Genomic DNA, 55206 nt, shown 5'->3' with positions numbered 1-55206 from the left:
GACAGCATGGGCTGGTCGGCCTGGGCATGGGCGATCTCGGTCAGCTTGGCCAGCACGCCGTTCAGGGCCGGGACGATGACGCCGTCGCGGGCCGCCTTCAGCATCATGCCGTGCGAAGTGTTGTTGATGTCTTCCGAGGTGCAGGCGAAGTGGATGAATTCCGAGGCCGCCACCAGTTCCGGCACGTCCTTGACCTTTTCCTTGAGCCAGTATTCCACGGCCTTGACGTCGTGGTTGGTGACCGCCTCGATCTCCTTGATGCGGGCCGCGTCCTGCTCGGTGAAGCCGGAGGCCAGCTGGTCCAGCAGGGCGCTGGCGTCGGGCGAGAACGGTTTCAGCTCGGCGAAACCGGCTTGCGACAGCGCTTGCAGCCAGGCGATTTCCACCTTGACGCGGTGGTGCATGAAGCCCGCTTCGGACAGGATGGGACGCAGCTTGTCGGTCTTGCCGGCGTAGCGGCCGTCCAGGGGGGACAGGGCCGACAGCGTGGAGTAGGGGGTAGTAGTCATGGGACGGAATGCAGGTTAGGAATTCGTGCGGGAAGTCTTGCTACCCCGCATTTTACCATTGGCCGCGTCCCCGACCGCCGATGTTATACTGGATGATAATCCCTCATTATTGTCAGCTATGAAACTCATCGGTTCCCTTGCAAGTCCCTTTGTCCGCAAAGTACGCGTCGTGCTGGCGGAGAAAAAGCTCGATTACCAGTTCGAGCTGGAGAACGTATGGGCGGCCGACACCGCCATCCAGCAAGTCAATCCGCTGGGCAAGGTGCCCAGCCTGGTGATGGAAGACGGCAGCGTGATGATCGATTCGCGCGTGATCGCCGAATACCTCGATACGCTGACGCCGGTGTGCAAGCTGCTGCCCTCCACCGGCCGCGAACGGGCCGACATCAAGTGCTGGGAAGCGCTGGCCGACGGCGTGGTCGATGCCGCCGTGCTGGTGCGCCTGGAGCGCACCCTGCGTCCGGCCGAACAGCAAAGCCCGGAATGGATCGCGCGCCAGCTGGGCAAGGTGGACCTGGGCCTGGCCCAACTGTCGTCCCAGCTGGGCGAGTCCGCCTGGTGCGTGGGCAACCACTACAGCCTGGCCGACGTGGCGGTGGGCTGCGCGGTGGGCTGGCTGTCGTTCCGCTTCCCCGAGATCCCGTGGCGCGAGCGGCATCCCAACCTGGCGCGGCTGTACGACAAGCTGTCCGAACGTCCGTCGTTCAAAGACACCGCGCCCCGGTAAGCGGCGGCCATGGCCCAGCCGCCGGACGACAGCCGCAGCGCCCAGCAGCGGCGCCTGCAAATGGCCGACATCGCGCGGCTGGCCGGCGTGTCCACCTCCACCGTGTCGCGCGCCCTGGCCGGCAGCAAGCTGGTCAACGAGGAGACGCGCACCCGCATCCTGGAGCTGGCGCGCTCGCTCAAGTATTCCATCAATATCGGCGCGCAAAACCTGCGCATGAAGCAGAACCGCACCGTGGGCGTGGTGGTGCCCTACGACTCAGCCACGCGCCAGCATTTGTCCGATCCCTTCTTCCTGGCCATGCTGGGCAGCCTGGCCGATGCCCTCACCGAGCAGGGCTTCGACATGCTGGTCACGCGGGTGGACGCCGAGCAGCTGGACGCGGCCGGCGTACCCTATGACACCGGACGCGTGATCGGCGTGGTGCTGATCGGCCAGTGGCGCCACCACGACCAGCTCAACCAGCTGGCGGCGCGCCAGGTGCCCATCGTGGTGTGGGGCGCCCAGCTGCCGCAGCAGCTGTACTGCACTGTGGGCGGCGACAACCTGGGCGGCGGCCTGCTGGCCACCCGCCACTTGCTGCAGCAGGGACGGCGGCGCATCGCTTTTTTCGGCGACGTCAATCTGCCCGAGGTGGCGCAGCGCCACCAGGGCTACCTGGAGGCGCTGCGCGAGGCCGGCATCGTAGCCGATCCGCAACTGCAGGTGGCGGCCTCCTTCCTGCCGGAGGCGGGCGGACAGGCGGTGCAGGAACTGCGGCGCCGCGCCGTGGACTTCGACGCCGTGTTTGCCGCCAGCGACCTGCTGGCCATGACCGCGATTAACACCCTGCGCCAGCAGGGCATGCGGGTGCCGGACGACGTGGCCGTGGTTGGCTACGACGATATCGAACTGGCCTCCTACTTCCATCCTCCCCTCACCACCGTGCGCCAGCCCATACGGGAAGCCGGCCGCGCCCTGGTGGCCAGCCTGCTGGAACTGGTCGAAGGCCGTCCTTCGCCGTCGCAGCAACTGCCCACGGAACTGGCCGTGCGCGGCTCCAGTCAATTGCAACCGATTGCAAAAAACTGACACTTTTTGTGTTGCACAGCAGCACAGAATGCCGAAATTCCTCCATTAATTCGTGATTAAAGGGGCTAAAATTTAAGCCATGGCATGCTGCGGCACGGCATTGCAATCGATTGCAATAAAACTGGTTTCAGTGAATAATGACGTCACTTGCTTAACAAAACAGCACTCCGGCCCCGCCGGATATAACGTCAACTGGAGGAGACATGGAACAACGCAATATTCCCTTGCGCGGCGTGGCCGCAGCTGTCGCACTGGCCGTCATGCACATGGGCGCGCAAGCCCAGGAAGCGGCGCCCGCCCCGGCCGATGGCCTGAACCTGGAACGGGTGATCGTCACCGGCACCAGCGGCGGCGCCTCGAAAATGAAATCCAGCGTCTCGGTCAGCACCATGGAAGAAGACGCCATCAAGCTGGCCGTGCCCACCAGCGCGGCCGACGTGCTGCGCTCGGTGCCGGGCGTGCGCTCTGAATCATCGGGCGGCGAGGGCAACGCCAACATCACCGTGCGCGGCGTGCCGATTTCGGCCGGCGGCGCGCGCTACGTGCAAATCCAGGAAGACGGCCTGGCCGTGCTGCAGTTCGGCGACTTCAACTTCATCACGCCGGACAGCTACGTCAAGATCGACGGCACCCTGGACCACCTGGAAGTGGTGCGCGGCGGCTCGGCCTCCACCCTGGCCACCAACTCGCCGGGCGGCATCATCAACTTCATCAGCAAGACCGGCGAGGACAAGGGCGGCCACGTGGGCATCAGCCGCGGCCTGGGCTACGACGAAACCCGCTACGACTTCGACTATGGCGCCCCGATCTCGGACAAGACCCGCTTCTTCATCGGCGGCAGCTACCGCAGCGGCGAAGGCGTGCGCCACACCGGCATGAACACGGAGCAGGGCGGCCAGATCCGCGGCAACCTGACCCACCAGCTGGACAACGGCTATATCCGCATCTCCTTCAAGCACCTGGACGACAAGGCGCCCACCTCGCTGCCGGTGCCGGTGCGGGTGGTGAACCAGCAGGTGCAGGAAATCCCCGGCCTGGACCCGCGCACGGTGTCGTTCTATTCGCCCTACTGGGTGCGCGACGCGGTGCTGGACAAGAACAACAACAAGGTCTCGACCAACGTCAACGACGGCCTGCACGTCAAGAGCGACACCCTGGGCCTGGAAGGCTCGCTGGACCTGGGCAATGGCTGGACCCTCACCGACAAGTTCCGCACCGCCAGCAACAGCGGCCGTTTTACCGGCATCTTCCCGTCGAATAACGGCGTGACCGGCGCCTATACCTTTGCCACCGGCCCCAACGCCGGCAAGGCCTACACTGGCCTGGCCTTCAACGCGGTGGTGTTCAACACCTCGATCGACGACGCCGGCAACACCCTGAACGACACCAAGCTGTCCAGGACCTTTGCGCTGGACGGCGGCGCCAAGCTGACCACCACGGCCGGCCTGTATTTGTCCAACCAGAAGCTGGGCCTGACCTGGAACTTCAACGAATACCTGCTGCAGGCGACCGGCGACAAGCCGGCCCTGCTCAAGACCGCCAGCAGCACGCCCGGCTACATCGGCCCGGCCTTCGGCGCCTGCTGCTCGCGCGCGGTGGACATGGAGTACAAGCTCACGTCGCCCTACCTGAACCTGGCCTACGAACAGGGACCGCTGAACCTGGACGCCGGCGTGCGCAACGACCGCCAGCGCGCCAACGGCACCGCCAACATCGCCACCGGCGGGACCAGCTACAACGCGGCCACCCAGCAATTCGTGGACTACCAGATCAACCACACCTCGTATTCGGTGGGCGGCAACTACCGCATCACGCGCGACCTGGCGGCCTTTGCCCGCGTCAGCGACGGCGTGTCCTTCAACGCCGACCGCATCCTGTTCGGCACCCCGCTGGATGGCAGCGCGCCGATCGCCATCAACACCGTCAAGCAGATCGAAGGCGGGGTGAAATGGCGCCGTGGCGGCGTGAGCACCTTCGTCACCCTGTTCCAGGCCAAGACCGATGAATCCAATTACGAAGCCACCACCCAGCGCAGCACCGCCAACCGCTACGACGCCAAGGGCGTGGAGCTGGAAGCGGCCTACAGCCTGGGCGACTTCCGCGTCAACGGCGGCCTGACCTGGACCGATGCCAAGATCGTGGGCACCGCCCCGGGCCAGGAAGCCGTGATCGGCAACACGCCGCGCCGCCAGGCCCGCGTGGTGTACCAGGTCGCGCCCACCTACACCTGGGGCAACGCCACCATAGGCGGCAGCGTGATCGGCACCGGCAAGTCCTGGGCCGACGATGCCCACACCATCGTCATGCCGGCCTACCAGGTGGTGAATTTGTTCGTGAACTACCGCCTGACTGAAAAGGCCAGCGTGTCGCTGAGCGCCAACAACCTGTTCGACAAGCTGGGCTACACCGAGGTGGAAGGCGACGGCCACGCCGCGCGCGCCATCGCCGGCCGCTCGGCCAAGCTGAGCCTCAGCTACGCCTTCTGATCCACCATGGCGCGTGCCCGGGCACGCGCCTTTTTTTATCCGCACCATGACTAACGTGTCCGATTCCGCAATGTATGACGCCGGCGCCGCGCGCCTGCTGGCCGTGCTGCCTGAAGCGCAGCGTGCGCAGGCGCAGGCGCGCCTGGCGGCGGCCGGCCCGGTGCTGCACCGCCTGCTGGCCGGTTTGTATGGCGGCCGCGCCGACTTCGCGGCCTGGTTCGGCGGCCTGATGGAGTCGCTGGGCCGGCTGCACGCGGCCCGCCCGGCGCCGCTGCTGCAGCTGGACGCCAGCCGCGCGGCCCGGCCCGGCTGGTTTCTGGACCAGCGCATGCTGGGCTATTGCGCCTATGTGCAGAACTTCGGCGGCGACCTGCAAGGCGTGGCCGCCCGCATTCCCTACCTGCAGGAGCTGGGCGTCACCTATTTGCACCTGCTGCCCTTCCTGCGCGCGCGCGCAGGCGAGAACGATGGCGGCTTCGCCGTCTCCAGCTTCGACGAGGTGGAGCCTGCGTTCGGCAGCAATGCCGACCTGGAGGCGCTGACCGCGCAGCTGCGCGCGGCCGGCATCAGCCTGTGCTCCGATTTCATCCTCAACCACGTGGCCGACGACCACGCCTGGGCCGTGGCCGCGCGCAGCGGCGACGCCCAGGCGCGCGCCATGTTCCACGTGTTCCCGGACCGCGATCTGCCGGACCGCCATGAGCGCACCCTGGGCCAGGTGTTCCCCCAGGTGGCGCCGGGTAATTTCAGCCATGTGGCGGAACTGGACGGCTGGGTCTGGACCACCTTCTATCCCTACCAGTGGGACCTGAACTATGCCAACCCCGCCGTGTTCGCGGAGATGGCGGCGGCCCTGCTGCGCCTGGCCAATCGCGGCATCGAAGTGTTCCGGCTGGATTCCACCGCCTTCCTGTGGAAGCGCGAGGGGACCAACAGCATGAACCAGCCCGAGGCCCACCAGATCCTGCAAGCCCTGCGCGCCATCGTCGATATTGCCGCGCCGGCCGTGCTGCTCAAGGCCGAGGCCATCGTGCCCACGGCGGAACTGCCGGCCTACCTGGGCAGCGCCGCCGCGCGCGAATGCCACATCGCCTACCACAGCAGCCTGATGGCTGCCGGCTGGGCCGCGCTGGCCGAGCAGGACACCGCCATCCTGCGCCAGGTGATACAGCGCACGCCGGCCCTGCCGCCGGCCGCCAGCTGGCTGAGCTATGTGCGCTGCCACGACGACATCGGCTGGAACGTGCTGCGCGCCGAAGTGGCCGCCGTCACCGAAGGGGGCGAGGCCGCGGTGACGGCGCGCCTGGCGCGCATCTCTCAGTTCTATGCCGGCGCCGATGGCAGCTACGCGGTGGGCGCCGCTTTCCAGACCACCGATCCGCACGCGGCCCACGGCAGCAATGGCAGCGCGGCTTCCCTGGCCGGGCTGGAGGCCGCCGCCACGCCGCTGCAGCGCGAGCAGGCCCTGCGCCGCCTGCTGCTGCTGCACGGACTGGCGCTGAGCTTTGGCGCGCTGCCGGTGCTGTACATGGGCGACGAGCTGGCGATTGAAAACGACTACAGCTATTTGCGCCGTCCGCAGCACGCCATGGACAGCCGCTGGCTGCAGCGTCCCGTGTTCGACCAGCGGCGCTGCGATGCGCGCCATGACGATGGCGCCGATTGCGGCCGCATGTACCAGGGCTTGTCGGCCCTGGTCGCGGCGCGCCGCCGCCATGATGCGCTGGCCGCCCATGCGCAGCGCAGCCTGCTGCCGGACATGCCGGACGGGGTGCTGGCGCTGGCGCGCGGCGAGCATTTCCTTACCCTGTTCAATTTCAGCGGCCAGCCGCGCAGCGTGGCGCTGGCGGGACGCTGGACCGACATCCTCTCCCACACCCCGCTGGCGGGCAACCTCACCCTGCTACCATGGGCCATGCATTGGCTGGAAAGCGAGACTGGACATGACTGAGCTGCACTCTTCGATCGCCGTGTTCGGCGAAGCCCTGGTGGACGACTTCATCACCGAGCAGGTGGTGGGCGGCGCGCCCTTCAACGTGGCGCGCAACCTGGCCGCCTTTGGCGCAGCCGCGCTGATGATCACGCGCATAGGGCAGGACAAGAACGGCGGCCTGGTACGTGCCGAATTCACCCGCTTCGGCATGGGCACTGCCGCCCTGCAGGTGGATGAACGGGAAGCCACCGGCCGCGTGGTGGTGGAGCGCGCCCACGGCGCGCACCGCTTCATCATCCTGCCGGACCAGGCCTACGACTATATCGAGGCGGAAGCGGCGCTGGCCGCCCTGCGCGCGGCGCAGCCGCGCACCATCTACTTCGGCACCATGGCCCAGCGCCACGAGCAGTCGCGCGCCACCCTGCGCGCCCTGCTGGAGGCGGGACCGGCGCAGCGCTACCTGGACCTGAACGTGCGCGACGGCCAGGTGACGGAACGCTGCGTGCATGAATCGCTGCACCTGGCCGACATCGTCAAGGTCAATGAGGATGAACTCAAAGACCTGTTCCGCTGGTACACCCACACCCAGCCCGGCACGCGCTACCTCGACAGCCCGCAGTTGCAGGACGCCTGCTTCAAGCTGCTGCGCATCTTCGCGCTGCGCGGCCTGATCGTCACCCTGGGCGAGCGCGGCGCCATGTATTTCAGTGAACAGGGCGAGGTCACCGCCAACCACGAGTGCCACACGCCGGCGCGCCTGGTCGACACCGTGGGCGCGGGCGACGCCTTTTCCGCCGTGTTCCTGTACGGGCAGTCGCAGGGCTGGCCGCTGGATATCACGCTGGCGCGCGCCAACGCCTTTGCCGGCGCCATTTGCGGCGTATCGGGCGCGGTGCCGCCGGATACGGCCTTCTACCAGCCGTGGCTGGCGGCCTGGCTGGCCGGCGCGGTCCAGCCATGAGCGGCTCCGCCATGTCCGCCCACAAGCCGGCGCTGTCGTTCTGGCAGATCGTGAACATGAATGTCGGCTTCTTCGGCATCCAGTTCAGCTTTGGCCTGCAGCAGAGCAGCATGAGTCCGATCTACAAATACCTGGGTGCGGACGAGGCCAGCCTGCCCTACCTGTGGCTGGCCGGTCCCATGACCGGGCTGCTGGTGCAGCCGCTGATCGGCGCCATGAGCGACCGCACCGTGACGCGCTGGGGCAGGCGCACGCCATACTTCCTGGTGGGCGCCATCCTGTGCAGCCTGGGCCTGCTGGCCATGCCCTTCAGTCCCACGCTGTGGATGGCGGCCAGCCTGCTGTGGATACTGGACGCCGCCAACAACGTCACCATGGAACCCTACCGCGCCTTCGTCAGCGACAAGCTGGCGCCGCGCCAGCACTCGCTGGGCTTCCTGACCCAAAGCGCCTTCACCGGCCTGGGGCAGACCCTGGCCTATTTGACTCCCTCGCTGCTGGTGTGGCTGGGCATGAACAAGGACGCCGTCAACAGCCACCACATCCCGCACATCGTGATCGCCGCCTTCTTGATCGGCGCCGTGTTCTCGATCGCCTCGGTGCTGTGGACCCTGAAGACCACGCCCGAACATCCGCTGGGCGAGCAGGAGCTGGCCGTGCTGCGCGCCCGCCCGGCCGGCTGGCGCCACGCGCTGGCCGATATCGTGGACGCGCTGCGCGAGATGCCGCCCACCATGAAGCAGCTGGCGCTGGTCAAGCTATGCCAGTGGTACGCCATGTTCTGCTACTGGCAGTACATCATGCTGTCGCTGTCGACCACCATCTTCCACACCACCGACCCGGATGCGCAGGGCTTCCGCGACGCCGGCCTGCTGGCCGGGCAGGCTGGCGCCTTCTACAACCTGGTGGCCTTCGTGGGGGCGCTGGCGCTGGTGCCGTTCACGCGCCGCCATGGCCCCAAGGTCACGCACAGCGTGTGCCTGGCGCTGGCCGGCGTGGGCATGCTGTGCATCCCGCTGATACAGTCGCCGCTGCTGCTGGCGCTGCCCATGATAGGCATAGGCCTGGCCTGGGCCAGCATCATGGGCAATCCGTATGTGATGCTGGCCGGCTGCATACCGGCGCGGCGCACCGGGGTCTACATGGGGATCTTCAATATGTTCATCGTGATCCCGATGATCATACAAATCTTCACGCTGCCGCTGTACTACCGGGCGTGGCTGGGCGGGAATCCGGAAAACGTGATACGGCTGGCGGGGGTGCTGATGCTGTGCGGCGCGCTGGCCGTGCTGAAGGTGAGGCTGGAAAAACCGCCAGCCTGAGCGCGACCAAGATCGCGCCCGGTGCGGGCGGCCTGGGGATTACTCGTCGGCGGGCGACATCTGGCTTTGCAGGTAGTTCTGGATGCCGACCTTGCCGATCAGGTCCAGCTGGGTTTCCAGCCAGTCGATGTGCTCTTCGGTGTCTTCCAGGATTTCCAGCAGCAGGTCGCGCGACACATAGTCGCGCGCTTTTTCAGCGGTGGCGATGCCGTCGGTGACGGTGACATGGGCGGCGCGCTCCAGCTTCAGGTCGCAGTTCAGCATTTCCTCGGTGTTCTCGCCTATCATGACCTTGTGCAGGGCTTGCAGGTTGGGCAGGCCGTCCAGCATCAGGATGCGGTCGATCAGCTTGTCGGCGTGTTTCATCTCGCCGATGGATTCCTCGTATTCCTTCTTGGCGATCTTGTCCAGGCCCCAGTGGCGGTACATGCGCGAGTGGAGGAAGTACTGGTTGATGGCTGTCAGCTCATTGGTCAGTTGCGCGTTGAGCAGCTTGATGACGTCTTTGTCGCCTTTCATGGGGTGACTTTCTTGATATGGTTGGCAATGTCCCGCATTTTGCCACCAATCACCCTGTGGCGCGTAGCTTTAAGTGAGCGGGTGTATCAATTTGCCCGGCCTGAAAGTATTAGCGATAACGACAAGTATTTGCATTCGCAACGCGGACAAAAAAAGGGCGTTCCGCAGAACGCCCTCGGTCGCCAGGGAGGTGGCCAGGAACCAGTCTACAACGGGTCAGCCCAGCTGGAAGTTGATCGGCACCAGGACGTACACCGGCACCGCCTTGCCATCTTCGATATAGGGCTTGTACAGCGCGTGCATGGCGGCCTGGCGGCCAGCTTCGTCCAGGCGGCTGGAGCCGGACGATTTCTGCACGGTGGCTTGTTCGGGCACGCCTTTTTCGCCGATCAGCACACGCAGCATGACAGTGCCGGTCTCGCCCATGCGCTTGGCCATGGCCGGGTAGACCGGCTGCGGGGCGCGGATGTATTCGACGCCGCTGATGGTCCTGGGCGATGCCGGCGCCGGGGCAGGCGGGGCCGGCGGCGCCACGGCGGGCGCGGCCGCCACGGCCGTGGCCTCCTGGTTGCGCGGCTGCTGTTGCTGCTGCACGGTGATGGTGGGCTCGGTCTGCTGGATGTTCAGCAGCGGCATGGGCGGGACGATGGTGGGCATGGACTGTACCACCGGTACGGTCTTGGGCTGCGGCGGTTCCGGCGTGGCCGGCTCGGGCGCGGCCACGAAGCTGACGTTGACCACACGCGGCGCCACGGCGTGCACCACCTTGCTCATCATGCCGCTGTAGCAGGCATAGAACAGCAGGCCGTGCAGGGCCAGGATGGCGACCAGCGAGGCTGGATTGCGGCGCGGCGCATAGGCGGCTGCCGCAGTGGCGGGGGCGGGCGCGTCGGCGCGGGCCGGCTTGCGGGGAGCGGTAAGGGGACTGGCCAGACGGTGGAGCGCCGTATCGGTCAGTCCTCGTGTCAGGCCGGTCATCATGGTCAATTGGCCAGCACGGGGCGTTTGAGCACGGTTTCCTGCGGGGCGGCGGTGGCCTGCAGGTGTTCGTTCAGCACTTCCTTGGCGCAGCTGTGGCATTTGCCGCAGCAGGTGGCCACGCCCAGGTCGCGGCGCAGCTCGGCCATGGTGGTCAGGCCCAGGTCGACGGCTTGGCGGATTTCACGGTCGGAGATGTTGTTGCACAGACAAACGATCATGGTGGATACCTTCTGACTAAACTTGGCAACTACTTAATGCGAATCATTATCATTATTGACCGTATTCTGCCCTATGTTTGAGCGGTGTGCAAGCGCAAATAGAAGTCATTCGCATTACCGTTTATAATGCTAGTATCTTATTTCCAGGCGGAACAAGGTTTTGTGGCTGCCGGGAGACACAGCGGCCGCCACGCGGCCTTATATATGGAAGCCGGCCCCATGACGCATGCAGTTCCACCCATCCAACTCGACGCGCTGCCCGTGGGCGGCGTGGCCACCGTGCTTGACGTGGCGCCCGGCGATCCGGCCGACGATGGCGCCGACCTGGCGCGCCGCCTGATGGAACTGGGCTTCGTGCCGGGTGAACGCATCCGCATGCTCAAGCGCGGCATGCCGGGCGGCGAGCCGCTGGCCATCAAGGTCGGCAATTCCACCTTCGCGCTGCGCCGCTTCGAGGCCGCGCTCATCTCGATACAACCGGAATAAGCCATGGGTGCAGTGGAACAGAAGGTGGCGCATAACGAGGCCGCGGTGGCGGCGGCGCCTTTGATGGCGGCGCCCATGGTGGCCCTGCTGGGCAATCCCAATTGCGGCAAGACGGCGCTGTTCAACCGCCTGACCGGCGCGCGCCAGAAGGTGGCCAACTACGCCGGCGTGACCATAGAGCGCAAGGAAGGGCAGTTCACATCCCCGGCTGGCCATGGCTTCAAGGTGCTGGACCTGCCGGGGGCCTACAGCCTGTCGGCCCATACCCCGGACGAAGCCATCACGCGCGACGTGGTGGCCGGCCTGCGCGCCGGCGAAGCGTCGCCGGACGTGGTGGTGTGCGTGGTGGACGCCACCAAGCTGCGCCTGAATTTGCGCCTGGTCCTGGAAATCAAGCGCCTGGGCCTGCCCATGGTGCTGGCCCTGAACATGGTGGACGTGGCGAAAAAGCGCGGCATCACCATCGACGCCGATCGCCTGGCCCGCGAGCTGGGCATGACGGTGGTGGAAACCGTGGCGGTGCAGGCGGGCGGCGAAAAATCGCTGCTGCGCGCGCTGGACGGCATGTGGCCGCTGCACCAGACCAGCCCGCAGCCGCTGGCCGCCATCGACGCGGTGCCGGTGCAGGACACCCAGCGCGAGGTGCGCCGCATCCTGGAGCTGGTCAGCAACGACCGCGGCGACAGCGACACCCTGTCGGAAAAGATAGACGACGTGGTGCTGCATCCGGTGATCGGCCCCGTGATCCTGGCGGTGCTGATGTTCCTCGTGTTCCAGGCCGTGTTCAGCTGGGCCAACGTGCCCATGGACATGATCAAGGATGGCGTCGGCCAGGTCGGCCAGCTGGTCAACGACCACATGGCGCAAGGCGTGCTGCGCAGCCTGCTGGTGGAAGGCATCCTGGGCGGGGTCGGCAATGTGCTGGTGTTCCTGCCACAGATTTTGATACTGTTCTTCTTCATCCTGTTCCTGGAGGATTGCGGCTACCTGCCGCGCGCCGCCTTCCTGCTGGACCGCCTGATGGGCGGGGTCGGCCTGTCGGGACGCGCCTTCATTCCGCTGCTGTCCAGCTTTGCCTGCGCCATTCCGGGCGTGATGGCGGCGCGCACCATCCAGAACCCGCGCGACCGGCTGGTGACCATCATGATCGCACCCCTGATGACCTGCTCGGCGCGGCTGCCCGTGTATGCGCTGATCATTGCCGCCTTCATCCCGCAGCGCGAGGTGTGGGGCCTGGTCAACTTGCAGGGGCTGGTGCTGTTCGTGCTGTACTTCGCCGGCATCGCCTCAGCCATGGCGGTGGCCTGGTTCCTGAAGCGCACCATGGGGTCCGACCGCAAGCACCCGCTGATGCTGGAGCTGCCCAGCTACCACTGGCCGCACATGCGCAACCTGGGCCTGGGCCTGTGGGAGCGCGCCCGCATCTTCCTGTCGCGCGTGGGAACCGTGATCCTGACCCTGATGGTGCTGCTGTGGTTCCTGTCCAGTTTCCCCGGCGCGCCGGAAGGCGCCACCCATCCGCCCATCTACTACAGCATGGCCGGCATGCTGGGCCGGGCGCTGGAAGTGGTGTTCGCGCCCATAGGCTTCAACTGGCAGATCTGCATCGCCCTGGTTCCCGGGCTGGCCGCGCGCGAAGTGGCGGTGGGTGCGCTGGGCACGGTGTATGCGCTGTCGCAGAGCGGCGAGGAGCTGGCCTCCTCGCTGGAACCCATCATTGCCGGTTCCTGGGGCATGGCCACCGCGCTGGCCTTGCTGGCCTGGTATGTGTTCGCGCCCCAGTGCCTGTCGACCCTGTCGGTGGTGCGGCGCGAGACCGGCGGCACGCGCTATGCGCTGATGATGGCCGGTTATATGTTTGCGTTGGCCTACGCGGCTTCTTTCATCACCTACCGCGTGGCCCTGCTGATCGGAGGCTAATATGTGGCAAGAGATTATCGTGGCGCTGATCGTGGCGGCGGCGCTGCTGCATTTCAGCACCAAGTATCTGCCGCTGGCGTGGCGCCGGCGCATCGTCTACACCCTGGGCAAGCGCGGGCTGGACGAGGTCCGGCTGGCGCGCCTGTTCAAGACCCAGGGCGGCGGTGGCTGCGGGGATGACGGCGGCTGCTCCAGCTGCGGCTCCTGCGACACCACCCCGGCCGCCGACCACGCGGCGCCCAAGCACCGCGTGATCAAGCTGCATGTGCAGCGCTGAGCCAACTGTTCCTCACCAGCCAGCCACCAGCTCGTCCTGACTCGGCGCACCCAGCATGGCAGCTGTGCTGATGTAGCGCAAAGCCAGCTTTTCTCCTTGTCTTACTTTATCCCTTTGACGATTGAATTTTCAATTATCGAGGATAAGATAGAACATGGAGATCAGCTACGATCCCCGTAAAGACAAACTGAACAAGCGCAAGCATGGCGTATCCTTGTCGATCGCCGAATTCGTGGATTGGGATACAGCCGTCGTCTGGCCAGATCAGCGATATCAATACGACGAGCTCAGGGAAAACGCGCTGGCTCTCAAAGGTGTGACCCTTTACTTCATAAGCTTTGTCGAAAGAGGAGCGGTGCTACGGGTTATCAGCGTGCGCAAGGCCACAATTGAAGAGGTGGAACGATATGTTAGAGCGACGAGCTAAGATAATTCCGCCCACAGCGGAAGAAGACGCGGTCATTACTTCCGCCGCCCTTTCCGACCCGGATGCCTTGCCGCTCACAGCGGAACAACTGGCGCAGTTCCGGCCTTGGCGCCTGCGCCTGTCACCTGATGGGACGCCACGCATGCCGGTCTCCATCGATCTGGATTGCGACCTGGTCGAGGTTTTCAAGCGCACCGGTGATGGTTGGGAGCGAGGCATCAACGCCGTGCTGCGCGAGTGGGCGATCCGGCGCGGCTATCTCCCGCCGAACTAAGAGGACGTTTCAAAATGACCATGGCGTCGTTGCAGCTGCTCGCCGTGCAGGCGCACTGTCTTCGAAGCTACGCCTAGCCACGCTCATTTTGAACCATCCTCTAAGGATAAACGGGATGCCAGGTCAGCCGCAATACGGATCGAAGGACTCCGCCTGTGCCATCGGCCAGTAGTGGCCGAACACGGGCGGCATGCGGGACAGCTGGTCGGGGTCCAGCAGCTGGCCCGGCTCCAGGTAGGGCAGTAAAGCCGAGGCAAGCTTGACCTGGTTGGGCGAGATGCGCCGCACCAGATGGCGCGGCCGCAGCTGCGAGGGGTGCGTCAGGCCGGCGGCCGCGATCAGCTGGGCCAGCGCTTCCATGGTGTTCTTGTGGAAGTTGGCCACGCGCTGGGTCTTGTCCGGCACCACCAGGGCGCGCTGGCGCAGCTTGTCCTGGGTCGCCACCCCGGTCGGGCAGTGGTCGGTGTGGCAGCTTTGCGACTGTATGCAGCCCAGCGCGAACATGAAGCCGCGCGCCGAGTTGCACCAGTCGGCGCCCAGCGCCAGGGTGCGGGCGATGTCGAAGGCGGTGACGATCTTGCCCGAGGCGCCAATCTTGATGCGGTCGCGCAGGTTGGCGCCCACCAGGGTGTTATGCACCAGCAGCAGGGCTTCCTGCAGCGGCGTGCCGACGTGGTCGGTGAATTCCACTGGCGCCGCGCCGGTGCCTCCCTCGCCGCCGTCGACCACGATGAAGTCGGGCGTGATCCCGGTGGCCAGCATGGCTTTCACGATGCCGAAGAATTCCCACGGATGGCCGATGGCCAGCTTGAAGCCGGTCGGCTTGCCGCCCGACAGGGTGCGCAGCCTGTCGATAAAGGCCAGCATCTCCAGCGGGGTGGAAAAAGCCGAGTGGCGCGACGGCGAGATGCAATCCTTGCCCAGCGGGACGCCACGGGTGGCGGCGATCTCGAAGGTGACCTTGGCGCCTGGCAGCACGCCGCCGTGGCCCGGCTTGGCGCCCTGCGACAGCTTGAGTTCTATCATCTTCACTTGCGGCGAGGCGGCGTTTGCCACGAAACGCTCCTCGGAGAAGCTGCCGTCGTCGTTGCGGCAACCGAAGTAGCCCGATCCGATTTCCCATACCAGGTCGCCGCCCTTCTCGCGGTGGTAGGGGCTGATGCTGCCTTCGCCGGTGTCGTGCATGAAGCCGCCCAGCTTGGCGCCACCGTTCAGGGCCAGGATGGCGTTGGCCGACAGCGCGCCAAAGCTCATGGCGGAAATATTGAACACGCTGGCCGAATAGGGCTGGGCGCGCGGGCAGTCGGGATGGTTGCCGATCTCGATGCGGAAATCGTGGTGCTGCTCGGGCGCCGGGGCGATCGAATGGTTGATCCACTCGTAGCCGGCGGCGTACACGTCGAGCTGGGTGCCGAACGGGCGCTTGTCGGTATCGAGCTTGGCGCGCTGGTAGACGATGCTGCGCTGGTTGCGCGAGAAGGGCGCGGCCACCGTGTCGTCCTCCAGGAAGTACTGGCGGATCTCGGGGCGGATGGCTTCGAACATGAAGCGGAAATGGGCCAGGATGGGGTAGTTGCGGCGCAGTGCGCGCCTGGTCTGCAGCAGGTCGCTGATGCCGACCACGACCAGCACGCCGGCCACGGCCGGGATCTCCCACGGCGCCTTGAGGGCCAGCGAGGCCAGCAAGACAACCACGGCGGACAGGAAAGCGAGGTAGCGCGGGTGCAGCATCGGGGGCGGACTCCATCAGGCGACGATGCTGGCAGTGTACTCTGTTTCCTCTCAGGAAGTTATGACCCTTCGCCCGAGGAAACATCTTGTTTCTTAATAAATGTGGAATTTTTCCCAAGGCGAGGTTATATTCTTGCCAACTAGAAAGTTCCAAACCTATGGGCTTCTATAACGACCTGAAAGGAAATCATCATGAAATCGTATGGCGCAGAATTTCTGGGCACATTCTGGCTGGTGTTGGGCGGCTGCGGCAGCGCCGTGCTGGCGGCCGGCTTCCCCGGTTTGGGGATCGGCTTCGCGGGCGTCGCGCTGGCCTTCGGCCTGACGGTGCTGACCATGGCTTACGCCATTGGCCACATCTCCGGCTGCCACTTGAATCCGGCGGTATCGATCGGCCTGTGGGCCGGCGGCCGTTTCCCGGCCAGCAAGCTGCTGCCCTATATCGTGGCGCAAGTGCTGGGCGGGATCGCCGCCGGCGGCGTACTGTACCTGATTGCCAGCGGCAAGGCCGGCTTCGACCTGGCCGGCGGCTTTGCCTCCAACGGCTATGGCGAGCACTCGCCGGGCGGCTACTCGCTGACGGCCGCCCTGGTGACGGAAGTGGTGCTGACCGCCGTGTTCCTGGTCGTGATCCTGGGCGCCACCGATAGCCGTGCGCCGCAGGGCTTTGCACCGCTGCCTATCGGCCTGTGCCTGACCCTGATCCACCTGATCAGCATCCCGGTCACCAACACCTCGGTCAACCCGGCCCGCAGCACCGCCGTGGCCGTGTACGTGGGCGGCTGGGCCACCAGCCAGCTGTGGCTGTTCTGGGTCGCCCCCATCATCGGCGCGCTGCTGGGCGCCGTGATCTACCGCGCCATCGGTTCCAGGGACTGAGCGCCGGGCCGCTCCGCGGGAATAATGCTAAGCTAGCGCAGTCACGGCGCACGGCCGTTCTTTTTCTCGCGGAGACCCATGATTACCGTTCACCACCTCAACAACTCGCGTTCGCAGCGCGTGCTCTGGCTGCTGGAAGAGCTGGGCCTGGACTACGAGATCGTGCGCTACCAGCGCGATCCCAAGACCATGCTGGCGCCGCCCGAGCTGCGCGCCATCCACCCGCTGGGCAAGTCGCCCGTGATCAGCGATGGCGATGTCGTGGTGGCGGAGTCCGGCGCCATCGTCGAATACCTGCTCGATACCTACGGCCATGGCCGCCTGATGCCGCCGCGCGGCACGCCGGAATACCGCCGCTACGTCTACTTCCTGCATTATGCGGAAGGCTCGGCCATGGCGCCGCTGCTGATGAAGCTGGTGTTCGACCGGGTGGAGAACAGCCCGGCGCCGTTCTTCGTCAAGCCCATTGCGCGCGGCATCGCGCAGAAGGTCAAGGCCGGCTACGTGCAACCGCAGATCGAGACTCATCTCAATTACCTGGAGGCCGAGCTGGCCAGGAACACCTGGTTTGCCGGCCCGGAATTCAGCGCGGCCGATATCCAGATGAGCTTCCCGCTGGAAGCGGCCGCCGCCCGCGCCGGCCTGCGCAACGGCAGACCGCACCTGGGCGCCTTCCTGGAACGCATCCATGCGCGGCCGGCGTTCCAGCGGGCACTGGAACGGGGCGGCCCTTACGAGCTGCTCAAGTAACGGTACAATGCGGGCTTCCCCAAGCCTGGAAGCTGCCTCAAAATGACCGTGGCGTCGTTGCAGCTCCTCGCCGTGCAGGCGCACTGTCTTCGTCGCCCCGCCTAGCCACGCCCATTTGAAACAGCTTCTTAAGAACATGGGAAGACTCCTCGCCATCGACGGCCTCAATATCGTGCGCCGCGTCTACGAAGCCAGCCCCGAGCCGGACAGTCCGGAAAAGGCCGAGACCGCGCTGCGCCACGCCCTGTCCTCATTCCGCAAGCTGGTCACCGAGCACGAACCCAGCCACGTGCTGGCCGCCTTCGACTACGGCGGCCGCACCTGGCGCCACGACCTGTACGAAGGCTACCGGGAAGGCCGCGCGCCCATGCCCGCCGTGCTGCGCGAGGCGCTGCCCGGCTTCTACGGCAAGCTGGCCGGCGTGGGGCTGCGCGTGGTGTCGCTGCCCGAAGTGGAGGCCGACGACGTGATCGGCACCGTGGTGCTGCGCTGGCTGGGCGAAGGCCGCGGCGAGGCCACCGTGGCCAGCACCGACAAGGACTTGCACGGCCTGATCGCCCACGGCGCCCTGGTGTGGGACCATTTCAAGGGCGAGTGGCACGACCACGCCTGGGTCGAGAAGAAATGGGGCGTGCCGCCGGAGCAGTTGCCGGACCTGCTGGCGCTGATGGGCGACGCCACCGACAGCATCCCCGGCGTGTCCAAGGTCGGCATGAAGACCGCCGCCCGACTGTTGCGCACATACGGCACTTTGGACGCCATCATGGCCGGCGCGGGCATACTTAAGGATACCCTTGGGGAAACACTACGAAAAGAACGTGAAATGCTGTATCTTTCTCGACAATTGGTACAACTCAAAACAGACGTAAGGGTCGGCGTGAGCTGGAATATGCTGGCCTGGGACAGGGTGGTGTAATGTTAAAAGCGGTGATTATCGATTCCAGCGCGGTGGCGCGCGGCCTGCTCAACACGGTTCTGCTGGACGGCGGCTACGATGTGGTGGGGCAGTCCAACACTTGCCTCAACAGCATGCCGCTGCTGGTCAAGCACCATCCGCACATCGTTTGCATCACGCGCGAGCAGATCGAGGCCGACGCCGCCTCGATCAGGGAAATCAAGGCCAACTGGCCCAAGACGCTGCTGTTCATGGTGTCCAGTGAATTCGACGCCGCCACCGTGCAGTCGGCCCACGCCATGGGCGTGAGTGGCTTCATCGTCAAGCCCTTCAAGGCCGACACCGTGCTCAACACCATCCGCAATACCGTGATTGCCATGGTCAAGCGGCAGAGGGCCGCCATGGCGGCCCAGGCCCAGCCGCCCGGGGAGTCAGGCGGCGAAGCTTGAGCTGTCGATGATGCCGCCGCCCAGGCAAACGTCGCCGTCGTACAGCACGGCCGACTGGCCGGGCGTCACCGCCCACTGGGCATCGAGGAATCTGAGCGCGAACCCGGACGCGCCGGCCGGGGCGATCTCGCACGCCACGTCGGCCTGGCGGTAGCGGGTCTTGGCCGCCAGCGCGCGCGGCGCGGGCGGCTCGCCGGCGATCCAGCTGGCCTGGTCGGCCTTGAGGGTGGACGACAGCAGCCACGGATGGTCATGGCCCTGCACGATGTACAGGGTGTTATTGGCGACATCCTTGCGCGCCACGTACCAGGCGTCGCTGCTGCCGTCGGCGTTCTTGTAGGCCTTCATGCCGCCCACGCCTATGCCCTTGCGCTGGCCCAGGGTGTAGAAGCTCAGTCCCACGTGCTCGCCCACCACCTTGCCATCGTCGGTTTTCATGGGGCCCGGCTTGAAGGACAGGTAGCGGTTCAGGAATTCGCGGAACGGGCGCTCGCCGATGAAGCAGATGCCGGTCGAATCCTTCTTGGCCGCGTTAGGCAGGCCCAGTTTCTCGGCGATCTTGCGCACTTCCGTCTTGGGAATCTCGCCCAGCGGGAACAGGGTGCGCGACAGCTGCGCCTGGTTCAAGCGGTGCAGGAAGTAGCTCTGGTCCTTGGTGTGGTCCACCGCCTTGAGCAGCTCGTGGCGGCCGCCGTTCTCGCGCACGCGGGCGTAGTGGCCGGTGGCGATCAGGTCCGCGCCCAAATGCATGGCGTGGTCCAGGAAGGCCTTGAACTTGATCTCGGCGTTGCACAGCACGTCCGGATTCGGGGTGCGGCCGGCCTGGTATTCGCGCAGGAAGTCGGCGAACACGCGGTCCTTGTATTCGGCGGCGAAGTTGACGGCTTCGATGTCGACCCCGATCACGTCGGCCACGCTGGCCGCGTCTATCCAGTCCTGGCGGGTCGAGCAGTATTCGGAATCGTCGTCGTCTTCCCAGTTCTTCATGAACAGGCCCACCACCTCGTAGCCCTGTTCCTTGAGCATCCACGCCGCGACCGAGGAGTCGACCCCGCCTGACATACCGATCACGACTTTTTTCTTGCTCATCTTGCTATCCTACAAATTAACCAACAGCGGTTGATACCGCTTCCTTGAACACGGAAGCGTGGGTGTGCAGCAGTTCCAGCGGTGCGCGCCGTCCTTCCAGGTATTCATCCACGCACCGCAGCACGATGTCGCTGCGGTGGCGCTCCTGGCAGGCCGCCATTTCGTCGCGCGTCATCCACAGGGTGCGGATGATGCCGTGGTCCAGCGGCCGGTCATGTTGCGCGCCTGGTACACCGCAGAAGGTGAAGCGCAAATACGTGACTTCCTCGCCGGTGCGGTTGGAGGTGTAGCGCGACATGTACATGCCGACCAGGGCGGTGGGCGTGAAGTCGTGCGCGGTTTCCTCCAGCGTTTCGCGTATCACGGCCTGCTCCAGCGACTCATACGGGTCTAGGTGGCCGGCAGGCTGGTTGATGCGGATGCCGTCACTGGTTTCTTCTTCCACCAGCAAAAACTTGCCATCCCGTTCGACAATCGCGGCGACGGTTACAGAGGGTTTCCAGATACGCGGCATAGGGTCTTCCTTGAAAGAGCCGACATTTTAGCCTGTTCTGTACTTTTGGTTCGGGAACCCGACAGAAACCGGCCGAAAACGGCGGTGTTGGCGTCGCATGGACGGCAATTGATGCAAATTAGTAATAAATGTAGTGATTATTTCGCTGTTTATCGAGAAATGTTTACTCCGTATCATGGACCGATCGCGCGCAGCCGAAGGCCCATCCATTGTTGTTTCTCAATGAATTCGCGGCCTGGATCAAGTTGCAGCTTATGCATTCCGTGTTAGATTTTACTCATTTATAAGTTTATCAACCATCTGGAGGCATCATGAGAATAGGCATACCGGCCGAGACAAGGCCGGGGGAGACGCGGGTTGCGGCCACACCCGAAACAGTGAAAAAGCTGGCCGCCAAGCACCAGGTCCTGGTGCAAGCGGGAGCCGGGGCGCACGCCTCGGTGACCGACGATGCCTACCAGGCGGCGGGAGCGCAGATCGTGGGCGCGGCCGAAGCTTTCGGCGCCGAGATCGTGCTCAAGGTCCGTGCGCCCGGAGCGGAGGAAAGGGCGCTGGTCAAGCCGGGCACGGTGCTGATCGGCATGCTCAACCCCTTCGATGCAGACAATAATGCAGCAATGGCCAGCGCCGGCTGGCAGGCTTTCGCTTTGGAAGCCGTCCCTCGCATCACCCGTGCCCAATCGATGGACGTGCTGTCCTCGCAGGCCAACATTGCCGGCTACAAGGCCGTGATGGTGGCGGCCAATACCTACCAGCGCTTCATGCCCATGCTGATGACGGCGGCCGGCACCGTGAAGGCGGCCCGGGTCCTGATCATGGGCGTGGGCGTGGCCGGCCTGCAGGCGATTGCCACCGCCAAGCGCCTGGGTGCCGTGATCGAGGCGTCCGACGTGCGTCCGCCCGTCAAGGAGCAGGTCGAGTCGCTGGGCGCCAAGTTCATCGACGTGCCCTTCCTGACCGACGAGGAAAAGGAAATCGCCAAGGGCGTGGGCGGCTATGCCCGCCCCATGCCACCGGACTGGATGAAGCGCCAGGCCGAGCTGGTGCACGAGCGCGCCAAGCTGGCCGACATCATCATCACCACCGCCCTGATCCCGGGCCGGCCGGCGCCGGTGCTCATTTCCGAGGACACCGTCAAGGCCATGAAGCCCGGTTCCGTGATCGTCGACCTGGCCGTCTCGCAGGGCGGCAACTGCCCGCTGTCCGAGCTGAACAAGACCGTGGTCAAGCACGGCGTGCACATCGTGGGCGAGCCGGACCTGGCCACCCACGTGGCGGCCGACGCCTCGCAACTGTATGCCCGCAACGTGCTGGACTTCCTCAAGCTGATCATCAACAAGGAAGACCAGCTGGCCATCGACCGCGAGGACGAAATCATCAAGGCGACGCTGCTGTGCGCCGGCGGCGAACTGTTGCGCAAATAAGAATGGAGACACATCATGGAAGTCAGCCACACCATCATTAATCTGATCATCTTCGTGCTGGCCATCTACGTGGGCTACCACGTGGTCTGGACCGTGACCCCGGCCCTGCACACGCCGCTGATGGCGGTCACCAACGCCGTCTCGGCCATCATCATCGTCGGCGCCATGCTGGCCGCCGCCCTGACCGACGGCCTGGTGGGCCAGATTGCCGGCACCATCGCGGTCGCGCTGGCGGCCGTCAATGTCTTTGGCGGGTTCCTGGTCACCCAGCGCATGCTGGAGATGTTCAAGAAAAAGGAACCCAAAACCAAGCAGGGGGACCACTGACATGGACATGTCCTTCATCAGCATGAACCTGGTGACCCTGCTTTACCTGGTCGCCTCGGTGTGCTTCATCCAGGCCCTGAAAGGCCTGTCCTCGCCGGCCACGGCGCGCAAGGGCAACGCCTTTGGCATGACCGGCATGGCGATCGCGTTCTTCACCACCATCGCCCTGATCCTCAAGCTCAAGGCCATGGCCACCACCAGCGGCGGCGGCTTTGCGCTGGTGGCGCTGGGCGTGGTGGTGGGCGGCGGCATCGGCGCTACCCTGGCGAAAAAGGTCGAGATGACCAAGATGCCGGAACTGGTGGCGGCCATGCACTCGCTGATCGGCCTGGCAGCCGTGTGCATCGCGGTGGCCGCCGTGTCGGAGCCGCACGCCTTCAACATCGCCGCCGTGGGCGAGGCGCTGCCGCTGGGGAACCGCTTCGAGCTGTTCATCGGCACCTTTGTCGGCGCCATCACCTTCTCCGGTTCCGTGATCGCGTTCGGCAAGCTGTCCGGCAAATACAAGTTCCGTTTGTTCCAGGGCGCGCCGGTCAATTTCAGCGGCCAGCACATGTTGAACCTGATCCTGGCCGTGGTGATGGTGGGCCTGGGCCTGGCGTTCTGCTTTTCCGGCGGCGTGGAGCCGGCCTGGACTCCGTTCCTGGTCATGACCGCGATTGCCTTCGTGCTCGGCGTGCTGATCATCATCCCCATCGGCGGCGCCGACATGCCGGTGGTGGTGTCCATGCTGAACTCGTACTCGGGCTGGGCGGCGGCCGGCATCGGCTTCTCGCTGAACAACGCCATGCTGATCATTGCCGGTTCGCTGGTGGGGTCCAGCGGCGCGATCCTGTCCTACATCATGTGCAAGGCCATGAACCGCTCCTTCTTCAACGTGATCCTGGGCGGCTTCGGCGGCGACGCGGCCGAGGCCGGCGCCGGCGGCGCCAAGGAGCAGCGCCCGGTCAAGTCCGGCTCGGCGGACGACGCCTCCTTCATCATGGCCAACGCGGAAAGCGTGATCATCGTGCCCGGCTACGGCCTGGCGGTGGCGCGCGCCCAGCACTCGCTCAAGGAGCTGGTGGAAAAGCTGACCCACAAGGGCGTGACCGTGAAATATGCGATCCACCCGGTGGCGGGCCGCATGCCGGGCCACATGAACGTGCTGCTGGCCGAGGCCGAGGTGCCCTACGACCAGGTGTTCGAGATGGAGGACATCAACGGCGAGTTCGGCCAGACCGACGTGGTGCTGGTGCTGGGCGCGAACGACGTGGTGAACCCGGCCGCCAAGGACCCCAAGTCGCCAATTGCCGGCATGCCCATCCTGGAGGCCTACAAGGCCAAGAGCATCATCGTCAACAAGCGCTCCATGGCGTCCGGCTATGCGGGGCTGGACAATGACCTGTTCTACCAGGCCAACACCATGATGGTGTTTGGAGATGCCAAGAAGGTCATCGAGGACATGGTGAAGGCGGTCGAGTAGGCCGTGTGGCTGTCAGGCTCCGTATGGGCTGCCGCGTGCGCGGCGGCGACGCAGGCACCGCATCGACACGTGCTACCTGCACGTCATTGCCGCGCACGCGGCAATCCATGCCGGGTTAGCGCCGGCCGTACATCATGAGTTCGGCCAGCAGCCCGCGCGCCGGGCTGACCATGTCGATGGCCGCCAGCGACAGCCCCAGTAAAGCCTGGGCTGGCGATTCGTTGGCGAACACGCGCGCCATGGTGTCGGTCAGGCGCACCGTCAGGTCGCGGTCCTGGCGGCGCAGGCCGGTGAACCGGGCCAGCATGTCCGGCGTGGCGCCCTGCGCCAGCAGGCGCGCCAGCACCACGGCGTCGCGCAGGCCCAGGTTCAGGCCCTGGCCCGCCACCGGATGCAGGGTCTGGGCCGCGTTGCCGATGGCGACCGTGCGCGCCGTGCTGCGCGGGTCGGCATTCAATCCCAGCGGGAAGGCCAGCCGGCGCGACACCGTGGTGAAACGCCCCAGCCGCTCGCCGAAGGCCTGGCCCAGGCGCTGCAGGAAGGCGGCATCGTCCAGGGCCAGCAGCTGTTCCGCCGTGGCCGGGCGCGCGCACCATACCATCGAGTACTCATCGCCCTGCGGCAGCAGCGCCAGCGGCCCCTGTTCCGTGAAACGCTCGTAGGCGCGGTGGGCGATGGGCGCGCTGCTGCGCACCTGGGCGATGATGGCGGTCTGCTGGTAGTCGCGCCGTTGCGGGCGGCTGTCCTGGTCGGAAAACAGGCCGCCCTCGGCCTGCACCGCGATGGCGGCGCGGATCAGGCGCGGCGCGGAGGCGCCATCTTCCTGCACGGCCAGCTCGGCATAGCCCGAGGTCTCGCGGATGGCTGCGACATGGGCCGGGCGCAGGCTGGTGATGCCGGCCTGCGCGCAGGCGGCGCCCAGCGCGGCCACGATGTCGCCGTAGCGCGTGACGTAGCCCAGCGCCGGCAGCCGGTGTTCGCCGCGGTCGATCAGGCTGCGTCCGAACTGCCCACGGCGCGAGACGTGGATCTGGTGGATGGCGGTGGCCGCCTGCGGCCAGGCCGCGATCTCTTCCAGTATCTGGCGGCTGCCCCAGGACAGCGCCAGCGAGCGCGGATCCTGGCTGGCCTGCTCCAGCGTGCGCGCGTCCACCAGCGCGATGCGCGCCGGCGCCATGCCGCGTTTGGCCAGCAGCAGCGCCAGCGCCATGCCGGCCGGTCCGGCGCCGCAGATGGCCACGTCAAATTCGATATCCTGCGTGCTCATGGCCGCTCCCGCATCAAACGTTCGATTTCATCCACCGCCTTGGGCGCGTCCGCGCTCAGCACCTCGTGGCCGCCGGCCGTCACCAGCACATCGTCCTCGATGCGGATGCCGATGTGCCAGTACTGTTCCGGCACGCCCGGCGCCGGGCGTACGTAAATGCCCGGCTCCACCGTCAGCACCATGCCCGGCTGCAGCGGGCGCGAGGGCTTGCCGGCCTGCGCCACGTCGCGGTACAGGCCGACGTCGTGCACGTCCATGCCCAGCCAGTGGCCGGTGCCGTGCATGTAGAACTGCTGGTGGCGCTTGTCGGCGATGACGTCGTCCACGCCGCCGTGCTTGTCCTTGTCCAGCAGGCCGGTGTCCAGCATGCCCTGCGCCAGCACCTGCACCGCCGCCTCGTGGATGGCGCTGTAGCGCTGGCCCGGCCGCACCGCTGCCAGCGCGGCCGATTGCGCCGCCAGCACCAGCTCGTACAGCGCGCGCTGCGGCCCGGAGTAGACGCCGTTGACCGGCCAGGTGCGGGTGATGTCGGAGGCATAGCCATCGAGTTCGCAGCCGGCGTCTATCAGTATCAAATCGCCGTCCTGGCTGCGGGCGTTGTTGGCGCTGTAGTGCAGCACGCAGGCGTTGGCGCCGGCCGCCACGATGGAATTGTAGGCCGGCGCCTGGGCGCCGCTGCGGCGGAATGCGTACAGCAGCTCCGCCTCCAGTTCGTATTCGTACACGCCGGGGCGGGCGGCGCGCATGGCGCGCTCGTGGGCCTGGGCCGAGATGGCGGCCGCGCGCCGCATCACGGCCTGTTCGCCCTCGTCCTTGATCAGGCGCATCTCGTCGACCAGCGGCAGCAGGTCGCAGGCGGCGGCCGGCGCCGTGACGCCGCTGCGCGATTGCGCGCGCACCCGGTCCAGCCAGCGCCGCACCCTGGCGTCCAGCTCGGCCGAGCGGCCCAGCGCGTAGTACAGGGCAGGGGCGTCGGCCAGCAGCTTGCCCATCTCGCCGTCCAGCTCCTCGACTGCATAGGCGGCGTCGAAGCCGAACATGCTGCGCGCTGCTTGCGGCCCGTGGCGCAAGCCCTCCCAGATTTCCTGCTCCACGTTTTTCTCGCGGCAGAACAGGATGCTGCGGGCCGGCGCGTCGGCGCGTGCAGCCACCAGCACCAGCACGCTCTCAGGTTCGGGGAAGCTGCTCAGGTAGTAGAAATGGCTGTCATGGCGGTAGGGATAATGGCTGTCGCTGTTGCGCGCCACTTCCGGCGCCGTGGCCAGCACCGCCACCGCGCCGGGCGGCAGCTGCGCCAGCAGGCGCGCGCGGCGCGCGGCGCAGGCCGCCGCCACCGTCATCAGTGGGTTCTCCGGGCCGGCGCGTAGGCCGCGTTCAGCTGGTCCAGCTGCTCCGGCGTGCCGATGTTGTGCCACTCGCCCTCGTAGACTTCGCCGCCGACCTGGCCGCGCGCGATGTATTCGCGCAGCAGGGGGCCGAGCTTGGCGTGCTGGCCCGGTGCGATGCCGTCGAAGATCTCGGGCCGGTACACGCCGATGTTGCCGAAGGTCCAGCTGGGGTCGCCCTCGTTGGTCAGGGTGTACATGGTCATGCCGAAGTCGCCCTTGGGATGGAAGGGCGGATTGGGCACCAGGTACAGCCAGGCCACGTCGCGCTTGTCGGCCGGGTAGGGATTGCCCCACATGTCGGCGTCGTGCAGCACGTCCTTGACCTGCTCGAAGTCGAAGTGCGGGATATACAAATCGGCCGAAATGGCCAGGAAGGGCGCCTCGCCCAGCAGGTGGCGGGCGGCCGCCACGCCGCCGGCCGTCTCCAGCGCGGTTTCCTCGCGCGAGTACTGGATGCGGGCGCCGTACTGGCTGCCGTCGCCCAGCAGGGCCTCGATCTGCTCGCCCAGGTGGGCGTGGTTGATGACGATCTCGGTGATCCCGGCCCGCACCAGGTTCAGCACATGCCACAGTATCAGCGGCCGGCCGCGCACCTTGAGCAGCGGCTTGGGCGTGGTGTCGGTCAGGGGACGCATACGTTCGCCGCGTCCGGCGGCGAGGATCATGGCTTTCATGCCGCGCTCCCGCTCAGAAGGTGTAGCCGACTTGCGGCTGGCGGTCTTCCAGCAGGTCCAGCAGGCGCAGCAGGGGCTTGAGGTCCTTGTAGCGGCCGGCCGTCTTGCGCACGTAATCCATCACGGTGGGCAGGTCGTCCAGGTATTGCGCTTTGCCGTCGCGGTAGTTGAGGCGGCAGAACAGGCCCAGGATTTTCAGGTGGCGCTGCAGCGCCATGTATTCGAAGTCCTTGTAGAAGGAATCGATGTCCTTGTTGACCGGCAGGCCGACCGACTTGGCGTGCTGCCAGTAGCGGATGGTCCAGTCCAGCACCAGTTCCTCGTCCCACTGCACGTAGGCGTCGCGCAGCAGCGAGGCCACATCGTAGGTGATGGGGCCGTAGACGGCGTCCTGGAAGTCCAGGATGCCGGGGTTGTTGGCGTCCATCCACATCAGATTGCGCGAGTGGTAGTCGCGGTGCATGTACACCTGGGGCTGGGCCAGGCAGTTGGACAGGATGGCGTCGAACACTTGCTGCAGTTCGGCGGTTTGGGCCTCGGTCAGGGTGGCGCCCAGGTGCTTGGCGATATACCACTCGGGGAACAGGTTCATTTCGCGCAGCATGAAGGCGCGGTCGAATTCCGGCAGCACGCCGGGCTGGCTGGCCTGCTGGATGCGCACCAGCGCTTCCAGCGCCTCGGCATACATGGTGGAGGCGTTGTCATGGTCCAGCACCGACAGATAGGTGGTGGTGCCCAGGTCGGACAGCAGCAAAAAGCCGCGTTCCACGTCCTCGGCCACGATGGCGGGCACCGATACGCCAGCCTCGGCCAGCAGGCCGGCCACCTTGACGAAGGCCGGCACGTTCTCGCGCTCGGGCGGGGCGTCCATGGCGATCAGGGTGGCGCCGTGGGCGGCCTGGTGGGCCGGCAGCACATCCAGGCGGAAGTAGCGGCGGAAGCTGGCATCGGCCGATGCCGGGCGGGCGCTGGCGGCGTCGACCACGTCCAGCGTGGCCAGCCAGCCGGTCAGCTGGGCCAGGCGTTCATCCTGGCCAGGTGTATCTGAAGGTAAATTTGGTAATAAAGACATGAAGCAAACTGTGGAATCAGGTGTAGTGTGCAGATTCCCATATAATAAGGGATTCAATTCAAAAAATCGCCTGTCATGGTGTTTCGTCCCGTCTTTTCATGAGTTGCCTGCGCTGGCTTGACGCCTCCTCCACCCAACACGCCTGGGTCTATGCCCTGACCGCGCTCGTCACCGCCGCGGCGGTGCCGGCCTACGCCCAGAACAAGGCCACCCGCCCGGCGCGGGTGGAAGATCCGAATGCCGTCACCACGGTGCGGGCCGAGGACATCGGCGGCCGTCCGGAACGCGAAATCACCCTGGAACGCGACGCCGAGGTGATCAAGGACAAGACCCGCGTCAAGTCCGACACCGCCTGCTACCGCCAGGTCGAGGACGAGGTGGAAGCCAAGGGCAATGTGAAGATCTGGCGCTTTGGCGACTATTTCACTGGCGACGAACTCAAGCTGAACCTGGAGTCGGGCCAGGGCTACATGACCAATCCGACCTACAAGATGGAAGTGAACAATGCGCAGGGCAAGGCCAGGCGCATCAACTTCATCAACCAGGACGAGGCGGTGGTGGTGGACGGCACCTACAGCACCTGCCAGGGCCCGAACCCGGACTGGTACCTGCAGTCCTCGACCCTGAACCTGGACCAGGGCCGCGACGTCGGCACGGCCGGCAAGACCATCATCTACTTCAAGGACGTGCCTATTTTGGGCACGCCGGCCATGTCGTTCTCGCTGTCGGGGGCGCGCCGCTCCGGCTGGCTGTCGCCCATGGTGGGCACCGGCTCCAAGGGCGGCACCGAGGTCATGGTGCCGTACTACTTCAACATCGCGCCCAACCGCGACTTGACGGTCTACCCCAAGATCATCCCGCAGCGCGGCATCCAGCTGGGCGCGCAGGCGCGCTACCTGGGCGAGACCGAGGCCGGCCTGTACGCGGGCGAAACCTACTTCGAATACCTGCCGCACGACAAGCAGACCGACACCAACCGCTGGACCCTCAAGTCCACCCACTCGCAGGACCTGGCCAAGGACTGGTCGTACAGCTGGAACTTCCGCGCCGCCTCGGACGACAACTATCCGAACGACTTCGCCAAGACCGTGGCCGGCAGCGCCGAGCGCCAGCTGCTGCGCGAACTGCGCACCGACTACCACGGTGACTGGTGGACCCTGACCGCGCGGGTGCAGAAGTACCAGGTGCTGCAGGACCCGGACGCCGTGACCGAACCCTCGCTGTTCGTGTCGCGTCCTTATGACCGCCTGCCAGCCATCAACTATCATGCGGCCCAGTATGACGTGGGCGGCTTCGACCTCAGCTTCGACAGCGAACTGACGCGCTTCTCGCACCCGACCTCGATCAATGGCACCCGCCTGGTGGCACAGCCGCAGATCAGCTATCCCATCGTGGGGCCGAGCTACTTCATCACCCCCAAGGTGATGCTGAACGCCGCCACCTACTCGCTCGATGCCTACAACGGCGCGGCCGCGCGCGACGTCACGCGCACGGTGCCGACCTTCTCGCTGGACGCCGGCCTGGTGTTCGAGCGCGACACCAAGCTGGCCGGCAAGGAATACACCCAGACCCTGGAGCCGCGCCTGTTCTACGTGAACACGCCGTACCGCGACCAGAGCACCATACCGATCTTCGACACTGCCGCCGCCACTTTCAACTACACCCAGCTGTTTTCCGAGAACCGCTTCGTCGGCTCGGACCGCATCGGCGACGCCAACCAGCTGACCGCCGCCCTGGTATCGCGCTTCCTGGACGCGAACGGCGCCGAGGCGCTGCGCCTGGCGTTCGGCCAGCGCTTCTACTTCCGCGACCAGCGCGTGCAGCTGGACGCATCGACTCCGGTGGTGGACGCCCGTTCGGACATGCTGCTGTCGGCCACGGGCCGCATCTCGGAAACCTGGGGCTTCGACAGCGCAGTGCAGTACAACACCACCGAGCGCCAGGCGACCAGCTACAACTACAGCGTGCAGTGGCAGCCGGGCCAGAAGAAGGTGCTGAACGTGGGCTACCGCTACCTGCGCGGCAACTTCAAGAACGTCGAGCTGTCCAGCCAGTGGCCGCTGTCGGCGCGCTGGTACGGCGTGGGCCGCATCAGCTATTCGATGAGCGACAAGAAGATACTGGAAAGCCTGGTCGGCCTGGAATTCAACGGCGACTGCTGGGTGTTCCGCATGGGAGCGCAGCGCTTCGTGGCCACCGCCACCAAGGTCTCGACCCCGTTCTTCTTCCAGCTGGAGCTGAACGGACTGTCGCACCTGGGCGTGGGCAATCCGCTGGAAGCGATGAAGACCAGCATCCCCGGCTACCAGCGGCTCAACGAGGGCTATGGCCGATAATATGCAGGTACTCCGGCGCGCATGCGGCGACGCGGCCGCGCCTTTTGATTGTTTACATCTGACTCATGAGCGTTCTTGATATGCGTAATGCCAGTATGCACCACCTGAAAATCGCAGCCCTGCTGCTGAGCGCCTCGGCCATCGGCGGTTGCAGCATGTTCTCGAAGAAGCCCGCGCCGCAGCCTGCCGCCCCGGCCGCCGCGCCCGCCGCCCCGGCGGCCCCGGCCGCTGCCCAGGCCTCCGCCAAGCCGGCCGACAGCGCCGACAAGCCCAAGGGCTTCACCCCGCCGGGCCAGTCCAGCAACCGTCCGGTCGATTCGATCGCGGTGGTGGTCAACGATGAAGTCATCACGCGCCAGGAGCTGGCCAACCGCGTCAAATCCATCACGGCCCGCATGAAGGCCCAGAACGTCGCCCTGCCGGACGCCGCCGACCTGCAGCGCCAGATCCTGGAGCGCATGATCGTGGAACGCGCCCAGCTGCAGATGGCCAAGGAAATGGGCGTGCGCGTCGATGACACCATGCTGGACCGCGCCATCGGCCGCATCGCCGAGCAGCAGAAGATCAGCGCCCAGGACTTGCGCAACCAGGTCGAGAAGGAAGGCATCCCTTACGCCACCTACCGCGAGCAGATCCGTGAAGAGATCATCATGCAGCGCCTGCAGGAGCACGAGGTGGACGCCAAGCTGAACATCTCGGACGCCGAGGTGGACAGCTACCTGGCCGCCGAGCAGGCCGCCGCCGCCGAGCAGTACGAGATCAACATCTCGCAGATCATGATACGCATCCCGGAAAACGCCTCGGCCGAGGTGATCGCCCGCCAGAAGGCCAAGGCCGACGAGGTGATGCGCCAGCTGCGCACCGGCGCCGACTTCGCCAAGATGGCGGCCACCTATTCCGACGCCTCCGACGCCCTGAAGGGCGGCGAGGTGGGCTGGCGCCAGCCGGAGCGCCTGCCGCCCGTGTTTGCCGAGGCCCTGGGCAAGCTCAAGGCCGGCCAGGTCACCCCCGTGATCAAGAGCGTGGGCGCGTTCTACATCCTGAAGGCCGTCGACCGCCGCACCGTGGCCGAAGGCCAGGCCGCCGCCAACGTGCAGCAGACCCACGCCCGCCACATCCTGATCAAGGTCACCCCGACCGTGAGCGCCTATGACGCCAAGCGCAAGCTGGCCGACCTGCGCGAGCGCCTGGAAAACAAGGCCGCCACCTTCGAGGAACTGGCGCGTTTGTTCTCCAACGACGGTTCGGCCTCCAAGGGCGGCGACCTGGGCTGGCTGTACCCGGGCGACACGGTGCCGGAATTCGAGTCCGCCATGAACGCCTTGAAGCCGGGCGAGATCAGCGAACCGGTCGAATCGAGCTACGGCTACCACCTGATCCAGGTGCTGGAGCGCAAGGCCGACGACGTCTCCAAGGAGCGCGTGCGCAACGCCGCGCGCCAGGCCATCCGTGAGCGCAAGCTGGAGGAAGCCACCGAGACCTGGCAGCGTGAAGTGCGCGACCGCGCCTACGTCGAGTACCGCAACGAGGACGGCAGCAAGGACACCAGCCGCGACGCGGCCAAGTGAGGGAGGACACTCTGTGAGCGCCAACCTGCAAGCACGGCGCACCGGAGTGCGCCCCGCATCACGCCCCGCATCACGCCCCACTGTTGCGATCACCACCGGCGAACCGGCCGGCATAGGCCCGGAAATCTCCATCCGCGCCGCGTGGGCGCTGCGGCACGAAGCCAATTGCGTGCTGCTGGGCGACGCCGCCTTCCTGGCCATGACGGCCAGTTATATTTCCCCCGAGATCAGGCTGTCGGCGCTGTCGCTGCAGGCGGTGCGCAACGCCGGCCTGCCGCATTTCGGACCGGAGCGCCTGTGCGTGATCGACGTGCCGCTGGCGGCCCACGTCACGCCCGGCACGCTGGACCCGGACAACGGGCGCGCCGTGCTGGCCACGCTGGACACCGCCATCGAAGGCGTGCGCGCCGGCTGGTTCGAGGCCGTGGCCACCGCGCCGCTGCAGAAATCCACCATCAACGACGCCGGCGTCCCATTTTCCGGCCACACCGAATATTTCGCCGCCCAGACCCAAACGGAACAAGTGGTCATGATGCTGGCCGGCCAGCCGCACGGCGCCGCCGATGCGCCGCCGCTGCCGCCGTTACGCGTTGCGCTGGCCACCACCCACCTGGCCCTGAAGGACGTGCCGGCAGCGCTCAGCATCGAAGGCCTGGGCCGGGTGCTGGACATCATCGCCCACGACTTGCGCAGCAAGTTCGGCATCGCCGTGCCGCGCATCCTGCTGTGCGGCCTGAACCCGCATGCAGGCGAGGGCGGTTATCTGGGCCGCGAGGATATCGACGTGATCGCACCGGCCATCGCGGCCGCCCAGGCGCGCGGTATCGCCGCACAGGGCCCGTATCCGGCCGACACCCTGTTCCAGCCCAAGTACCTGAAGGACGCCGACTGCGTGCTGGCCATGTACCACGACCAGGGCCTGCCGGTGCTCAAGTACGCCACCTTCGGGCGCGGCGTCAACATCACCCTGGGCCTGCCCCTGATACGCACCTCGGTCGACCACGGCACCGCCCTGGACCTGGCCGCCCGCGGCCTGGGCCTGGCCGACTGCGGCAGCATGGAGGAGGCCATCGCCACCGCCCTGCGCATGGCCGAGGCCTCGCGCCACGCCACCCACGACTACCCCGCATCCTGACCACCACCATGAAACACGTAGCCCGCAAACGCTTTGGCCAGAACTTCCTGCACGATGAAAACGTGCTGGCAGCCATCACCGAATCCATCAACCCGCGCCCGGACGATACCGTGGTCGAAATCGGCCCCGGCCTGGCGGCCATGACCGCCCAGCTGCTGCGCAGCCTGCCGCACATGCATGTGGTGGAGCTGGACCGCGACCTGGTGGCGCGCCTGGAAAAAGCCTATCCGCGCGAACGCCTGACGGTGAACTCGGGCGACGCCCTGAAATTCGACTTCGGCTCCATACCCGTACCGGAAGGGAAGAAGCTGCGCATCGTCGGCAACCTTCCTTACAACATCTCCAGCCCGCTGCTGTTCCACCTGGCCGAATTCGCGCCCCGGGTGCAGGACCAGCACTTCATGCTGCAAAAGGAGGTGGTGGAGCGCATGGTGGCCGAGCCGGGCAGCAAGGTGTATGGCCGCCTGTCCGTGATGCTGCAGTGGCGCTACCACATGGACCTGCTGTTCGTGGTGCCGCCGGAAGCCTTCGATCCGCCGCCTAAGGTCGATTCCGCCATCGTGCGCATGATCCCCATCGCCCAGCCGCTGGCCTGCGACCGCGACACCCTGGAAGCCGTGGTGCAGAAAGCCTTCTCGCAGCGCCGCAAGGTGATACGCAACTGCCTGGCCGGCATGTTTACCGAAGAGCAGATCGTGGCGGCCGGCGTCGATCCCACGGCGCGCCCGGAAACAGTGGGGCTGGAAAGCTACGTGGCCCTGGCCAATCTCTTGCGGCCGGTGGTCCAGACCTGATATTCTTTTCCTAACTTCAACATCAGGGAAAGTATCATGAGTCAGCAAGCGCGAGTTTCCCGCCGCACCGCGGCCCGCCACCCGGCCACGCTGACCCTGATAGACGAGACCCACCACGCGGCCCACACCCTGGACCTGTCGCAGGGCGGCGTCAGCCTGCAGACCGACAGCCAGCTGCGCCTGGCCCAGTATTGCGCCGTCAGCTTCCAGGTGCGGCTGGGCGAGGAGCAGCGCAAGGTGCTGGCCATGGGGCAAGTGGTCTATAGCGACCCCGACGCCGAGCTGGGCTTCAAGACCGGCGTACAATTCCTGCGCCTGGACAATGGCAGCCTGGACGTCATCAACCAGCTACTGCGCGAACCTTCCCCCGACTGAGAGGGCGGACTCTAAACCGTCAGGCAAAAAAAAACCCGCTGATCAGATCAGCGGGCTAAATCCAATTCCTTTGAAAGAAGTGGAGGAGACGGGATCTATTATGCCCACCCTCCACATATAACGCCAATTTATCTTTGGCATATCCTTCATGTCAAATGGCTATAACTATCGGGAATTTATTATTTCTTTTGTGAATGTCTGTTATGCGCTGATGGGCTTGCAGGTGATCAGCACATTGCTGATGGCCGAGCTGCCCATCACGCCGGTGCCGTTGGTCACGGTGCAGTAGTAGCCGGTAGGATTGCCCTGCACCACCACGCCATAGGGCAAGCCTTCGCCTATGGCGCCGAAGTCCACTTCCACCAGCTGGCTGCCGTCGGTGGGGCCGGTGGCGGTGATCAGGCCGGAGTCGCTGCCGTTGGACAGGTTGACCGCCACGCCGGAAGGCAGGCCGGTCACCTGGCCGGTCAGTTCGTGGGTCAGGCGGTAGCATTGCACGGTAGCCGCGATCGACACGGTGTGGCCGGCCGAGCCGGAGCCGGCGCCGATGGTGCAGTCGAAATGGTCAGGCGATTTCAGCACCGTGATGTTGTAGTCGGTGCCGTACTCCACCTGCTTGGGGAAGACGAAGCTGGTGGCGCCGGCCGGCACCGTCACTGTGTCGGAACCGTTGGCCAGCACCAGGCCGGAAGTGGTCAGGCCTTCCACGACGCCGGTCACAGGATAGGTCTGCTTGCCGCCGCAGGCGGCCAGGATCACGGGAACGAGCAGCGCCGCCACGGCGCGCAGGGTCGAAACTTTCATGTGGTTCTCCAAGGGGACAGGCCCGGGCCGCCATCGCAGCCCGGCGCCGGATGCGGTTATTGACAGGTGATCTGGATATTGCTGACGTTGTTGCCGGGCATTATGCCGATGCCATTGCCGATCGAGCAAGTCTTGCCTGTGGGTGCGGAGTACACGGTCACGCCGTACAGGGCGCCGTCGGCCACTTTCAGTGGGAACACAAAGGACACGGCCGAGCCGTCGGCATTGCCCTTGACCGAGGCGGTGTCGGAACCGTTGGTCAGCACCACGGTATCGCCGCTTTTCAGGCCGGTCACGGCGCCGCCCAGGCTATAGCTGTTGGTGACGCAGGTGATCACGGTCTGGTACACGGTATAGGCGTTGGCCTTGGCCTTGTTGTTGGAGGGGGTGCAGACCGCGCCCACCGGGGTGCCGGGCTTGACTTCCACGTCGAAGGCTTCATCTTCGGACAGCAGGTCGGGGAACACGAATTGGGTGGCGCCGGCGTCCACGGGCAGGGTCTTGCTGCCGTTGGTCAGCACCAGGCCGCTCTTGGTCAGGCCGGTGATGGTGCCGCTCAAGACCAGGCTGCCGTTGCTGCCGCCGCAGGACGCCAGGATCACAGCACACAGCAGGGCCAGGCCCGCACGCAGGGTCAAACTTTTCATAAACACGTTCTCCAAATCTCGAATGGGCCGGCCAGCGCGCGCCACGCGCACAGGCAAGAGGTGTCGCATATTACACGGATGGCCCGTATTTTAGTGCATTTGGTAACGCGCGGCGCGGCTGGCAGATGTAACAGCTTGTGACCCCGGAGATGCGACAATAGCGCACCGCCGCACCGGCAAGACTGTCAAGAGAGTCCCATGAGCCTACATCCCCCGCAAGCCATCCTGTTCGACCTGGACGACACCTTCTGGCCGGTCGGCCCCGTGATTGCCGCCGCCGAGCACAGCTGGCACGCCTGGCTGGCCGAGCGCGCCCCGGCCGTGACCGGACGCTATACGGTGGAGGAGCTGCGCCGGCGCCGCTACGCGCTGGCGGCCGCGCGTCCGGAACTGATGGCCGACCTGGCCGAACTGCGCGCCATCGTCCTGCGCGAAGCGTGCGACGAGGTGGGCGCCGGCCATGAGCACGTGGCGGGGTCGATCCGCCATTTCGTGGCCGAGCGCAGCAAGGTCACCCTGTATGAGGACGTGCTGCCGGTGCTGGCTTGGTTGCAGGGCCGGGTCAAGCTGGGCGTGATCACCAATGGCAACGCAGACCTTGAAGTGATAGGCCTGGGCCACCATTTCGAGGTGAACCTGTCCTCGGCCCGGCATGGCAAGGCCAAGCCTGACCCGTCGATTTTCCTGGCGGCCTGCGCGGCGCTGGGGGTGGCCCCGGCCGACGCCGTCTATGTGGGCGACGACCTGCAGCTGGACGTGGTGGGGGCCCAGGGCGCCGGGCTGAGGGCGGTGTGGATCAACCGCGCCGGCAGCCAGGCCCACCTGGAGCAGGACGTGCGGCCGGACGCCATCTGTGGCTCGTTCACGGAATTACTGTCCTGGCTGCAACGTGAATTGACGCCCTGACTGTTGTCCCCGGCCGTACTGCGTGCATAATAAGCAGGTACAGATCATCCTTGCCGTCACTGAAGAATATGCAACTCGACACTCGCGCCCAAACCCTGCTCAAAGCCCTGGTGGAACGGTATATCGCCGACGGCCAGCCGGTGGGCTCGCGCGCGCTTTCCAAGATTTCCGGACTGGAGCTGTCGCCGGCCACCATCCGCAACATCATGGCCGACCTGGAGGAGCTGGGCTACGTGGCCAGTCCGCACACCTCGGCCGGGCGCATACCCACCCCGCGCGGCTACCGCATCTTTGTCGACACCCTGCTGACGGTGCAGCCCATCGACGAGCAGGCGGTGGAGGCGCGCATGCGCCTGCAGGCGCCGCAGCCGCAGAAAATGATTTCCAACGCGGCCCAGATGCTGTCCTCGCTGTCGCAGTTTGCCGGCGTGGTGCTCAGCCCCAAGCGCGAGTCCGTGTTCCACCAGATCGAGTTCCTGCGCCTGTCCGAGAAGCGCATCCTGCTGGTGATCGTCGGCCCCACCGGCGATGTGCAGAACCGGCTGCTGCTGACCGATGTCGACTACACCCCGGCCCAGCTGATGCAGTCGGCCAATTACATCAACCAGAACTACGCCGGGCTGTCGTTCGACGAGGTGCACCAGCGCCTGCAGGGTGAGCTGCGCCAGCTGCGCGACGACATGGGCCGGCTGATGCAGGCCGCCGTGGAAGCGGGCAGCGAAGCCATGGCCGACGACAGCGACGATATGGTGATCGCCGGCGAGCGCAACCTGCTGTCCGTGAGCGATCTGTCCTCGAACATGAGTTCGCTCAGGCAAATGTTCGACATGTTCGAGCAAAAGACCGGGCTGATGCAGCTGCTGGATGTGTCGACCAAGGCCAGCGGGGTGCAGATCTACATCGGCGGCGAATCCAGCCTGGTGCCCATGGACGAGATGAGCGTGGTGACCGCGCCTTACACGGCCAATGGCAAGATCGTCGGCACCCTGGGCGTGATCGGTCCGACCCGCATGGCTTACGAGCGCGTGATACCCATCGTGGATATTACGGCCAAGCTGCTGTCCAACGCGCTCAGCCATAATTGAAGGGGTTTCGCCTGCACGGCGAGGCGCTGCAGCGACGCCACGGTCCTTGAAACGGCCTCAGGCGGGGCGGTGGGGGCAGTCTGTCTTGGTGCAATTGCCGTAGATGGCCAGCGCGTGCTCGGCAATCCGGAAGCCGCTCTTTTCCGCAATCATTTGCTGGCGCTTCTCGATTTCCTCGTCGAAGAATTCCTCCACGCGGCCGCAATCCAGGCACACCAGGTGGTCGTGGTGGGAGCCGGCGTTCAGTTCGAAGATGGCTTTGCCGGTTTCGAAATGGTTGCGGTTGAGCAGGCCGGCCTGCTCGAACTGCGTCAGCACGCGGTAGACGGTGGCCAGGCCCACGTCCATGTTGTCTGCCAGCAATATTTTGTACACATCCTCCGCAGTCAGGTGACGTACCGCGCTGTTCTGAAAAATGTCCAGGATCTTGATTCGTGGCAAGGTGGCCTTCAGGCCGCTGGACTTCAGATCGGTAGGATTGTTACTCATGTTAGTACTCGGATGTGGTTCAAGTGCTTTATGATATAGCGTTTTCGCACTTCCGCTCAAATAGATTGAGGAACCCTATGCGCGTCACCCAGGCTTTATCGCAGTCCCACCGCGTCACCCGCCGTCTTCCCGCCCTGGCCCTGGCCGGGCTCGCATTGGCCCTGGGAGGCTGCGCGTCCAACACCACGCTGGGCGAGAAGTCCAACCAGGTGCAAGCTACCGGTGTGGCCACCGACGCCAACCAGGGTGCCCAGACCACGACCATCACCAAGTTCCAGAAGTTCATGTGGTTCTTCTCGCCCTACCGTCCGGATATCCAGCAGGGCAACTTCGTGTCGGAAGAAATGCTAACCCAGCTCAAGACCGGCATGACGCGCGACCAGGTCAAGTTCATCTTCGGCACCGCGCTGCTGACCGATCCCTTCCACGCCGACCGCTGGGACTATCCGTTCCGCCTGGCGCGCGGCAATGGCGAGACCACCACCAGCCGCGTGGTGGTGTTCTTCAAGGATGGCAAGGTCGACCACTGGGAAGGCGGCAACCTGCCGACCGAGAAGGAATACATCGCCCGCATCGCCGGTCCGGCGCCCAAGATCAAGAAGGAAGGCGCGCCCGATCTGCAGCCGGCGCCCAAGACCGCACCGCTGCCGGCCGGCGTGGATTCCTCGCCGGCCCAGCCGGTGGACGTGAGCATCAAGAAGAACACCAATTAGTCGGTAATAACGAGCAATAACGGGCAATAACATGAGTGAACTGAACATCGCCATTGCTGGCGCCAGCGGCCGCATGGGCCGCATGCTGATCGAGGCCGTGCTGGCCGCCCCCGACCTGCGCCTGTCCGGCGCCCTGGACCGTCCCGGCACGGCCGCCATCGGCACCGACGCCGGCGCCTTCCTCGGCAAGAGCACCGGCGTGCTGATCGAGTCCGACTTGTCCAAGGGCCTGGCCGGGGCCGACTTCCTGATCGACTTCACCCGTCCGGAAGGCACGCTGGAACACCTGAAGTTTTGCGCCGAACATGGCGTCAAGGTGGTGATCGGCACCACCGGCTTCGATGACGCCGGCAAGGCCGCCATCAAGGCGGCCGCCGAACAAACCGCCGTCATGTTCGCCCCCAACATGAGCGTGGGCGTGAACGTGACCCTGAAGCTGCTGGAACTGGCGGCCAGGCATTTCTCGACCGGCTACGATATCGAAATCGTCGAAGCCCACCACCGCCACAAGGTGGACGCGCCATCCGGCACCGCGCTGAAAATGGGCGAGGTGATTGCCGATGCGCTGGGCCGCGACCTGAAGGAGTGCGCCGTGTACGGCCGCGAAGGCGTGACCGGCGAACGCGACCCGTCCACCATCGGCTTTGCCACCGTGCGCGGCGGCGACATCATCGGCGACCACACCGTGATGTTCTGCGGCACCGGCGAGCGCATCGAGATCAGCCACAAGTCCAGCAGCCGCGCCAGCTACGCCAGCGGTTCGCTGCGCGCCTGCCGCTACCTGGCCGACAAGCCGACCGGCCTGTACGACATGAACGACGTACTGTCGCTGAACACCCTGTCGCTGGCATGACATCCGGCGTCCAGCCCTTCACCCTGGCACGCTACTGGGAGCAGGGCGACGCCATCAGCCACGCGGTGGCCTATGTGCTGCTGGCCATGTCGCTGCTGAGCTGGTTCTTCATCCTGTCCAAGGCGCTGGCGGCCTGGCGCGTGCGGCGCAGCGCGCCGGCCGTGCGCGCCTTCTGGGATGCGCCCACCTTGTCCGATGGCGTGGCCGCGCTGGCCCAGGCCGATACGGAAGCCATCTATGTGCCGCTGGCCCAGGCCGCCGCCGCCGGGCTGCAGGGCGGCCAACGCCACAGCCTGGGCGGCGAGCTGGGCCGCAGCGAGCAAGCCACCCGCGTGCTGCGCGACGCCATCCACCGCTCCACCATACGGCTGGAAAGCGGGCTGACCATCCTGGCCTCGATAGGCTCGACCGCGCCCTTTGTCGGGCTGCTGGGCACTGTGTGGGGCATATACCAGGCGCTGGCCCATGTGTCGGCCTCCGGCGCGGTGCAGATCGACAAGGTGGCCGGTCCGGTGGGCGAGGCCCTGATCATGACCGCCATCGGCCTGACGGTAGCCATCCCCGCCGTGCTGGCCTATAACGGATTCAACCGCGTCAACCGGCTGACCCTGGCCGAGCTGGACGCCTTCGCCCACGACCTGCACGCCTACCTGATCAAGTAGCCATGGCTTTCGGTTCCTTCAACCACCACCGCCAGTCCGGCCCCATGGCCGACATCAACGTCACGCCCATGGTGGACGTGATGCTGGTGCTGCTGGTGATCTTCATCCTGGCCGCGCCCATGTTCACCAGCGCGCTCAAGCTGGAGCTGCCCAAGGCCCAGGCCCCGGCCGAGGCGGCCCAGGCGCCGTCCGCCGTGGTCAGCCTGGCCATCGATGCCGATGGCGGCCTATACTGGAACAAGGAAGCGGTGCCGCGCGAGACGCTCGATGCGCGCCTGGCCGAGGCCGCCAAACTGTCGCCCCAGCCCGAGCTGCAGCTGGGCGCCGACAAGAACACCCGCTATGAAGTGGTGGCCCAGGTCATGGCCGCCGCCCAGGCCCGGGGCTTGACCCGGCTGGGCTTTGTCACCGATCCGAGGAAGGAAAAATAATATGGCCACCGCAGAACTCAATGGCGCCGCCATCAGCGATTTCACCAGCTTCCATACCGAGTGCAAACAGGCGCTGGGCTTCCCCGAGCATTACGGCAATACGATGGACGCCTGGGTCGATTGCCTCAGCTATTTGCGCGACGAGGATGGCATGAGCAAGTTCCGACTGAAACCCAACGAGGTGCTGGAAATCGTCATCAAGGACGCCGGCGCCATGCGCGCCGCCGTGCCCGACATCCTGGAAGAAGTCACCTACTGCGTGGCCGGCATCAACGAGCGCTACGAGGACTATGGCGAAAAACCGGCCCTGAAACTGACCCTGCGCTGAGATTTCATTGCCACGCCACGGTCATTTTGAAACAAGCTCAAGGCAGCTCAGCTAGCCTGCTCGCCCGGCGCCAGGGTCAGCACTTCGAAGCCGGTATCGGTCACGGCCACCATGTGTTCCCACTGGGCCGACAGGGAGCGGTCCTGGGTCACCACGGTCCAGCCGTCCGGCATCTGGCGGGTTTGCGGCTTGCCGGCGTTGATCATGGGTTCTATGGTGAACAGCATGCCGGGTTGTAGTGTCAATCCCGCGCCCGGACGGCCGTAGTGGCGCACTTCCGGTTCTTCGTGGTACACCAGGCCGATGCCATGGCCGCAGTAGTCGCGCACCACGCTGAAGCCGGCCGCCTCGGCCACGGCCTGTATCGCATGGCCGACGTCGCCCAGCGTCGCGCCCGGCTTGACGGCGCGGATCCCGGCCCACATGGAATCGTAGGTCACCTCCACCAGCTTCCTGGCTTTCTTGTTGGGCTCGCCAATGTAGTACATGCGGCTGGTGTCGCCGTGCCAGCCATCCTTGATGACGGCCACGTCGATGTTGATGATGTCGCCATCGCGCAGGATGCGCCTAGGCGAGGGAATGCCATGGCAGATCACCTCGTTGACCGAGGTGCAGATGCTGGCCGGGAAGCCGCCATAGCCCACATTGGCCGGGATCACTTTCTGCACGTCGACGATGTAGTCGTGGCAGAGCTGGTCCAGGTATTCGGTGGACACCCCGGCCTTCACATGCGGGCCTATCATGGTGAGCACGTCGGCCGCCAGCTGGGCGGCCACGCGGGCCTGGGCGATCTGGTCGGGGGACTTGATCAGTATGGCGTCGCTTTTCTTGCGCATGGCTTCATCTTGCATCTTCCGTTTTGAAGTGCGGATTGTAGATCAAACCGAGCACATTGCCGTACGGATCGTTGAGTTCGGCGACCTTGATGCCGTCGCCCACGTCCTGGATGGCCGAGAATTCGGTCGCGCCCAGGGCGATGATGCGCGCCACTTCGGCCTCGATATCGTCCACGCCCCAGTAGCTGCGGCTGCCCTGCGGGCCGGGCTGGCCATCCGGGAACAGGCCCAGCTCGAAGCCGCCCACGGCAAAGCCGATGTAGTAGGGCTGGTCGAAATACGGCGCCACGCCGAACACCTGGCTGTACCAGGCCTTGCCCTGTTCCATGTCCGGCACCGGGTACATGGTGGTGCGCAATCCTTTGATCATGATGCCTCCTGTGGTGAAAACATCCATCTTGCCATGGCGTGCCGGGCTTGGATTGGAAAAATGGAATCAGGCCAGGAAGTCGGCCGGGCTGCTGCCGCTGAACTCCTGGAAGTCGTGGATCAGGTGGGACTGGTCATAATAGCCGCATTCCAGGGCCAGCGCCGCCCAGTCGGGCGCCTGGGCGGCTTTCAAGGCGTCGGCGGCGCGCCGGAAGCGCACGATGCGCGCGTACAGCTTGGGTGTGAGGCCGACATGGGTGCGGAACTGGGCCGCGATGTGCTGGCGGGATGCGCCCAGGCTGTCGGCCAGCCGTTCCACCGGCAGGCGGCCGCCGCTGGAGTCGATCGCGGCCAGGGCGCGCGCTACCAGCACGGCGCCGCCGAGCGCGGCGCCCGGGTCTGTTCCGGTGTCCCGGCCTGCATCGAAGCGGGCGCCTGGGCCATATCCAGGGCCGCCGCCGCCCGGGCGCAGGTGCGCCAGCAGCGCCGCCTCGACCAGGTCCAGGCGGGCACGGTCGTCCTGATCGCGGGCCCACAAGGCGTCTCCAAGGCGCTCGGCCTGTGAGCGGCCCCATACATCCTCCATGCCGGCGCGCTGGTCGCTCAGCACATGCAGCGGCAGCCCGAGGAAGGGGCCGGCCGCGCCGGGCCGGAAGCGCACCGCCACGATCCGCACCGGCGCGCCGCTGGCCACCTGGATGGCGCGGCTCATCATGCCGACCGCAAAACCGGCGCCGCCGCTGTCCTGCCACAGGATGTCCACGCAGTTGTCGGGCAGTACACGGTGCGCGTGCGCGGACGCCCCGGGCGCCGGGCGAATGGAGGCCGTCCACAGGCACACCACGTGGGCTGCCAGGGCAGGGTGGGGCGGATATTCCTGATACAGCATCATGCGGGGCGCTCTCCGTGCGCTAGTGGCGTTACAGCCAGTATAATGTCCGGTTCATATACACTTTTGGCCGCTACACCATCATGCAAGATAAATATAGTCCCGCCGACGTTGAAAAAGCCGCCCAATCGCACTGGAAGGCGATCGACGCCTACAAAGCCGTGGAAAACGACCCGCGTTTCCCGAAAGGCAAGTATTACGCTTGCTCCATGCTGCCCTACCCGTCGGGCAAACTGCACATGGGCCACGTGCGCAACTATACGATCAATGATGTGATGTACCGCTACCTGCGCATGAACGGCTACAACGTGCTCATGCCCATGGGCTGGGACGCCTTCGGCATGCCGGCCGAGAACGCCGCCATGGCCAACCAGGTGCCGCCCGCGCAATGGACTTATTCCAACATCGCCCACATGCGCTCGCAGATGGAGATGATGGGCCTGGCGATTGACTGGTCGCGCGAAATGACGGCCTGCAAGCCCGAATACTACAAGTGGAACCAGTGGATGTTCCTCAAGATGCTGGAAAAAGGCATCATCTACAAGAAAACCGGCACCGTGAACTGGGACCCCATCGACCAGACCGTGCTGGCCAACGAGCAGGTGGTGGACGGCCGCGGCTGGCGCTCGGGCGCGCTGATCGAAAAGCGCGAAATCCCCATGTACTACGCCCGCATCACCGACTACGCCGACGAACTGCTGGAGTACGTCGATACCAAGCTGCCCGGCTGGCCCGAGCGCGTGCGCACCATGCAGGCCAACTGGATAGGCAAGTCCACCGGCGTGCGCTTCGCCTTCAGCCATGACATCAAGGACAACAGCGGCGCCCTGATCGGCGACGGCAAGCTGTACGTGTTCACCACCCGTCCCGACACCATCATGGGCGTGACCTTCTGCGCCGTGGCGGCCGAGCACCCGCTGGCCGTGCACGCCGCGCAGAACAACGCCGAACTGGCCGCCTTCAACGCCGAATGCAAGCTGGGTTCCGTGATCGAGGCCGACATGGCCACCATGGAGAAAAAGGGCCTGCCGACCGGCCTGTACGTGACCCACCCTCTGACCGGCGAGCAGGTCGAAGTCTGGGTCGGCAATTACGTGCTGATGACCTACGGCGACGGCGCCGTGATGGGCGTGCCGGCCCACGACGAGCGCGACTTCGCCTTCGCCAAAAAATATAATCTGCCGATCAAGCAGGTGATCCGGGCCGAGGGCCAGGCATTCTCCACCGACGCCTGGCAGGAATGGTATGGCGACAAGGAAGTGTCCATCGTCACCAACTCCGGCAAGTACGATGGCCTGGGCTACGCGGCCGCCGTGGATGCGGTGGCGGCCGACCTGGCCGCCAAGGGCGTGGGCGAGAAGAAAATCACCTTCCGCCTGCGCGACTGGGGCATCTCGCGCCAGCGCTACTGGGGCACGCCGATTCCCATGATCCACTGCGAGAGCTGCGGTTCGGTACCGGTGCCGGAAAAGGACTTGCCGGTGGTGCTGCCGGAAGACTGCGTGCCGGACGGCAGCGGCAACCCGCTCAACAAGTATGAAGCCTTCCTCCAGTGCGACTGTCCGCAGTGCGGCAAGCCGGCGCGCCGCGAGACCGACACCATGGACACCTTCGTGGACTCGTCCTGGTACTACATGCGCTATACCTCCCCCGGTTCCAATGACGCCATGGTGGACGAGCGCAACGATTACTGGATGCCCATGGACCAGTACATCGGCGGCATCGAACACGCCGTCATGCACCTGCTGTACGCGCGCTTCTGGACCAAGATCATGCGCGACTTCGGCCTGGTCAAGTTCGACGAGCCCTTCGTCAACCTGCTGACTCAGGGCATGGTGCTCAACGAAACCTACTACCGCGAGGATGAAGCGGGCAAGAAGACCTGGTTCAACCCGGCCGACGTCGACCTGACCCTGGACGACAAGGGCCGCCCGCAGGGCGCCACCCTGAAGGCGGACGGCCAGCCGGTGCAGATAGGTGGCACCGAGAAGATGTCCAAGTCCAAGAACAACGGCATCGACCCGCAAGCCCAGATCGAACAGTACGGCGCCGACACCGCGCGCCTGTTCACCATGTTCGCCTCGCCGCCGGAACAGACCCTGGAATGGTCGGGCACCGGCGTGGAAGGCGCCAACCGCTTCCTGCGCCGCGTGTGGGCGTTCGGCTACGCGCAGCGCGAGGCCATCGTGGCGGCCGGTTCGCCGCTGGTGGCGGCCGCCTCCACCGACGCCGGGAAAGCCCTGCGCCGCGAACTGCACAAGATCCTGCAGCAGGCCGACTACGACATCAAGCGCATCCAGTACAACACCGTGGTGTCGGCCTGCATGAAGATGCTCAACACCCTGGAATCGGCCAAGGACGCGGAAGCGGCCGTGCTGTCGGAAGGCTATGCCATCTTCCTGCGCCTGCTGAACCCGGTCGCACCGCACATCACCCACGTGCTGTGGGAAGAGCTGGGTTATGGCAAATCGGCTGGCGACCTGCTGAACGCGCCGTGGCCGCAGGTCGATCCGGCTGCGCTGGAGCAGGCCGAAATCGAGATGATGATACAGGTGAACGGCAAGCTGCGCGGCAGCGTGGTGGTGCCCAAGGGCGCCGACAAGGCCAGCATCGAAGCGGCCGCGCTGGCAGCCGAGGGCGTGCAGAAGTTCATCGAGGGCACGCCCAAGAAGGTCATCGTGGTGCCCGGTAAACTGATCAACATCGTGGTGTAAGGCATATGGCGACGACTTCCGACCTGTTCCGCCGCGGCCGGCTGTGGGGCGCCCTGCTGGCGCTGGCCCTGCTGCTGTCGGCCTGCGGTTTCCACCTGCGCGGGCAGGGCGGCAGCTATTTGCTGCCATTCCCGACCATGTATGTCGGGCTGCCGGACGGGTCGCCGCTGGCCGTTGAACTCAAGCGCAACATCCGCGCCAACGGCGGCACCACGGTGGTCAACAAGGCCGCCGGCGCCGACGGCATCATCGAGGTCCTCACCGACCCCGAGAAGACCCGCTCCAAGAGCATCCTGTCGCTGGACAAGAATGGCCGCGTGCGCGAGTACCTGCTGAGCTATAACATCGTGTTCCGCGTGATCGACAGCCAGAACAACGAGTTGTTGGCGCCGACGCGTATCACCCTGACCCGCCCCATCACCTTCAACGAAACCCAGTTGCTGGCCAAGGAGCAGGAAGAAGCGCAGCTGTACAAGGACATGCGGACCGACCTGGTGCAGCAGATGATGCGCCGCCTGGCGGCCCTCAAGCCCAAGGTCACCATGTCGGTCGCGCCGGCCACGCCGGTCAAGGCGCCGGTTGACGCTGCGCCGGCCGACGGCAAGCAGTAGGGACAACCATGCAATTGCGGGCTGACGCGCTCGATGCGCACCTGGCCAAGCCGTTGGCGCCGCTGTACGTGATCACCAGCGACGAGCACCTGCTGGCGCTGGAGGCGGCCGACAAGATACGCCGCGCGGCGCGCAGCCAGGGCTACTCGGAACGCGAAGTGCTGACCGTGGAGCGCAGCTTCAAGTGGGGCGAGCTGCTGGCCGCCAACCAGGCCCTGTCGCTGTTCGGGGACAAGAAGCTGATCGAGCTGCGCATCCCCACCGGCAAGCCGGGCAAGGATGGCGGCGCGGCCCTGCAAAGTTATGTGAAAGACCTGAGTCCGGACAACCTGACCCTGATCACCCTGCCCAAGCTGGACTGGCAGACGCAAAAGGCGGCCTGGGTGGCCAGCCTGCAGCAGGCCGCGGTGTACATCGACATCGCACAGGTGGAACGGAATCATTTACCGGGCTGGATCAGCCAGCGCCTTGCCGCACAAGGGCAGAGCGCGGACCGCCAGAGCCTGGACTTCATCGCCGATCGCGTGGAGGGCAATTTGCTGGCGGCGCACCAGGAGATACAAAAGCTGGCGCTGCTGCACGAGCCGGGCAAGCTGACCTACGAACAGGTGCATGACGCGGTGCTGAACGTGGCGCGTTACGACGTGTTCAAGCTGAGCGAAGCCATGCTGGCCGGCGACCCGGCCCGCTTGCTGCGCATGCTGGAAGGCTTGAAAGGCGAGGGCGAGGCGCTGCCGCTGGTGCTGTGGGCGGTGTCGGAGGAAATCCGCACCCTGCTCAAGCTGAAGGCGGGCATGGCGCAGGGGCGGCCGCTGGGCGCCCTGCTGAAGGAATACCGGATCTGGGGACCGCGCGAACGCATGATGGACCCGGCGCTGCGCCGCATTTCGCTGGCGACGCTGGAAGCCGCCATGAAGGACGCGGCCCAGGTGGATAAAATGATCAAGGGCTTGCGCGCCAAGGCATATGCCGGCGACGCCTGGGATGCGATGCTGCAGCTGGCGCTGAAAGTCGCGCGCGGCTGATGGCTGGCTTCCCGCGGCCCGCACAGGACACTGGAACCGCAATGGACATCAAACAGTACATGGAACAAGTCGGGCAACAGGCGCGCGCCGCATCGCGCGCCATGGCCCGCGCCGACTCCGCCACCCGCAACCGCGCGCTGGCGCTGATCGCCGACGCCATCGAGCGCGACGCCGCCCTGCTGCGCGCTGCCAACCAGCAGGACCTGGACGCCGCTGCCGCCAGCGGCCTGGCGCCGGCCATGCTGGACCGCCTGGCATTGTCCGACAAGGCTATCGCCACCATGGTCGAGGGCCTGCGCCAGATCATCGCGCTGCCCGACCCGATAGGCGAGATCAGCGGCCTGAAATTCCGCCCGACCGGGATCCAGGTCGGCCAGATGCGGGTGCCGCTGGGCGTGATCGGCATCATCTACGAAGCCCGTCCCAACGTGACGGTGGACGCGGCCGGCCTGTGCATCAAGAGCGGCAACGCCACCATTTTGCGCGGCGGCTCGGAAGCCATCCATTGCAACCGCGCCCTGGCCAAACTGGTGCAGGAAGGCCTGACCGGCGCCGGCCTACCGGACGACGCGGTGCAGGTGGTGGACACCACCGACCGCGCCGCCGTCGGCGCCCTGATCACCATGCCGCAATACGTGGACGTGATCGTGCCGCGCGGCGGCAAGGGCCTGATCGCGCGCCTGATGGAAGAAGCCACAGTCCCCATGATCAAGCATCTGGACGGCATCTGCCACGTCTACATCGACGCCAGGGCCGATATGCGCAAGGCGCTGGACATCGCCTTCAACGCCAAGTGTCACCGCTATGGCACCTGCAACACCATGGAAACCCTGCTGGTGGCGCGCGCCATCGCGCCCACCGTGCTGCCCAAACTGGCGGAGCTGTACGAGACCAGACAGGTCGAGCTGCGCGCCGACGAGGAAGCGGCCGCCATCCTGGCCGGCTACCGCTTCCTGTCGCCGGCCACCGAGCAGGACTGGGCCACCGAATACCTGGCGCCCATCCTGGCCGTGAAAGTGGTGGAGGGTATCGATGAAGCCATGGATCACATCAACCGCTATTCGTCCAGGCACACCGAGGCCATCGTCACCGAGGACTACAGCGACGCCATGCGCTTCCTGCGTGAAGTCGATTCGGCCAGCGTGATGGTGAACGCCTCGACCCGCTTCGCCGACGGTTTCGAATACGGCCTGGGCGCCGAAATCGGCATCTCCAACGACAAGCTGCACGCGCGCGGCCCGGTGGGACTGGAAGGATTGACCTCCCTCAAATACGTGGTGTTCGGCCACGGTGAAGTACGCAACTAAAAAAGGAACGCCATGCTCTGGATGAAAGCCCTGCACGTCTTCTTCGTGATCGCCTGGATGTCCGGCGTGTTCTACCTGCCGCGCATCTACGTCAACCTGGCGATGGAGAACGAACCGGCCACGGTGGCGCGGCTGCTGGCCATGGCGCGCAAGCTGTACCGCTTTTCGATGTGGCTGTCGGTGCCGGCCGTGGTGTTCGGCGCCATCACGCTGTATCTGCAGTACGCCACGCCGGACGGCTTCCACATGCCGGCCTGGATGCACGCCAAGCTGCTGTTCGTGGTGCTGGTGATAGGCTATCACCACGCCTGCGGCGGCATCCTGAAAAAATTCGAGCGCGGCGCCAACACCCGCAGCCACAAGTGGTTCCGCGTGTTCAACGAGATCCCGGTGTTCATGCTGCTGGCAATCGTGATACTGGTCGTGGTAAAGCCTTTCTGAGGCAAGTAATTTAACGGATAAAGGGTACACCTTATGGCTTCATTCTTTTGCCCATGCCCGCGCGGCATGGAAGCGGCGCTGGCCGAGGAGCTGGGCGAAATCGCCCAGCAAAGCACCACCATGAAGGTGCACAACCAGGTGCCGGGCGGCGTGCACGTCTCCGGCGAACTGCAGGACGCCTACCGCATGAATTTGCATTCACGCATAGCCTCGCGGGTGCTGATGCGCATGGGCGTGACCGGCTACAAGAACGAGAACGACATCTACGACCTGGTGCTGGCCCAGCCCTGGGAAGACTGGTTCAGCTACGACCATACCATCCGGGTCGACGTCACGGCTGTCAAGTCGCCGCTGAAAAGCCTGGAGTTCATCACGCTGAAGATCAAGGACGCCATCTGCGACCGCTTCCGCGACCAGTTCAACAAGCGTCCCTCGGTGGACACCAAGGAACCCGACATGCGTATCGCCGGCTTCCTGGACGCGCACCAGTTCATCATCTACCTGGACACCTCGGGCGAGGCCCTGTTCAAGCGCGGCTGGCGCGAGGAAACCGGCGATGCGCCGCTGCGTGAAAACCTGGCGGCCGGCCTGCTGCGCGTCTCGGGCTGGAAGCCGGGCACGCCGCTGTTCGATCCCATGTGCGGTTCCGGCACCATCCTGTGCGAGGCCGCACAGATGGTGCAGGGCATTCCGCCTGGCGCGCGGCGCCGCTTCGCCTTCGAGGCCTTCAACGATTTCGATCCGGCCCCGTGGCAGGCCATGAAAGCCGCCATCAAGCCCAACCCGCTGCCGGCCGAACCCACCATCTTCGGCTCCGACATCTCGGGCGACATGGTGGCCATGACGCGCCACAACCTGCGCAGCGCCGGCATTATGTTCGAGGTGCCGCTCAAGCAGATCGAGGCCCAGGAAGTGAAGGCGCCCACCGAGCAGCCGGGCATCCTGCTGACCAACCCGCCCTACGGCGAGCGTATCGGCGTGCGCGGCGACAGCACCCTGCCGGAGGATGAACTGGCCAACAGCTTCTACGCGGCCTTCAGCGCCACCCTGAAGCAGCGCTTCGCCGGCTGGACCGCCTTCCTGTTCACGGCCGACCTGGGCCTGCCCAAGCTGCTGCGCCTGAAGGAATCGCGCAAGACGCCCTTCTTCAACGGCGCCCTGGAATGCCGCTTGTTCCGCTTCGACATGGTGGCCGGCTTCAACCGCCGCGACGCCGCCAAGCCGAAAGACGCCTGACCACGCGCCGCCCTGGAGTCAGTCCTCTTTTTCGGGCGGCGGCATAATACGCAGCGTAGCGGGCCATTGCGGATGCGATGGCCCTTGTTTTTTTTGCAGGCCGCCATGTTCCCCACACCTCCCAGCAATCTCCCACCCGACCCCGACATCGACGTGCCCGAACCGGAGCCGCACCACGTCAAGCTGCCCGGCCCGGCCGGCCTGGCCATGATGCTGGCCGCGCTGTCCATGCTGGGGCCATTCTCGATCGACGCCTACCTGCCGGCCTTCCCCGCCATCCAGTCCTCGCTGCGCGCCACCCCGCTGGAAGTGCAGCAAAGCCTGACCTTCTACATGCTGTCCTTTGCCGGCATGGTGCTGTGGCATGGCGCGCTGTCGGACGCCTTCGGCCGCCGCAACGTCATCCTGGTGTCGCTGTTCATGTTCGGCATCGGCACCCTGGGCTGCGCTTCGGCGCACTCGGTGCATTATCTGTGGGCGTTCCGCGTGCTGCAGGGGGTGTCGGCCGGGGCCGGGGTGGTGGTGGGGCGCGCCATCATCCGCGACCTGTACCACGACGCCGAGGCGGCCCGGCTGCTGTCCATGGTCACCATGATTTTTTCCATCGCGCCGGCGGTGGCGCCGGTGCTGGGCGGCTGGATCGTCACCCTGTCCGAGTGGCGCACCATCTTCCTGTCGCTGCTGGTGTACACGGCAGGCCTGCTGCTGTACTGTTACCGGCGCCTGCCGGAGACCCTGCCGCCGTCCAAAAGGCATCCGTTCAATCCGCGCTTTTTGGCCCGCAACTATGCCCAGGTGATGCGCTCGCCGCTGTTCCACATGAAGTCGGGCGTGGTGGCGCTCAATTTCGCCGGCCTGTTCCTGTACATCACGGCGGCGCCGGAAATGCTGCCGCAGCAGCTGCACCTGGGCCCCAGCCAGTTCGGCTGGCTGTTCATCCCCACCGTGAGCGGCCTGTTCCTGGGAGCGCTGGCGGCCAACCGCGTGGCCGGCCGCATCGCCTTCGCGCGCCAGATCCGTATCGGCTTCTGCTTCATGCTGGCGGCCTCCCTGTGCAACCTGGCCTGGCACGCCTGGCAGCCGCCCTCGCTGCCGTGGACGGTGGCGCCGCTGTTCTTCTATGCTTTCGGCATGTCCATGGTGTCGCCCGCCGCCACCCTGCTGGCGCTGGACCTGTTTCCCCACATTCGCGGCACGGTGGCGTCCTGCCAGTCGTTCGCCAATACCCTGCTGGGCGCCATCGTGGCCGGCGTGGTGGCCCCGGCGCTGTCGCATTCGGTGCTGGCGCTGGCCGCCGGACAGGCGTTTTTCACCGGGGCGGCCCTGGTTTTGTGGCTGATGTCGCGTTATTACAAAAGACTGTTGTCAGGGCGCGAACAAATGTAACAATTTATTAATGGAAAAGTCAAAAAAAGTTTGATGGGAAATCTTGCTTGCTGATAAGTTACTAGGTCTTTGTGTTAGTATCATTTTTTAAGCCGGGAACAGAGGCCGAAAAACCGCCTTGTTCCGTGGATAGAGGGAACCATCAACCGTGGTAGTGCCCAGACCGTGCGCAGCCACATCCTATGTCTTAGGGCGGCAATGCTGGATACGATGTCACAACCTGATCACGATATACGCAACCGCCTGCTGATTGCGCGGTTGCCGGCCATGCCGCAGATCCTCATCAAGTTGATCGAGCATCTGCAGGCCGACGATGCCGGCATGCCCGAACTGGCAGCCTTGATCGCCAAGGATGCCGCCATGACCAGCAAGATACTCACGGTGGCCAACAGCTCGGCCTACCACCGCAACCGCGCGGTGGGCCTGGAGCAGTGCCTGGTCTCGCTGGGCACGGACATGATCAAGACCCTGGTGATCAGCGAATCCGTGTTCCAGACCTTCAACAGCTTCCCCCATTCCGGCAGCACCGACTTGCGCCTGTTCTGGAAAAGCTCGCTGACCACGGCCGTGATCGCGCGCGACCTGGCCAGGAAGATGAATTACCCGCATGTGGAGGAAGCCTACCTGGCCGGCCTGCTGCACAACGTCGGCCGCCTGGCCCTGCTGGCCACCGCGCCCAAGGAATACGCCGTCAACTTCATGGCGTGCGACGACGAGGCCCTGTGCGCGGTGGAGCAGCGCACCCTGCAGATCACCCATTCCGAGGCGGGCGCCTGGCTGATCGAGCGCTGGCACCTGGACTCCTTCCTGGCCGACAGCGTGCTGTATCACCACGAGCCGGTGGCGCGCCTGGAATCGGCCCATCCGCTGATACGCCTGGTGCGCGCCGCCCACCTGCTGTGCTACCACCGCAAGGATGACGAGGGCGACGCCCATGACCAAGTCGTGGCCGACGCCGCCCGCCTGGTCGGCATGGACGAGGATGCGCTCACTACCATCATGAACAACGCTGACCGCCAGGTGGAAAAATCGGCCGCCTACCTGGGCATCGACATCGCCGGCGCCGACGAGATCGTGGCGCCGCCGGCCTACGTGCCGCCGCCGCCGGTGGACCCGGTGCAGCAGCGCCTGTCGGAGGAAGTGCGCAACATGGTGCTGGTGTCCGAGATGGGCCAGACCTTCTCGCGCCAGCAGGGCGAAAGCGGCCTGCTGGAAGCCATGACGCGCTCGGCCCGCATCCTGTTCGATTTCGAGTCGGCCGTGCTGCTGCTGGAAAATCCCACCGGCCACGCGCTGGTGGGCGTGCCCACCGGCGAGAACCAGCAGCGCCTGGCCGAGTTCTCCATCCCGCTGGCCAAGGGCGGCCCGGTGGCGCAGGCCGCCGTGGAGCGCAAGCTGGCCTACCTGGGCCGCGCCACCCCGGGACTGGGCCTGGCCGAGGAACAGCTGCTGCGCCTGATCGGCAGCGACAGCGCCGTGTGCCTGCCGCTGGTGGCCAACCAGCGCTGCTTCGGCCTGCTGGTCGGCGGCGCCGGCGCCTGGCAGATGGCCGGCTACCAGAAGCGCGAACGCTTCCTGCAATCGTTCGGCAACCAGGCCGCCAGCGCGCTGGAGACCTCGCTGTCCGAGCGCGGCCACGCCAGGCGCCAGATCGCCAGCGTGGCGGAGGAATACCGGGAAGCGTCGCGGCGCGTGGTGCACGAGGTGAACAACCCGCTGTCCATCATCAAGAACTACCTGTCGGTGCTGGACGCCAAGCTGGCGCGGCGCGAACCTGTGGTGGGCGAGATGTCCATCCTGAACGAGGAAATCGACCGCGTCGGCCAGCTGATCAACGGCCTGGCCGATCTGCAGCCCAGCGAAGCGGGCCGCGTGACCGATGCCGGCCGCGTGGTCAACGAAGTGCTGCGCCTGTTCCGCGCCACCGACTTCGTGCCGGCTTCGGTGCAGATCCTGGTGCGCATGCAGGAGGAGCCGGCCGAGATCGACGGCGACGCCGACCTGCTCAAGCAAATCCTCGTCAACCTGATCAAGAACGCGGTGGAGGCCATGCCGGACGGCGGCACCATCGAGATCGCCAACCGCGGCCACGTCAACCGCGAGCGCCGGCTGTACCTGGAGCTGGTGGTGGCCGACACCGGCCCCGGCCTGTCGACCGAGGTGCTGGCCAATTTGTTCTCGCCGGTGCGCAGCGCCAAGGAGGGCGCGCACCACGGCCTGGGCCTGTCCATCGTGCATGGCCTGGTCAAGAAAATGCAGGGTCTGATCACCTGCCGCTCCGGCCGCGCCGGTACCGCGTTTGAAATCCTGCTGCCCGCCAAGGGCAGTACCAGCCAACTCGCCGGCGGCCAGCCGCGGGCGATGGATTCCGTGTAAGGCCATCATGAACCTGATAACCGCCGGCGCCCACCTGGCCCCAGACCACCGCCCGGGAGATGCAAGCGCCGCCGCCGACGAGGGTGTGTATACCCCGCGCCTGCTGCTGGTCGATGACGAACCCCGCTTGCTGTCCTCGCTGTACGAACTGCTGCGCGACCGCGACTACCAGCTGGTGACCGCCAGCTGTGGCGAGGAAGCCCTGGCGCACCTGACCAAAATGCGGTTCGACCTGGTCCTGCTGGACCTGCGCCTGCCCGATATCGGCGGCCACGAGATCATGGACTTCATCAACGCCAGGGGGCTGGACGGCGACGTGATCGTGATGAGCGGGGAGGTCGGCATCGACGCCGCCATCGGCGCCTTGAAGCGCGGCGCCTACGATTACCTGCGCAAGCCCTACAGCCGCGAGGAATTGCTCAAGACGGTGGAAAACGCACTGCAGAAGCGCCGCCTGGCGATCGACAACGCGCGCATCGCCACCCGGCTGGAAAATTCGGAGAAGATGTACCGCAACCTGGTGGACAGCTCGCCGGACATCATCTACACCCTCGACCACGAGGGCTGCTTCACCTTCGTCAATGACCGCGTGCAGCAGCTGCTGGGCTTTACCCGCGAGGAGCTGATCGGCAAGCACTACTCGTCCCTGGTGCATGAGGAAGACCGGGAGCGGGCCCGCTACGTATTCAGCGACAAGCGCGAGGGCGACCGCAGCGCACGCAACGTCGAGCTGCGCCTGCGCTGCGCCAACGGCGGCGGCGTGGAGCGCACCTTCAACAATACCCTGATGCCGATACCGCTCAACGAAATCGGCATGCAGCTGCCGGAGCAGCGCCAGCGCCGCCAGGAGCTGTT

The 55206-nt window shown here is 65.6% G+C and carries 56 protein-coding genes (2 of these 56 running past the window's edge); 39 read left to right on the top strand and 17 right to left on the bottom strand.

Going from position 1 to position 55206, the window contains the following annotated elements:
* On the bottom strand, positions 1–509 hold the beginning of the coding sequence (gene purB / locus ACLB1G_RS24075) for an adenylosuccinate lyase (RefSeq protein ID WP_491629787.1). Its footprint begins 868 nt before the window's first position; only the first 509 of its 1377 coding nucleotides appear in the window; it begins with the start codon at positions 507–509; the stop codon falls past the left edge of the window.
* Positions 510–627: 118 nt separating this feature from the next.
* Between purB and ACLB1G_RS24070 the strand changes: the two genes are divergently transcribed.
* The 6 genes from ACLB1G_RS24070 (at position 628) to ACLB1G_RS24045 (ending at position 9009) form a co-directional block, all read left to right on the top strand.
* The gene (locus ACLB1G_RS24070; RefSeq protein WP_491629786.1) at positions 628–1236 is read left to right on the top strand and encodes a glutathione S-transferase family protein; all 609 of its coding nucleotides are present in this window, start codon (positions 628–630) and stop codon (positions 1234–1236) included.
* 9 nt (positions 1237–1245) lie between these two features.
* Positions 1246–2307 (top strand): LacI family DNA-binding transcriptional regulator, encoded by a 1062-nt coding sequence (locus tag ACLB1G_RS24065; protein ID WP_491629785.1) that lies wholly within the window; start codon positions 1246–1248, stop codon positions 2305–2307.
* 203 nt (positions 2308–2510) lie between these two features.
* Entirely contained in the window at positions 2511–4793 is a 2283-nt protein-coding gene (locus ACLB1G_RS24060) for a TonB-dependent receptor (protein ID WP_491629784.1), read from the top strand.
* 46 nt (positions 4794–4839) lie between these two features.
* On the top strand, positions 4840–6744 hold the full coding sequence (locus ACLB1G_RS24055; RefSeq protein ID WP_491629783.1) for an alpha-amylase family glycosyl hydrolase: 1905 nt from the start codon (positions 4840–4842) through the stop codon (positions 6742–6744).
* Complete coding sequence (locus ACLB1G_RS24050; RefSeq protein WP_491629782.1) at positions 6737–7687, top strand: PfkB family carbohydrate kinase; 951 nt, start codon at positions 6737–6739, stop codon at positions 7685–7687. Before ACLB1G_RS24055 ends, ACLB1G_RS24050 begins: the two co-directional genes overlap by 8 nt.
* A gap of 11 nt (positions 7688–7698) precedes the next feature.
* Complete coding sequence (locus ACLB1G_RS24045; protein ID WP_491629781.1) at positions 7699–9009, top strand: MFS transporter; 1311 nt, start codon at positions 7699–7701, stop codon at positions 9007–9009.
* A gap of 39 nt (positions 9010–9048) precedes the next feature.
* On the opposite strand, the gene bfr is transcribed toward ACLB1G_RS24045, so the two are convergent.
* From bfr to ACLB1G_RS24030, 3 genes are all read right to left on the bottom strand, one after another.
* Entirely contained in the window at positions 9049–9528 is a 480-nt protein-coding gene (gene bfr / locus ACLB1G_RS24040) for a bacterioferritin (RefSeq protein ID WP_491629780.1), read from the bottom strand.
* Between the two features lie 216 nt (positions 9529–9744).
* Positions 9745–10509: an energy transducer TonB gene (locus ACLB1G_RS24035; RefSeq protein WP_491629779.1), complete on the bottom strand. Its 765-nt coding sequence runs from the start codon at positions 10507–10509 to the stop codon at positions 9745–9747.
* A gap of 2 nt (positions 10510–10511) precedes the next feature.
* The gene (locus tag ACLB1G_RS24030) at positions 10512–10727 is read right to left on the bottom strand and encodes a (2Fe-2S)-binding protein (protein WP_491629778.1); all 216 of its coding nucleotides are present in this window, start codon (positions 10725–10727) and stop codon (positions 10512–10514) included.
* A 219-nt stretch (positions 10728–10946) separates the two neighbouring features.
* On the opposite strand from ACLB1G_RS24030, the gene ACLB1G_RS24025 reads away from it, so the two are divergent.
* The 5 genes from ACLB1G_RS24025 to ACLB1G_RS24005 all read left to right on the top strand — a co-directional run bounded on the left by ACLB1G_RS24025 (position 10947) and on the right by ACLB1G_RS24005 (position 14111).
* Positions 10947–11213, top strand: a complete 267-nt coding sequence (locus ACLB1G_RS24025; RefSeq protein ID WP_491629777.1) for a FeoA family protein — start codon at positions 10947–10949, stop codon at positions 11211–11213.
* 3 nt (positions 11214–11216) lie between these two features.
* Entirely contained in the window at positions 11217–13133 is a 1917-nt protein-coding gene (feoB, locus tag ACLB1G_RS24020; RefSeq protein WP_491629776.1) for a ferrous iron transporter B, read from the top strand.
* A gap of 1 nt (position 13134) precedes the next feature.
* On the top strand, positions 13135–13410 hold the full coding sequence (locus ACLB1G_RS24015) for a DUF6587 family protein (protein ID WP_491629775.1): 276 nt from the start codon (positions 13135–13137) through the stop codon (positions 13408–13410).
* A gap of 154 nt (positions 13411–13564) precedes the next feature.
* Positions 13565–13837 (top strand): BrnT family toxin, encoded by a 273-nt coding sequence (locus ACLB1G_RS24010; RefSeq protein ID WP_491629774.1) that lies wholly within the window; start codon positions 13565–13567, stop codon positions 13835–13837.
* On the top strand, positions 13818–14111 hold the full coding sequence (locus ACLB1G_RS24005; protein WP_491629773.1) for a BrnA antitoxin family protein: 294 nt from the start codon (positions 13818–13820) through the stop codon (positions 14109–14111). The genes ACLB1G_RS24010 and ACLB1G_RS24005 overlap by 20 nt, the downstream gene beginning before the upstream one ends.
* 123 nt (positions 14112–14234) lie before the next feature.
* On the opposite strand, the gene ACLB1G_RS24000 is transcribed toward ACLB1G_RS24005, so the two are convergent.
* Positions 14235–15842, bottom strand: a complete 1608-nt coding sequence (locus tag ACLB1G_RS24000; RefSeq protein WP_491629772.1) for an FMN-binding glutamate synthase family protein — start codon at positions 15840–15842, stop codon at positions 14235–14237.
* A 192-nt stretch (positions 15843–16034) separates the two neighbouring features.
* On the opposite strand from ACLB1G_RS24000, the gene aqpZ reads away from it, so the two are divergent.
* The 4 genes from aqpZ to ACLB1G_RS23980 all read left to right on the top strand — a co-directional run bounded on the left by aqpZ (position 16035) and on the right by ACLB1G_RS23980 (position 18815).
* Entirely contained in the window at positions 16035–16721 is a 687-nt protein-coding gene (aqpZ, locus tag ACLB1G_RS23995) for an aquaporin Z (protein WP_491629771.1), read from the top strand.
* 78 nt (positions 16722–16799) lie between these two features.
* On the top strand, positions 16800–17471 hold the full coding sequence (locus ACLB1G_RS23990) for a glutathione S-transferase family protein (RefSeq protein WP_491629770.1): 672 nt from the start codon (positions 16800–16802) through the stop codon (positions 17469–17471).
* A 136-nt stretch (positions 17472–17607) separates the two neighbouring features.
* Entirely contained in the window at positions 17608–18387 is a 780-nt protein-coding gene (locus ACLB1G_RS23985; protein WP_491629769.1) for a 5'-3' exonuclease, read from the top strand.
* Positions 18387–18815, top strand: coding sequence for an ANTAR domain-containing protein (locus tag ACLB1G_RS23980; RefSeq protein WP_491629768.1), 429 nt, complete (start codon positions 18387–18389; stop codon positions 18813–18815). Before ACLB1G_RS23985 ends, ACLB1G_RS23980 begins: the two co-directional genes overlap by 1 nt.
* Here ACLB1G_RS23980 and mnmA read toward each other — a convergent pair.
* Positions 18798–19904, bottom strand: coding sequence for a tRNA 2-thiouridine(34) synthase MnmA (gene mnmA / locus ACLB1G_RS23975; protein ID WP_491629767.1), 1107 nt, complete (start codon positions 19902–19904; stop codon positions 18798–18800). The genes ACLB1G_RS23980 and mnmA overlap by 18 nt on opposite strands.
* Before the next feature lie 16 nt (positions 19905–19920).
* Positions 19921–20418 (bottom strand): NUDIX hydrolase, encoded by a 498-nt coding sequence (locus ACLB1G_RS23970; protein ID WP_491629766.1) that lies wholly within the window; start codon positions 20416–20418, stop codon positions 19921–19923.
* A 311-nt stretch (positions 20419–20729) separates the two neighbouring features.
* Between ACLB1G_RS23970 and ACLB1G_RS23965 the strand changes: the two genes are divergently transcribed.
* From ACLB1G_RS23965 to ACLB1G_RS23955, 3 genes are read left to right on the top strand one after another with little or no spacing between them, the layout of a single operon-like run.
* Positions 20730–21842: a Re/Si-specific NAD(P)(+) transhydrogenase subunit alpha gene (locus tag ACLB1G_RS23965; protein ID WP_491629765.1), complete on the top strand. Its 1113-nt coding sequence runs from the start codon at positions 20730–20732 to the stop codon at positions 21840–21842.
* A gap of 15 nt (positions 21843–21857) precedes the next feature.
* On the top strand, positions 21858–22169 hold the full coding sequence (locus tag ACLB1G_RS23960) for an NAD(P) transhydrogenase subunit alpha part 2 (RefSeq protein WP_491629764.1): 312 nt from the start codon (positions 21858–21860) through the stop codon (positions 22167–22169).
* A gap of 7 nt (positions 22170–22176) precedes the next feature.
* Complete coding sequence (locus ACLB1G_RS23955) at positions 22177–23634, top strand: NAD(P)(+) transhydrogenase (Re/Si-specific) subunit beta (protein WP_491629850.1); 1458 nt, start codon at positions 22177–22179, stop codon at positions 23632–23634.
* Positions 23635–23749: 115 nt separating this feature from the next.
* Here the strand turns inward: ACLB1G_RS23955 and ACLB1G_RS23950 are convergent, their stop codons facing one another.
* From ACLB1G_RS23950 to ACLB1G_RS23935, 4 genes are read right to left on the bottom strand one after another with little or no spacing between them, the layout of a single operon-like run.
* Positions 23750–24901, bottom strand: coding sequence for a UbiH/UbiF/VisC/COQ6 family ubiquinone biosynthesis hydroxylase (locus tag ACLB1G_RS23950; RefSeq protein WP_491629763.1), 1152 nt, complete (start codon positions 24899–24901; stop codon positions 23750–23752).
* Positions 24898–26241 carry a Xaa-Pro aminopeptidase gene (gene pepP / locus ACLB1G_RS23945; RefSeq protein ID WP_491629762.1) on the bottom strand — a complete coding sequence of 448 codons (1344 nt, stop codon included), beginning with the start codon at positions 26239–26241 and terminating at the stop codon, positions 24898–24900. Before pepP ends, ACLB1G_RS23950 begins: the two co-directional genes overlap by 4 nt.
* The gene (gene murU, locus ACLB1G_RS23940; protein ID WP_491629761.1) at positions 26241–26963 is read right to left on the bottom strand and encodes an N-acetylmuramate alpha-1-phosphate uridylyltransferase MurU; all 723 of its coding nucleotides are present in this window, start codon (positions 26961–26963) and stop codon (positions 26241–26243) included. Before murU ends, pepP begins: the two co-directional genes overlap by 1 nt.
* A gap of 13 nt (positions 26964–26976) precedes the next feature.
* Positions 26977–28035: an aminoglycoside phosphotransferase family protein gene (locus ACLB1G_RS23935; protein WP_491629760.1), complete on the bottom strand. Its 1059-nt coding sequence runs from the start codon at positions 28033–28035 to the stop codon at positions 26977–26979.
* Between the two features lie 98 nt (positions 28036–28133).
* On the opposite strand from ACLB1G_RS23935, the gene ACLB1G_RS23930 reads away from it, so the two are divergent.
* From ACLB1G_RS23930 to ACLB1G_RS23910, 5 genes are all read left to right on the top strand, one after another.
* A complete protein-coding gene (locus ACLB1G_RS23930) occupies positions 28134–30371 on the top strand; it encodes an LPS-assembly protein LptD (RefSeq protein ID WP_491629759.1) in 2238 nt (745 codons plus the stop codon).
* Positions 30372–30466: 95 nt separating this feature from the next.
* Positions 30467–31939: a peptidylprolyl isomerase gene (locus tag ACLB1G_RS23925; protein WP_491629758.1), complete on the top strand. Its 1473-nt coding sequence runs from the start codon at positions 30467–30469 to the stop codon at positions 31937–31939.
* A gap of 13 nt (positions 31940–31952) precedes the next feature.
* Positions 31953–33074: a 4-hydroxythreonine-4-phosphate dehydrogenase PdxA gene (pdxA, locus tag ACLB1G_RS23920; protein WP_491629757.1), complete on the top strand. Its 1122-nt coding sequence runs from the start codon at positions 31953–31955 to the stop codon at positions 33072–33074.
* An 8-nt stretch (positions 33075–33082) separates the two neighbouring features.
* Complete coding sequence (gene rsmA / locus ACLB1G_RS23915; protein ID WP_491629756.1) at positions 33083–33868, top strand: 16S rRNA (adenine(1518)-N(6)/adenine(1519)-N(6))-dimethyltransferase RsmA; 786 nt, start codon at positions 33083–33085, stop codon at positions 33866–33868.
* Positions 33869–33904: 36 nt separating this feature from the next.
* Entirely contained in the window at positions 33905–34243 is a 339-nt protein-coding gene (locus tag ACLB1G_RS23910; protein WP_491629755.1) for a PilZ domain-containing protein, read from the top strand.
* Between the two features lie 201 nt (positions 34244–34444).
* On the opposite strand, the gene ACLB1G_RS23905 is transcribed toward ACLB1G_RS23910, so the two are convergent.
* Positions 34445–35047, bottom strand: a complete 603-nt coding sequence (locus ACLB1G_RS23905; protein WP_491629754.1) for a hypothetical protein — start codon at positions 35045–35047, stop codon at positions 34445–34447.
* Between the two features lie 56 nt (positions 35048–35103).
* Positions 35104–35694 (bottom strand): hypothetical protein, encoded by a 591-nt coding sequence (locus ACLB1G_RS23900; RefSeq protein WP_491629753.1) that lies wholly within the window; start codon positions 35692–35694, stop codon positions 35104–35106.
* A 198-nt stretch (positions 35695–35892) separates the two neighbouring features.
* Here ACLB1G_RS23900 and ACLB1G_RS23895 point away from each other — a divergent pair, with 198 nt between their 5' ends.
* Both ACLB1G_RS23895 and hrcA read left to right on the top strand, forming a co-directional pair.
* Positions 35893–36600, top strand: coding sequence for an HAD family hydrolase (locus tag ACLB1G_RS23895; RefSeq protein WP_491629752.1), 708 nt, complete (start codon positions 35893–35895; stop codon positions 36598–36600).
* Positions 36601–36668: 68 nt separating this feature from the next.
* A complete protein-coding gene (hrcA, locus tag ACLB1G_RS23890) occupies positions 36669–37685 on the top strand; it encodes a heat-inducible transcriptional repressor HrcA (protein ID WP_491629751.1) in 1017 nt (338 codons plus the stop codon).
* Between the two features lie 57 nt (positions 37686–37742).
* Here hrcA and fur read toward each other — a convergent pair whose 3' ends face one another.
* The gene (gene fur, locus ACLB1G_RS23885; RefSeq protein ID WP_491629750.1) at positions 37743–38174 is read right to left on the bottom strand and encodes a ferric iron uptake transcriptional regulator; all 432 of its coding nucleotides are present in this window, start codon (positions 38172–38174) and stop codon (positions 37743–37745) included.
* 77 nt (positions 38175–38251) lie between these two features.
* Between fur and ACLB1G_RS23880 the strand changes: the two genes are divergently transcribed.
* The 5 genes from ACLB1G_RS23880 to ACLB1G_RS23860 are packed head-to-tail and all read left to right on the top strand — an operon-like array spanning position 38252 to position 41161.
* A complete protein-coding gene (locus ACLB1G_RS23880; protein WP_491629749.1) occupies positions 38252–38887 on the top strand; it encodes an outer membrane protein assembly factor BamE in 636 nt (211 codons plus the stop codon).
* Positions 38888–38918: 31 nt separating this feature from the next.
* Complete coding sequence (gene dapB, locus ACLB1G_RS23875) at positions 38919–39740, top strand: 4-hydroxy-tetrahydrodipicolinate reductase (RefSeq protein WP_491629748.1); 822 nt, start codon at positions 38919–38921, stop codon at positions 39738–39740.
* Positions 39737–40402 carry a MotA/TolQ/ExbB proton channel family protein gene (locus ACLB1G_RS23870; protein ID WP_491629747.1) on the top strand — a complete coding sequence of 222 codons (666 nt, stop codon included), beginning with the start codon at positions 39737–39739 and terminating at the stop codon, positions 40400–40402. The genes dapB and ACLB1G_RS23870 overlap by 4 nt, the downstream gene beginning before the upstream one ends.
* A gap of 2 nt (positions 40403–40404) precedes the next feature.
* Positions 40405–40833 (top strand): ExbD/TolR family protein, encoded by a 429-nt coding sequence (locus tag ACLB1G_RS23865; protein ID WP_491629746.1) that lies wholly within the window; start codon positions 40405–40407, stop codon positions 40831–40833.
* A 1-nt stretch (position 40834) separates the two neighbouring features.
* Complete coding sequence (locus ACLB1G_RS23860) at positions 40835–41161, top strand: barstar family protein (RefSeq protein WP_491629745.1); 327 nt, start codon at positions 40835–40837, stop codon at positions 41159–41161.
* 47 nt (positions 41162–41208) lie between these two features.
* Here the strand turns inward: ACLB1G_RS23860 and map are convergent, their stop codons facing one another.
* The 3 genes from map to ACLB1G_RS23845 all read right to left on the bottom strand — a co-directional run bounded on the left by map (position 41209) and on the right by ACLB1G_RS23845 (position 43258).
* Positions 41209–41997: a type I methionyl aminopeptidase gene (gene map, locus ACLB1G_RS23855; RefSeq protein ID WP_491629744.1), complete on the bottom strand. Its 789-nt coding sequence runs from the start codon at positions 41995–41997 to the stop codon at positions 41209–41211.
* A 4-nt stretch (positions 41998–42001) separates the two neighbouring features.
* The gene (locus ACLB1G_RS23850) at positions 42002–42367 is read right to left on the bottom strand and encodes a VOC family protein (protein ID WP_491629743.1); all 366 of its coding nucleotides are present in this window, start codon (positions 42365–42367) and stop codon (positions 42002–42004) included.
* 66 nt (positions 42368–42433) lie between these two features.
* Positions 42434–43258, bottom strand: coding sequence for an AraC family transcriptional regulator (locus tag ACLB1G_RS23845; RefSeq protein ID WP_491629742.1), 825 nt, complete (start codon positions 43256–43258; stop codon positions 42434–42436).
* A gap of 80 nt (positions 43259–43338) precedes the next feature.
* Here ACLB1G_RS23845 and leuS point away from each other — a divergent pair, with 80 nt between their 5' ends.
* The 9 genes from leuS to ACLB1G_RS23800 all read left to right on the top strand — a co-directional run.
* Positions 43339–45969 (top strand): leucine--tRNA ligase, encoded by a 2631-nt coding sequence (leuS, locus tag ACLB1G_RS23840; RefSeq protein ID WP_491629741.1) that lies wholly within the window; start codon positions 43339–43341, stop codon positions 45967–45969.
* 5 nt (positions 45970–45974) lie between these two features.
* Entirely contained in the window at positions 45975–46580 is a 606-nt protein-coding gene (locus ACLB1G_RS23835) for an LPS-assembly lipoprotein LptE (RefSeq protein WP_491629740.1), read from the top strand.
* A gap of 8 nt (positions 46581–46588) precedes the next feature.
* Positions 46589–47605 (top strand): DNA polymerase III subunit delta, encoded by a 1017-nt coding sequence (gene holA, locus ACLB1G_RS23830; protein ID WP_491629739.1) that lies wholly within the window; start codon positions 46589–46591, stop codon positions 47603–47605.
* Positions 47606–47646: 41 nt separating this feature from the next.
* Positions 47647–48912 carry a glutamate-5-semialdehyde dehydrogenase gene (locus tag ACLB1G_RS23825; protein WP_491629738.1) on the top strand — a complete coding sequence of 422 codons (1266 nt, stop codon included), beginning with the start codon at positions 47647–47649 and terminating at the stop codon, positions 48910–48912.
* 12 nt (positions 48913–48924) lie between these two features.
* Entirely contained in the window at positions 48925–49353 is a 429-nt protein-coding gene (locus ACLB1G_RS23820; RefSeq protein ID WP_491629737.1) for a CopD family protein, read from the top strand.
* 33 nt (positions 49354–49386) lie between these two features.
* The gene (locus ACLB1G_RS23815) at positions 49387–50589 is read left to right on the top strand and encodes a THUMP domain-containing class I SAM-dependent RNA methyltransferase (RefSeq protein ID WP_491629736.1); all 1203 of its coding nucleotides are present in this window, start codon (positions 49387–49389) and stop codon (positions 50587–50589) included.
* A gap of 105 nt (positions 50590–50694) precedes the next feature.
* Positions 50695–51975 carry a multidrug effflux MFS transporter gene (locus tag ACLB1G_RS23810; protein WP_491629735.1) on the top strand — a complete coding sequence of 427 codons (1281 nt, stop codon included), beginning with the start codon at positions 50695–50697 and terminating at the stop codon, positions 51973–51975.
* A gap of 210 nt (positions 51976–52185) precedes the next feature.
* The gene (locus tag ACLB1G_RS23805; RefSeq protein WP_491629734.1) at positions 52186–54351 is read left to right on the top strand and encodes an HDOD domain-containing protein; all 2166 of its coding nucleotides are present in this window, start codon (positions 52186–52188) and stop codon (positions 54349–54351) included.
* A 7-nt stretch (positions 54352–54358) separates the two neighbouring features.
* On the top strand, positions 54359–55206 hold the beginning of the coding sequence (locus ACLB1G_RS23800) for a putative bifunctional diguanylate cyclase/phosphodiesterase (RefSeq protein ID WP_491629733.1). The gene runs 1429 nt beyond the window's last position; only the first 848 of its 2277 coding nucleotides appear in the window; its start codon is at positions 54359–54361; the stop codon falls past the right edge of the window.

This window comes from Duganella kummerowiae, assembly GCF_053572355.1.
This window is presented reverse-complemented; position numbering and strand designations above follow the sequence as displayed.

Bases quoted from the DNA above. Each gene is read 5' to 3' on its own strand.
- fur (WP_491629750.1), bottom strand. From the start codon at position 38,174: ATGAGTAACAATCCTACCGATCTGAAGTCCAGCGGCCTGAAGGCCACC.
- map (WP_491629744.1), bottom strand. From the start codon at position 41,997: ATGCGCAAGAAAAGCGACGCCATACTGATCAAGTCCCCCGACCAGATC.
- hrcA (WP_491629751.1), top strand. From the start codon at position 36,669: ATGCAACTCGACACTCGCGCCCAAACCCTGCTCAAAGCCCTGGTGGAA.
- feoB (WP_491629776.1), top strand. From the start codon at position 11,217: ATGGGTGCAGTGGAACAGAAGGTGGCGCATAACGAGGCCGCGGTGGCG.
- ACLB1G_RS23810 (WP_491629735.1), top strand. From the start codon at position 50,695: ATGTTCCCCACACCTCCCAGCAATCTCCCACCCGACCCCGACATCGAC.
- ACLB1G_RS23910 (WP_491629755.1), top strand. From the start codon at position 33,905: ATGAGTCAGCAAGCGCGAGTTTCCCGCCGCACCGCGGCCCGCCACCCG.
- ACLB1G_RS24045 (WP_491629781.1), top strand. From the start codon at position 7,699: ATGTCCGCCCACAAGCCGGCGCTGTCGTTCTGGCAGATCGTGAACATG.
- ACLB1G_RS24025 (WP_491629777.1), top strand. From the start codon at position 10,947: ATGACGCATGCAGTTCCACCCATCCAACTCGACGCGCTGCCCGTGGGC.
- ACLB1G_RS23865 (WP_491629746.1), top strand. From the start codon at position 40,405: ATGGCTTTCGGTTCCTTCAACCACCACCGCCAGTCCGGCCCCATGGCC.
- ACLB1G_RS23960 (WP_491629764.1), top strand. From the start codon at position 21,858: ATGGAAGTCAGCCACACCATCATTAATCTGATCATCTTCGTGCTGGCC.
- ACLB1G_RS24015 (WP_491629775.1), top strand. From the start codon at position 13,135: ATGTGGCAAGAGATTATCGTGGCGCTGATCGTGGCGGCGGCGCTGCTG.
- ACLB1G_RS23950 (WP_491629763.1), bottom strand. From the start codon at position 24,901: ATGAGCACGCAGGATATCGAATTTGACGTGGCCATCTGCGGCGCCGGA.
- pepP (WP_491629762.1), bottom strand. From the start codon at position 26,241: ATGACGGTGGCGGCGGCCTGCGCCGCGCGCCGCGCGCGCCTGCTGGCG.
- ACLB1G_RS23815 (WP_491629736.1), top strand. From the start codon at position 49,387: ATGGCTTCATTCTTTTGCCCATGCCCGCGCGGCATGGAAGCGGCGCTG.
- ACLB1G_RS24035 (WP_491629779.1), bottom strand. From the start codon at position 10,509: ATGATGACCGGCCTGACACGAGGACTGACCGATACGGCGCTCCACCGT.
- ACLB1G_RS24005 (WP_491629773.1), top strand. From the start codon at position 13,818: ATGTTAGAGCGACGAGCTAAGATAATTCCGCCCACAGCGGAAGAAGAC.
- ACLB1G_RS23935 (WP_491629760.1), bottom strand. From the start codon at position 28,035: ATGTCTTTATTACCAAATTTACCTTCAGATACACCTGGCCAGGATGAA.
- ACLB1G_RS23820 (WP_491629737.1), top strand. From the start codon at position 48,925: ATGCTCTGGATGAAAGCCCTGCACGTCTTCTTCGTGATCGCCTGGATG.
- ACLB1G_RS23860 (WP_491629745.1), top strand. From the start codon at position 40,835: ATGGCCACCGCAGAACTCAATGGCGCCGCCATCAGCGATTTCACCAGC.
- ACLB1G_RS23965 (WP_491629765.1), top strand. From the start codon at position 20,730: ATGAGAATAGGCATACCGGCCGAGACAAGGCCGGGGGAGACGCGGGTT.
- ACLB1G_RS23850 (WP_491629743.1), bottom strand. From the start codon at position 42,367: ATGATCAAAGGATTGCGCACCACCATGTACCCGGTGCCGGACATGGAA.
- ACLB1G_RS24070 (WP_491629786.1), top strand. From the start codon at position 628: ATGAAACTCATCGGTTCCCTTGCAAGTCCCTTTGTCCGCAAAGTACGC.
- rsmA (WP_491629756.1), top strand. From the start codon at position 33,083: ATGAAACACGTAGCCCGCAAACGCTTTGGCCAGAACTTCCTGCACGAT.
- ACLB1G_RS24060 (WP_491629784.1), top strand. From the start codon at position 2,511: ATGGAACAACGCAATATTCCCTTGCGCGGCGTGGCCGCAGCTGTCGCA.
- aqpZ (WP_491629771.1), top strand. From the start codon at position 16,035: ATGAAATCGTATGGCGCAGAATTTCTGGGCACATTCTGGCTGGTGTTG.
- leuS (WP_491629741.1), top strand. From the start codon at position 43,339: ATGCAAGATAAATATAGTCCCGCCGACGTTGAAAAAGCCGCCCAATCG.
- dapB (WP_491629748.1), top strand. From the start codon at position 38,919: ATGAGTGAACTGAACATCGCCATTGCTGGCGCCAGCGGCCGCATGGGC.
- ACLB1G_RS24010 (WP_491629774.1), top strand. From the start codon at position 13,565: ATGGAGATCAGCTACGATCCCCGTAAAGACAAACTGAACAAGCGCAAG.
- ACLB1G_RS23955 (WP_491629850.1), top strand. From the start codon at position 22,177: ATGTCCTTCATCAGCATGAACCTGGTGACCCTGCTTTACCTGGTCGCC.
- ACLB1G_RS23845 (WP_491629742.1), bottom strand. From the start codon at position 43,258: ATGATGCTGTATCAGGAATATCCGCCCCACCCTGCCCTGGCAGCCCAC.
- ACLB1G_RS23980 (WP_491629768.1), top strand. From the start codon at position 18,387: ATGTTAAAAGCGGTGATTATCGATTCCAGCGCGGTGGCGCGCGGCCTG.
- ACLB1G_RS23895 (WP_491629752.1), top strand. From the start codon at position 35,893: ATGAGCCTACATCCCCCGCAAGCCATCCTGTTCGACCTGGACGACACC.
- ACLB1G_RS23925 (WP_491629758.1), top strand. From the start codon at position 30,467: ATGCACCACCTGAAAATCGCAGCCCTGCTGCTGAGCGCCTCGGCCATC.
- bfr (WP_491629780.1), bottom strand. From the start codon at position 9,528: ATGAAAGGCGACAAAGACGTCATCAAGCTGCTCAACGCGCAACTGACC.
- ACLB1G_RS23985 (WP_491629769.1), top strand. From the start codon at position 17,608: ATGGGAAGACTCCTCGCCATCGACGGCCTCAATATCGTGCGCCGCGTC.
- holA (WP_491629739.1), top strand. From the start codon at position 46,589: ATGCAATTGCGGGCTGACGCGCTCGATGCGCACCTGGCCAAGCCGTTG.
- ACLB1G_RS23825 (WP_491629738.1), top strand. From the start codon at position 47,647: ATGGACATCAAACAGTACATGGAACAAGTCGGGCAACAGGCGCGCGCC.
- ACLB1G_RS23970 (WP_491629766.1), bottom strand. From the start codon at position 20,418: ATGCCGCGTATCTGGAAACCCTCTGTAACCGTCGCCGCGATTGTCGAA.
- murU (WP_491629761.1), bottom strand. From the start codon at position 26,963: ATGAAAGCCATGATCCTCGCCGCCGGACGCGGCGAACGTATGCGTCCC.
- ACLB1G_RS23870 (WP_491629747.1), top strand. From the start codon at position 39,737: ATGACATCCGGCGTCCAGCCCTTCACCCTGGCACGCTACTGGGAGCAG.
- ACLB1G_RS23805 (WP_491629734.1), top strand. From the start codon at position 52,186: ATGTCACAACCTGATCACGATATACGCAACCGCCTGCTGATTGCGCGG.
- ACLB1G_RS23880 (WP_491629749.1), top strand. From the start codon at position 38,252: ATGCGCGTCACCCAGGCTTTATCGCAGTCCCACCGCGTCACCCGCCGT.
- ACLB1G_RS24000 (WP_491629772.1), bottom strand. From the start codon at position 15,842: ATGCTGCACCCGCGCTACCTCGCTTTCCTGTCCGCCGTGGTTGTCTTG.
- mnmA (WP_491629767.1), bottom strand. From the start codon at position 19,904: ATGAGCAAGAAAAAAGTCGTGATCGGTATGTCAGGCGGGGTCGACTCC.
- ACLB1G_RS24055 (WP_491629783.1), top strand. From the start codon at position 4,840: ATGACTAACGTGTCCGATTCCGCAATGTATGACGCCGGCGCCGCGCGC.
- ACLB1G_RS24050 (WP_491629782.1), top strand. From the start codon at position 6,737: ATGACTGAGCTGCACTCTTCGATCGCCGTGTTCGGCGAAGCCCTGGTG.
- ACLB1G_RS23930 (WP_491629759.1), top strand. From the start codon at position 28,134: ATGAGTTGCCTGCGCTGGCTTGACGCCTCCTCCACCCAACACGCCTGG.
- ACLB1G_RS23835 (WP_491629740.1), top strand. From the start codon at position 45,975: ATGGCGACGACTTCCGACCTGTTCCGCCGCGGCCGGCTGTGGGGCGCC.
- ACLB1G_RS24065 (WP_491629785.1), top strand. From the start codon at position 1,246: ATGGCCCAGCCGCCGGACGACAGCCGCAGCGCCCAGCAGCGGCGCCTG.
- ACLB1G_RS23905 (WP_491629754.1), bottom strand. From the start codon at position 35,047: ATGAAAGTTTCGACCCTGCGCGCCGTGGCGGCGCTGCTCGTTCCCGTG.
- ACLB1G_RS24030 (WP_491629778.1), bottom strand. From the start codon at position 10,727: ATGATCGTTTGTCTGTGCAACAACATCTCCGACCGTGAAATCCGCCAA.
- ACLB1G_RS23990 (WP_491629770.1), top strand. From the start codon at position 16,800: ATGATTACCGTTCACCACCTCAACAACTCGCGTTCGCAGCGCGTGCTC.
- ACLB1G_RS23900 (WP_491629753.1), bottom strand. From the start codon at position 35,694: ATGAAAAGTTTGACCCTGCGTGCGGGCCTGGCCCTGCTGTGTGCTGTG.